This window comes from Bifidobacterium cuniculi (genome assembly GCF_000741575.1).
GTDB lineage: Bacteria > Actinomycetota > Actinomycetes > Actinomycetales > Bifidobacteriaceae > Bifidobacterium > Bifidobacterium cuniculi.
Map to the genome: position 1 here is coordinate 1 of NZ_JGYV01000015.1, position 43,019 is coordinate 43,019.

At 66.9% G+C, this 43,019-nt stretch carries 37 protein-coding genes, 1 tRNA gene and 3 pseudogenes; 26 read left to right on the forward strand and 15 right to left on the reverse strand.

Annotated elements, in window-relative coordinates; translation table 11 throughout:
- On the reverse strand, nucleotides 1–422 hold a 422-nt coding region (locus BCUN_RS07860), incomplete at its 3' end, for a helix-turn-helix domain-containing protein (RefSeq protein ID WP_156100146.1).
- A gap of 79 nt (nucleotides 423–501) precedes the next feature.
- Nucleotides 502–1,950, reverse strand: coding sequence for a zinc-dependent metalloprotease (locus BCUN_RS07865; RefSeq protein WP_033514879.1), 1,449 nt, complete (start codon nucleotides 1,948–1,950; stop codon nucleotides 502–504).
- Nucleotides 1,951–2,069: 119 nt separating this feature from the next.
- Between BCUN_RS07865 and BCUN_RS07870 the strand changes: the two genes are divergently transcribed.
- The 10 genes from BCUN_RS07870 (at nucleotide 2,070) to BCUN_RS07915 (ending at nucleotide 11,617) form a co-directional block, all read left to right on the forward strand.
- Entirely contained in the window at nucleotides 2,070–2,972 is a 903-nt protein-coding gene (locus BCUN_RS07870) for a S16 family serine protease (protein WP_033514726.1), read from the forward strand.
- Between the two features lie 31 nt (nucleotides 2,973–3,003).
- The gene (locus tag BCUN_RS07875) at nucleotides 3,004–3,426 is read left to right on the forward strand and encodes a DUF3052 domain-containing protein (protein WP_033514881.1); all 423 of its coding nucleotides are present in this window, start codon (nucleotides 3,004–3,006) and stop codon (nucleotides 3,424–3,426) included.
- 80 nt (nucleotides 3,427–3,506) lie between these two features.
- Nucleotides 3,507–3,580: transfer RNA gene (locus BCUN_RS07880), tRNA-Val, on the forward strand.
- A 69-nt stretch (nucleotides 3,581–3,649) separates the two neighbouring features.
- Nucleotides 3,650–4,144 carry a hypothetical protein gene (locus BCUN_RS07885; protein WP_033514728.1) on the forward strand — a complete coding sequence of 165 codons (495 nt, stop codon included), beginning with the start codon at nucleotides 3,650–3,652 and terminating at the stop codon, nucleotides 4,142–4,144.
- Nucleotides 4,145–4,244: 100 nt separating this feature from the next.
- Nucleotides 4,245–5,786, forward strand: coding sequence for a DivIVA domain-containing protein (locus BCUN_RS07890; RefSeq protein WP_051920944.1), 1,542 nt, complete (start codon nucleotides 4,245–4,247; stop codon nucleotides 5,784–5,786).
- Nucleotides 5,779–6,972, forward strand: a complete 1,194-nt coding sequence (gene dxr, locus BCUN_RS07895; RefSeq protein WP_033514730.1) for a 1-deoxy-D-xylulose-5-phosphate reductoisomerase — start codon at nucleotides 5,779–5,781, stop codon at nucleotides 6,970–6,972. Before BCUN_RS07890 ends, dxr begins: the two co-directional genes overlap by 8 nt.
- A gap of 117 nt (nucleotides 6,973–7,089) precedes the next feature.
- A complete protein-coding gene (gene ispG / locus BCUN_RS07900) occupies nucleotides 7,090–8,304 on the forward strand; it encodes a flavodoxin-dependent (E)-4-hydroxy-3-methylbut-2-enyl-diphosphate synthase (RefSeq protein WP_033514731.1) in 1,215 nt (404 codons plus the stop codon).
- Nucleotides 8,305–8,455: 151 nt separating this feature from the next.
- Nucleotides 8,456–10,075, forward strand: a complete 1,620-nt coding sequence (locus BCUN_RS07905) for an alpha/beta hydrolase family protein (RefSeq protein WP_033514885.1) — start codon at nucleotides 8,456–8,458, stop codon at nucleotides 10,073–10,075.
- Between the two features lie 22 nt (nucleotides 10,076–10,097).
- Nucleotides 10,098–10,820 (forward strand): DNA repair protein RecO, encoded by a 723-nt coding sequence (recO, locus tag BCUN_RS07910; RefSeq protein ID WP_033514732.1) that lies wholly within the window; start codon nucleotides 10,098–10,100, stop codon nucleotides 10,818–10,820.
- Nucleotides 10,821–10,825: 5 nt separating this feature from the next.
- Complete coding sequence (locus BCUN_RS07915) at nucleotides 10,826–11,617, forward strand: isoprenyl transferase (protein WP_033514733.1); 792 nt, start codon at nucleotides 10,826–10,828, stop codon at nucleotides 11,615–11,617.
- Here the strand turns inward: BCUN_RS07915 and BCUN_RS07920 are convergent, their stop codons facing one another.
- The 11 genes and pseudogenes from BCUN_RS07920 to thiM all read right to left on the reverse strand — a co-directional run bounded on the left by BCUN_RS07920 (nucleotide 11,618) and on the right by thiM (nucleotide 22,094).
- Nucleotides 11,618–12,676, reverse strand: coding sequence for an ABC transporter substrate-binding protein (locus BCUN_RS07920; protein ID WP_033514734.1), 1,059 nt, complete (start codon nucleotides 12,674–12,676; stop codon nucleotides 11,618–11,620).
- 24 nt (nucleotides 12,677–12,700) lie between these two features.
- Nucleotides 12,701–13,498: an ABC transporter permease gene (locus tag BCUN_RS07925; RefSeq protein ID WP_051920946.1), complete on the reverse strand. Its 798-nt coding sequence runs from the start codon at nucleotides 13,496–13,498 to the stop codon at nucleotides 12,701–12,703.
- Between the two features lie 128 nt (nucleotides 13,499–13,626).
- Nucleotides 13,627–14,535: a LacI family DNA-binding transcriptional regulator gene (locus BCUN_RS07930; protein ID WP_152598005.1), complete on the reverse strand. Its 909-nt coding sequence runs from the start codon at nucleotides 14,533–14,535 to the stop codon at nucleotides 13,627–13,629.
- A gap of 12 nt (nucleotides 14,536–14,547) precedes the next feature.
- Nucleotides 14,548–14,685, reverse strand: a pseudogene (locus tag BCUN_RS12990) (LacI family DNA-binding transcriptional regulator); the annotation flags it as partial.
- A 272-nt stretch (nucleotides 14,686–14,957) separates the two neighbouring features.
- Nucleotides 14,958–16,511, reverse strand: coding sequence for a glycoside hydrolase family 32 protein (locus tag BCUN_RS07935; protein WP_033514736.1), 1,554 nt, complete (start codon nucleotides 16,509–16,511; stop codon nucleotides 14,958–14,960).
- Nucleotides 16,512–16,563: 52 nt separating this feature from the next.
- Complete coding sequence (locus BCUN_RS07940; protein ID WP_033514737.1) at nucleotides 16,564–17,892, reverse strand: MFS transporter; 1,329 nt, start codon at nucleotides 17,890–17,892, stop codon at nucleotides 16,564–16,566.
- A 263-nt stretch (nucleotides 17,893–18,155) separates the two neighbouring features.
- Nucleotides 18,156–19,199 carry a LacI family DNA-binding transcriptional regulator gene (locus BCUN_RS07945; RefSeq protein WP_033514739.1) on the reverse strand — a complete coding sequence of 348 codons (1,044 nt, stop codon included), beginning with the start codon at nucleotides 19,197–19,199 and terminating at the stop codon, nucleotides 18,156–18,158.
- Nucleotides 19,200–19,263: 64 nt separating this feature from the next.
- Nucleotides 19,264–19,623: a thiamine-binding protein gene (locus BCUN_RS07950; RefSeq protein WP_033514741.1), complete on the reverse strand. Its 360-nt coding sequence runs from the start codon at nucleotides 19,621–19,623 to the stop codon at nucleotides 19,264–19,266.
- 21 nt (nucleotides 19,624–19,644) lie between these two features.
- A complete protein-coding gene (gene thiD, locus BCUN_RS12800; protein ID WP_238552358.1) occupies nucleotides 19,645–20,430 on the reverse strand; it encodes a bifunctional hydroxymethylpyrimidine kinase/phosphomethylpyrimidine kinase in 786 nt (261 codons plus the stop codon).
- A 123-nt stretch (nucleotides 20,431–20,553) separates the two neighbouring features.
- Nucleotides 20,554–21,192: pseudogene (locus tag BCUN_RS12805) on the reverse strand (thiamine phosphate synthase); the annotation flags it as partial.
- A gap of 2 nt (nucleotides 21,193–21,194) precedes the next feature.
- Nucleotides 21,195–22,094 (reverse strand): hydroxyethylthiazole kinase, encoded by a 900-nt coding sequence (gene thiM / locus BCUN_RS07960; RefSeq protein WP_033514889.1) that lies wholly within the window; start codon nucleotides 22,092–22,094, stop codon nucleotides 21,195–21,197.
- A gap of 249 nt (nucleotides 22,095–22,343) precedes the next feature.
- Here thiM and BCUN_RS07965 point away from each other — a divergent pair, with 249 nt between their 5' ends.
- The 15 genes from BCUN_RS07965 (at nucleotide 22,344) to priA (ending at nucleotide 39,688) form a co-directional block, all read left to right on the forward strand.
- Nucleotides 22,344–23,819, forward strand: coding sequence for a glycine--tRNA ligase (locus BCUN_RS07965; protein ID WP_033514743.1), 1,476 nt, complete (start codon nucleotides 22,344–22,346; stop codon nucleotides 23,817–23,819).
- A 136-nt stretch (nucleotides 23,820–23,955) separates the two neighbouring features.
- Entirely contained in the window at nucleotides 23,956–25,194 is a 1,239-nt protein-coding gene (gene dusB, locus BCUN_RS07970; RefSeq protein WP_081895628.1) for a tRNA dihydrouridine synthase DusB, read from the forward strand.
- A 154-nt stretch (nucleotides 25,195–25,348) separates the two neighbouring features.
- Nucleotides 25,349–26,590: a cell division protein FtsZ gene (gene ftsZ / locus BCUN_RS07975; RefSeq protein ID WP_033514745.1), complete on the forward strand. Its 1,242-nt coding sequence runs from the start codon at nucleotides 25,349–25,351 to the stop codon at nucleotides 26,588–26,590.
- Nucleotides 26,591–26,625: 35 nt separating this feature from the next.
- The gene (locus tag BCUN_RS07980; protein WP_033514747.1) at nucleotides 26,626–27,105 is read left to right on the forward strand and encodes a cell division protein SepF; all 480 of its coding nucleotides are present in this window, start codon (nucleotides 26,626–26,628) and stop codon (nucleotides 27,103–27,105) included.
- A 68-nt stretch (nucleotides 27,106–27,173) separates the two neighbouring features.
- Nucleotides 27,174–27,464 (forward strand): YggT family protein, encoded by a 291-nt coding sequence (locus BCUN_RS07985; RefSeq protein ID WP_033514749.1) that lies wholly within the window; start codon nucleotides 27,174–27,176, stop codon nucleotides 27,462–27,464.
- 102 nt (nucleotides 27,465–27,566) lie between these two features.
- Nucleotides 27,567–29,114 (forward strand): DivIVA domain-containing protein, encoded by a 1,548-nt coding sequence (locus BCUN_RS07990; protein WP_033514751.1) that lies wholly within the window; start codon nucleotides 27,567–27,569, stop codon nucleotides 29,112–29,114.
- Nucleotides 29,115–29,131: 17 nt separating this feature from the next.
- Nucleotides 29,132–29,680, forward strand: a complete 549-nt coding sequence (gene lspA / locus BCUN_RS07995; protein WP_033514893.1) for a signal peptidase II — start codon at nucleotides 29,132–29,134, stop codon at nucleotides 29,678–29,680.
- Nucleotides 29,677–30,612, forward strand: coding sequence for an RluA family pseudouridine synthase (locus tag BCUN_RS08000; protein ID WP_033514752.1), 936 nt, complete (start codon nucleotides 29,677–29,679; stop codon nucleotides 30,610–30,612). The genes lspA and BCUN_RS08000 overlap by 4 nt, the downstream gene beginning before the upstream one ends.
- 48 nt (nucleotides 30,613–30,660) lie before the next feature.
- The gene (gene dnaE / locus BCUN_RS08005) at nucleotides 30,661–34,227 is read left to right on the forward strand and encodes a DNA polymerase III subunit alpha (protein ID WP_033514754.1); all 3,567 of its coding nucleotides are present in this window, start codon (nucleotides 30,661–30,663) and stop codon (nucleotides 34,225–34,227) included.
- A 78-nt stretch (nucleotides 34,228–34,305) separates the two neighbouring features.
- Nucleotides 34,306–35,706, forward strand: a complete 1,401-nt coding sequence (hisD, locus tag BCUN_RS08010) for a histidinol dehydrogenase (RefSeq protein WP_033514755.1) — start codon at nucleotides 34,306–34,308, stop codon at nucleotides 35,704–35,706.
- A complete protein-coding gene (locus BCUN_RS08015; protein ID WP_033514757.1) occupies nucleotides 35,703–36,893 on the forward strand; it encodes a histidinol-phosphate transaminase in 1,191 nt (396 codons plus the stop codon). Before hisD ends, BCUN_RS08015 begins: the two co-directional genes overlap by 4 nt.
- Before the next feature lie 35 nt (nucleotides 36,894–36,928).
- Nucleotides 36,929–37,531, forward strand: coding sequence for an imidazoleglycerol-phosphate dehydratase HisB (hisB, locus tag BCUN_RS08020; protein ID WP_033514759.1), 603 nt, complete (start codon nucleotides 36,929–36,931; stop codon nucleotides 37,529–37,531).
- Nucleotides 37,531–38,211 (forward strand): hypothetical protein, encoded by a 681-nt coding sequence (locus BCUN_RS08025; RefSeq protein WP_033514761.1) that lies wholly within the window; start codon nucleotides 37,531–37,533, stop codon nucleotides 38,209–38,211. Before hisB ends, BCUN_RS08025 begins: the two co-directional genes overlap by 1 nt.
- Nucleotides 38,212–38,247: 36 nt before the next feature.
- Nucleotides 38,248–38,895, forward strand: coding sequence for an imidazole glycerol phosphate synthase subunit HisH (gene hisH, locus BCUN_RS08030; protein WP_033514763.1), 648 nt, complete (start codon nucleotides 38,248–38,250; stop codon nucleotides 38,893–38,895).
- A gap of 61 nt (nucleotides 38,896–38,956) precedes the next feature.
- On the forward strand, nucleotides 38,957–39,688 hold the full coding sequence (gene priA / locus BCUN_RS08035; protein ID WP_033514765.1) for a bifunctional 1-(5-phosphoribosyl)-5-((5-phosphoribosylamino)methylideneamino)imidazole-4-carboxamide isomerase/phosphoribosylanthranilate isomerase PriA: 732 nt from the start codon (nucleotides 38,957–38,959) through the stop codon (nucleotides 39,686–39,688).
- A gap of 56 nt (nucleotides 39,689–39,744) precedes the next feature.
- Here the strand turns inward: priA and BCUN_RS08040 are convergent, their stop codons facing one another.
- Nucleotides 39,745–41,199, reverse strand: coding sequence for a DUF2252 domain-containing protein (locus BCUN_RS08040; protein ID WP_033514767.1), 1,455 nt, complete (start codon nucleotides 41,197–41,199; stop codon nucleotides 39,745–39,747).
- 94 nt (nucleotides 41,200–41,293) lie between these two features.
- On the opposite strand from BCUN_RS08040, the gene glnA reads away from it, so the two are divergent.
- Nucleotides 41,294–42,631, forward strand: coding sequence for a type I glutamate--ammonia ligase (gene glnA, locus BCUN_RS08045; RefSeq protein ID WP_033514769.1), 1,338 nt, complete (start codon nucleotides 41,294–41,296; stop codon nucleotides 42,629–42,631).
- A 118-nt stretch (nucleotides 42,632–42,749) separates the two neighbouring features.
- On the opposite strand, the pseudogene BCUN_RS12570 reads toward glnA, so the two are convergent.
- A pseudogene (locus tag BCUN_RS12570) lies at nucleotides 42,750–43,019 on the reverse strand (hemagglutinin); the annotation flags it as partial.

Consider the following 43,019-nt stretch of genomic DNA (forward strand, 5'->3'; position numbering starts at 1 on the left):
TTGCACTCCAACTCCAGGACACGCCGTTCGAGCTGCTGCTCGCGCGTGGGCTCGACCGGCTTGTTCACCGACCCCCTAGGCCGTCCCCGGGGCTTGGCGCGCAACGCATCGTCCCCGCCTTGCTTCCACGCGGCCCGCCACCGGGCCAGCACGCTCCTGGACGCGATATGCAACCCGGCCATCACCTGGCGCGGCGACTCACCCGCCTCCAGACGGCGTACCGCCTCGAGCTTGGTCTCGTACGCGTACGAACGATGCGTGCTTCCCATATCCAGCAAAGCCTCCTTGCCACAAGCCTCGTACAGGTCCTGCCAAGCACGTGCCACGCCCTGGCCTATGCCCAGTTTCGAGGAAACCGCACCATACTTGAACCCGTACTCGAACAGGACCAACGCCTGCTCACGTACCTCACGACGATACACAACCAAAAGAACCGTCCTCCTATTTCCTGTGTCCAGAAAACGGGGGACGGATCATTTTCCGTAAGAAATCTCATGACGCTCAGTCCGCGGGCTGCTCCTCCTGCGGGCCCTCGCCCGAGCCATCGTCGTCGAGCAGCTTGCTCAGCTCGGCGTCCCAGTCAATCCTGTCGCCCTTCGGCTTGGGCTGCTCCGCTTCGTCTTCGCCGGCCTCCTGGGGCAGTACGGGCAGCAGGTCGGGGTGGGACCACATGGCATCGCGCGCCTCCAAGCCCTGCTCGCGGGTGATACGCTCCCACAGGTCGGCGGCCTCGCGGATGCGCTTGGGGCGCAGCTGCAGGCCCAGCAGGCTCTCGAAGGTCAATTCCGCGGGTCCGCCGACCGCACGTTCGCGGCGCGTCATCTCGCGCAGCTGATCGAGATGCGGCAGGTGCGCCATGCCGGCACGCCACAGCACCGTGTCGACCCACCCTTCCACCAGGGCCAGCAGCGTCTCGATGGAACGCAGCGCCTCGCGCTGCTCCTCCGTGTCCGTGATGCCCACGTTCGTGAGGTTGACGGCGCCGGCCAGCGATTCGGGGTCGAGGGCGGAGGCGTCACGCAGCTGCTCCTCCATGGCGTCCAGGTCGATGGAGATGCCGCGCGCGTACTTGCCGATCAGCGCAGAGAAGCGAGGCATCAGCCACGGCACCGACGCGAACAGCCTGGCATGCGCCTGCTCGCGCAGCGCCAGGAACTCGGTGACCTCGGTCACGTCCAGGTCCAGCGACTTCGCGTAGTCCTCCACGTTCTCCATGATCAGGCCGCCCGCGGCATTGCCCAGCAGCGCAATCCCCTGGTCGAAGCTGCCCAGCACCTCCTTGGACATCGCACCCGCGGCCTGGCCCAGCTGCATGGCGTAGGACGTCTTCGCGAACAGTTTCATGAGCTGGCGCGGATCCTTCATGTCGTCGGGGATCGGAATCGGTACGGGGCCGGCGAACATGCCCGTGATCTCGCCGTCGATGGCATCCCCCAGCCGCTCGGAGATCACCGCGGCCAGCGCGTCGTTCATGGAGGCGGCCACGGGTGCGGCGAACTTCGCCCACTCGTCGATGGTGTCCTCCACCCAGGCGGCGCGCGTCAGGGCGCTCGACTCGCCGGGGGCCGGGTCGAAATCGGTGGTCGTGTCCAGCCACAGGTTCGCGCCGCTCACCGCGCGGTGCATCCGTTCGGAATCCTGCGCGGTGACCGTGTGGGCACCCTGGCCCGCATTCGCCTGCTGCAGGGCGATGCTCCGGGCGAGCTTCACGTTGATGGGGCCGTCGTCCTCCATGGACGCCTGCATGCCGCCGAAGGAGCCCATGCCGCCGCCCGCGAAGGCCTGCATGAGCGCCTGCATCTGGGACGGGTCGGGCAGCTGGTCGGCGTCCTGGCTGAGCATCTGCCCGCGGATCGAATCAGGCAGCTCGGCGAACTGGCGCCATGCCATCTCGCCCTGGACAGGGCCGAAGCAGGACAGGAACCATTGGTGCAATACGTTTTCATCCATCATCAGGTCTACAACCCCTTGTCGTTCGATGGAAGGCCTCTCCGGGCCCTCCATGGCTTTGCCGGTTCTACTATGTTTCAATCCGCGGCGGGGCGAAATAATTCCGTTCCTGCCATAGTATGGTCAACATGTCACAACACGATGCTTCCTCCCCGCAGTCCACCGCACACGGCGCGGCACCTCGCGGCGGCATTCTGCGCCGCCTGGCCGACCGGTGGCGCCGGCGACCGCTGCCGTACTTCGCCGGCGCGGCCGCGGTCGCGCTCGCAGTGGTGGTGCTCCTGCTGCCCGCCGCCTATGTCGTGGAGATGCCCGGCCCCACCCAGGACGTGCTCGGCGAGAGCGACGGCATGCCGGTGATCGACATCAGCGGCGTGCCGGTCCATCGCGACGGCAAGGGCGAGCTGCTGCTGGTCACCGTGAACGCATCCGGCGTCCCCGGCTACCCCGTGCTGAACGCGGAGGTGCTGTGGGCCTGGGCCGATCCGCAGATGGAGGTCATGCCGCAGGAGGTCGTGTTCCCCGTCGGGCAGAGCGCCGAGGAATATGCGCAGGAATCGGACGGGCAGATGCAGTCCTCGCAGGAGGCCGCCATCACCGCGGGCCTGGACTATGCCGGGACCCTGGGCGTGGACGTGGCGGGGGCGAAGGTCACCATGCACGTGGACGACATCGGAGGGCCATCGGCGGGCATGATGTATGCGCTGGGCCTCGTGGACCTGCTCACTCCGCAGGCGGAGGCCAACGGGCAAGTGGTAGCCGGCACCGGCACCATCGACGATCAGGGGAAGGTGGGGGCCATTGGGGGCATCGACCTGAAGATGCTGGGCGCAAGGCGCGACGGTGCCTCCTGGTTCCTGGCGCCGCAGGCCAACTGCGCGCAGGTGGTGGGCAAGGTGCCCGAGGGGCTGCGCGACGTCAAGGTCGCCACGCTGCAGGAGGCCTACGAGGCGCTGGTCGCGATCGGCCGGGGCACTGCGGGCGACCTGCCGCACTGCACGGTGGAGGACGGCTCGCAGTGAGCTGTTCCATGGGTTTGCTATATTGGCGAACGTGAATCAAACAGCATCTGACAAAGCCGAGGAGTTCGGCTTCGGCGCGGGGGACCTGGTCCAGGAATGGCTCTGGGACGATGACGTGGACGAGGCGATCCGGGAGAACATCGAGACGTTGACCGGCGAGGAGCTGGTGGACGAGGAGTACGACGGCGCCGTCGATGGTTCGATCATCTGGTGGCGTGACGGGGATGACGAGGACGCCCTGTCGGACACGATCGTGGATGCATACTCGGTGCTGGGGCAGGATGGCCCGATGTGGCTGCTCACCCCCAAGCCGGGACGCACCGGTGCCGCCAGCGCGCAGATCGTGCAGAACGCGGCGAAGACCGCGGGCATGAACGCCTCCACGCCCCTGACGGTCAGCGGGGACTGGAACGGCGTGCGCCTGCGCGCCTACGGAAAGAGCGCCAACCGCTGACCCGGTCCGGGTGCCGCGATGTCGGTGCCGGACCGGCCTCCGCTTCCTTGTTTGCCCCCGTCGGTAGACTGTGAAGCCCCGGGCGATTAGCTCAGTTGGTTAGAGCGCCACCTTTACACGGTGGATGTCAGGAGTTCGAGTCTCTTATCGCCCACTTGCGCCTCCTTGTGCTGTCAGCGCATGGAAGCCGTCCTTCCGCGGTGCGCGACCGTATAATCGCAGCATGAACAGTCCCCTGGAGAACCTGCCGAATCCCTGGCGGGCGTTGCAGGCCATGGTGCCGAACCCTGCCAAGCGGGACGCCGAGCTCACGGAACGCATCAGCGCACTCGAACTGGAACTGGACCGTTCCATCGCGCAATCGCAGTGGCAGGGCATCGAACATGACCGCCGCATCGGCGAACTGAGCGCCGCAGTGTCCTCCCTGCGAGCGGACCAGGGCATCCGCACGCGTCGGTGGGCCGGCGCCGACACCGCGTGCTCGCTGGTCCTCCTGGTGCTGGCATGCGCCGTGACGGTTGTGGCGGTGCTGTCCGCCTGCGGCGTGATGGGCACGGCGCGGCCGGCCCTGCGGTGGGTCGCCTGGACGCTGGCGGCCGTGGGCGTGGCCCTCGCCGCATTGCTGGCCTGGGCCCGTGGGCGCATGCCGCGCACCTCGCGCATGGGAGCGCTCTTCGAGGCCGCCGTGGTCATGCTGGCCTGCTCGTGGATGCTCTAGGCGCGCATACCGGCTCGGGTGTATCTTGGGGATTCGGGACGATGCGTCTCGAAGCCCACGTAATCTGGAACATGAACGTTGTCTGGAGGAGGAAAAGTCGATGGCTCAGCAAACGGACGCCGACAGCGGCAAGCCGACCATTGCGCGGGTGAGCAAGCGCAAAAAGGGATATGACGTCCGCCAGGTGGATGCCTTCCTTGAACAGGCCCACGCCTTGTACGACAGCGACGACATGCAGCTCAAGCGCCAGGACATCCAGGACGCGTCCTTCGACATCGTCAAGGGCGGATACGCCATCCCGCAGGTGGATGCCGCGCTGGAACGCCTCGAACGCGCGGTGGGCGACAAGCAGACCTCCTATGACATCGCAGAACTGGGGCGCGTGGCGTGGAAGGCGCAGGCCGAGGCGCAGTTCCGCGCCCTCGAGGAGCACGCCGCCCGCGCCTCCGGCGAACGTTTCGCCCCCGGCAAGCCGAAGGTCCCCTCCTATGACCGCAAGCAGGTGGACCGCCTCATCGACCGCATCATGGCCAAGGCGGAATTCGAACTCGAATGCGTCAACGCGGACAGGACCTACGTGGACAATCCGGATGACCCGGACCCGCAGGTCACCGCGAAGTCCGTCTCCGACGTGACCTTCACCCAGCGCGTGGGCAAGCATGGGTACGACGAGCGCCAGGTGGACTATTACCTCAATGCCTGCGTCGACCTGTTGGGCCGTCTTGAATCCTATGCCCGCATCGCCGACTACGTGAAGCCCTCTGCATCGCATGCCGCATCCGCGGATGGCGCCGTCCCGCAGGCGACTGCGGCCGCCGCGCAGACGCAGGTCATCGCGCCCCTGATCCTCGGCGACGGCCACAAGGTCGAACCAGCCCCGGTCGACTTCGCGGCGGCATCGGCCGTGGAGGAGTTTACGGCCGTCCCGGCCGGCGACGTTCCCGGCACGGACGATGCCAATGCAAGCTTCGACGAGGTCGCCCAGGCCGAGCAGGCCATCTTCACCGGACCGATCGCCATCCCAGTGGCAGACGCCGATGCCGACGACGCGCAGGGGCCGCAAGCGGCCGCCGAGACCCCGGCACCCGCCTACCGGCCCATCGTGGAACCCACGTCCGCGGTCGCCCAGACGCATACCCTTTCCGACATCAAGCCGATCACCCCGGCCCCCCGCACCATCCCCGCGCACGAGCAGGCCGCCCAGACAGCCGGTTCGATGGCAGAGACCGGCCGGATCAGTGCGGTCCCGGCCGTCACCGCCATCAGCGACGAGACGACGGTCACCGTCCCCGAGCATGCCATGGGCGACGATTTCCAGTCGCCGTCCCTGGCGGCCCTGGCCTCCATGGCCCAGGTCTCCTCGGAGCCGACCGTGGAACCCGCCCCCACCGGACCCATCCCGCTGCACGGCCTCGCCGTGCCGAAGCTCAGCGCCCTGTCCATCCCGGACCTGCCCATGCCCGTACGCCATGACCAGCCGGCGGACGGTACCGGCGCGGGGACGGACGACGCGGCCGCGGCGGACGAGACGGCGGCCACCCCGAGCCTCGAATCGGAGATCCCCGACCTGTCCTTCCCGACCATCTCGACCGACGAACCCCTCATCATCGACGACAAGCCGAACCAACGCTACCATGGCTGAACCAGGATTCCCCCGCACCCTCGTCATCCTCGGCTCCACCGGCTCCATCGGCACCCAGGGGCTCGATGTGGTCGGCAGACACCGCGACCTCTTCCAGGTGACCGGCCTCGCCGCCGGCGGCGCCCATGTCGACCTGCTCGCACGACAGGCCGTCTCGTTCGGCGTGGCACGCGTCGTGGTGGCCGACCCCGGCGCCAGGCAGCGCCTGCGTGAGGCCCTTGACGCCCTCGGCGCCGTGGACACCCGCATCGATGCCGGCGAACGGGCCGTGGCCGAACTTGCCGGAAGCGGCGCCGACGTGGTGCTCAACGGCATTACCGGCTCCATCGGCCTGGCGCCGTCCATCGCCGCCCTGCAGGCAGGGTCGCGGCTGGCGCTCGCCAACAAGGAGTCCGTGGTCGCCGGAGGCCATCTCCTCTTCGATGCACGCACCCGGCCAGACCAGATCAACCCCGTCGATTCGGAGCATTCCGCCATCTGGCAATCCCTGCGCTCCGGCGCGCACGCGGAAGTCAGCAAGCTCATCGTGACCGCCTCGGGCGGTCCCTTCCGGGGCCGCAAGCGCGCCGACCTGGTCCACGTGACCCCCGAACAGGCCCTGAACCACCCCACGTGGCGGATGGGACCCGTGGTGACCATCAACTCCTCGACCCTCATGAACAAGGGCCTGGAGGTGATTGAGGCGAGCCGCCTGTTCGACGTGCCGCCTTCGCGCATCGAGGTGACGGTCCATCCGCAGTCCATCGTGCACTCCATGGTCGAGTTCCGCGACGGCGCGACCATCTGCCAGGCCTCCCCGCCGGACATGCGCCTGCCGATTGCGCTCGGCCTGTCGGCGCCGGTGCGCCTGGGCGACGTGGCCGCCGCCTGCGATTGGCACTCGGCCGCCCAATGGACCTTCGAGCCGCTGGACGACGAGACCTTCCCGGCGGTGCGCCTGGCGCGCCAGTGCCTGGAAGCCTCCCAGATGCACACCACCGTACTCAACGCCGCCAACGAGCAGGCCGTGCATGCCTTCCTCGACCACCGCCTGCCCTACCTCGGGATCGTGGACACCGTGGCCGAGGTCATCGACCGGATGGATGGCCGCCTGCGCGCCCAGGCGCGCTTCACGGACGTCGACGACATGCTGGCGCTCGAGCACGAGGCACGCGCACGTGCCGACGAGCTGATCGCCCGGAGCTGACCACCCCTGCATCCCGGTGCGCACGGGCAGCCGGGGCCGTCCTCGCGCCATCGCTTGAGGTTTTCCGTGACCCGTCCTAAGTTGGATGAAGTTTTTGCATCGATTCGAGGAAGTGACATGACATCCCTGGAAAAGCCGTTCCGCAAGACCGGGGCCGCCGCCATCAGCGAAAGCCCCCTGCACGCGCGCCGCGTATCGCGCAGGATCATGGTCGGCCCCGTTCCCGTGGGCGGAGGGGCCCCCGTATCCGTGCAGTCGATGACGAACACGCGCACCGCGGACGTCGGCGCCACCCTGCAGCAGATCGCCGAGCTCACGGCCGCCGGCTGCGACATCGTCCGCGTGGCGGTCCCCAAGCAGGAGGACGCGGACGCCCTCGCGCAGATCGTGCGCAAGTCGCCGATCCCCGTGATCGCCGACATCCATTTCCAGAGCAAGTACGTCTTCGAGGCCATCGACGCCGGCTGTGCGGCCGTGCGCGTCAACCCCGGCAACATCCGCAAGTTCGAGGAGGTGGGCCCCTCCATCTGCCAGGCGGCCACGGACGCGGGCATCTCGCTGCGCATCGGCGTCAACGCCGGTTCGCTCGACAAGGAGCTCTACGAACGTTTCGGCGGCCCCACGCCGCAGGCGCTGGTCGCCTCGGCGCTCAAGGAAGCCCGCATGTTCGAGGACGTCGGATTCCACGACTTCAAGATCTCCGTCAAGCACCACGACCCGGTCACCATGGTGCAGACCTACCGCCTGCTTGCCGCACAGGGTGACTGGCCCCTGCACCTGGGCGTCACCGAAGCAGGGCCGGCATGGCAGGGCACCATCAAGTCATGCATCGCCTTCGGCGCCCTGCTCGCGGAAGGCATCGGCGACACCATCCGCGTCTCCCTCTCCGCGCCGCCCGTGGAGGAAGTCAAGGTCGGCTGCAAGATCCTCGAATACCTGGGCCTGCGCGAACGCAAGTTCGACATCATCTCCTGCCCGAGCTGCGGGCGCGCCCAGGTGGACGTCATCGAGCTGGCGAACGCCGTCACCGAGGGCCTCCAGGAAATCACGGCCCCCATCCGTGTGGCCGTCATGGGATGCATCGTCAACGGCCCCGGCGAGGCCCGCGAGGCGGACCTCGGCGTGGCCTCCGGCAACGGCAAGGGGCAGATCTTCATCAAGGGCAAGGTCGTGCAGACCGTTCCCGAGGACCGGATCGTGCCCACCCTGCTCGAGCACGCCCACCGCATCGCCGAGACGATGGAACGCGACGGCAAGGTCGACCCGAACGCCACCGGGCCGGTCGTCGTGCCGATCACCGGCCACGACCATGGGCAGGAGCACGCCGCCTAGCGTGGCCCACGCAAGGACGACAACGTACCCGGACAACCAGTAGGATGGTCACGTGCAAGAACAGCTGAACGAACAGGACACCCCGACCGCGGACCCGGCGGACCGTCAGGCAGGGCAAGGCAAGGCCGAGTTCAGCCGCCTCAAGCGGTTCATGATCAGCCTGCCGATCTTCATCATCCTGCTGGGCATCCTGGTCATCGCATCCACCAACACCCGCATCCAGGTCGACAACGACCCCCGTGGCCAGATCTTCGGGACCCTGACGTCGGACACGGCGGTCACCTTCGACACCGACGACCCGCTGCCGCAGGAAGGCACCTACAAGGTGCGCGAATCACGCTACGTCATGGATGCGGTACAGCCGTCCACCGGCGAGGTCCAGCACATCAACGTGCTGGTGCGCGAGCCGGTCGGCGCCGGCACGGGGCTGCCGGGCATGGTGTTCATGCACGGTGCGGGCTACGGCACCTGCGACAACTCCTTCGGCGACGTGGCGGCCAGCATGTCCTCGGCGGGATTCGTCACCGCCGTCCTGGACAAGCCCGTCTGGTCCACCACGGACCTCACCCGCGACTACCCGGGCTCCGCGGCCATCTACGACCAGGTCATCGACCATATACGCTCCATGGAGCAGGTCGACGCCACGAAGGTCGGTGTCTACGCCACCTCCGAAAGCACTTGGATCACGCCGTTCCTGCTCGAGACGGACCACGACGTCGCCTTCCAGGTGCTCCTGTCGCCCATGGTCTTCAACCCCCGGCACGCCCTGGCCTACCTGGCCGGGCAGAACTTCGCGCTCGCCGGCGCCAACGAGGGCTACCAGGCCATCGTGCGCCGAGCCCTGTCCCTCGACCTCGACATGTTCGGGCTGCACAACGTCGACATCCGCACGAGGGTGCCGGTGGCCTACTCGATCCCCACCTATGTGGCGTACGGCTCGAAGGACGTCATGACCGCACAGGTGCAGGGATTCAAGGAGATCCTCGCCCTGGCGCACGAAGCGGGCAACTGGAACGTGACCCTGCGCAGCTACCCCGTGGCCAACCACGTGCTCCGTCTCGGCGACGAGGCGGAAGCCGGCACCCCCTTCGCCGACGACTACGTGCGCGACACCCTCGCCTGGGCGGTCGGCACGTCCCGCGGCCTGACCCAGACCAGCGAACCGCTGGCGGGGACGCCGCTCTACCAGTCGATCGCCGTGCCGCTCGACCTGCATGCACGGCCGGCCCTGACCATCTACGGCACCATTGTCATCGTCCTGCTCGTCGTCACCCTGCTGGTCGCCCTGGTCATCGCCATCATCGCCCTGGTACGCCATGTCCGCTACCGCATCATGCACCAGGGTCATGCCCTGGGGTTCCAGTACCGCTTCGGCAGGTCGCTGATGATGCTTTCCGTCATCACCCTCGCCTGCCTCGCCCTGTTCCTGGGTGGCCTGGGCGAGGTCGTCATGGCCGTCGTCTACCTCGCCTGGGGCAGCGCGCCCCCCGAGGATGCCGGCATGATGTACTGGAGCTGGCCGGTCATCCAGGTCGTCTGCGTCTTCGTCGTCTGGGAATGGGCACGCGTGTTCACCGGCATGATCGAGGTGGCCTCCATGCGCGGCCTGCTTGGCTGGCCCCTGAAACGGGACGCCATCCGCGCCATCGTCAGCGGCAAGGAACCCGTGGTCGCCTCCACGAGGCTGGGACGCGTCCTGTTCTGGTCCACCACCGTCGCCATGCTGCTCGTCCTGCTCAGCTTCTCCTTCTGGGGCCTGTTCCTGTTCTAGGACCCGGGAAGGAAGGTGGTCCATGGCACTCTACCATGACGAGGGCGTGGTCCTGCGCACCGCCAAGCTCGGCGAGGCAGACCGAATCGTCACCCTCTTCACCGAACGGCACGGCAAGGTGCGCGCGGTGGCGAAGGGCGTACGCCGCACGAAGTCGCGCTTCGGCGGACGGCTCGAGCCCTTCATGCGCGTCGACCTGCTCCTGGGGGAGGGCAGGACCTTCGACACCATCTCCCAGGCGGAATCCCTGGCCGCCTACGCGGGCGCCATCGTCGGTGACGTCGACGCCTACGCGGCCGCCAACGCCATCGCGGAGACCCTCGACGACCTCGCCGGCACCGAACATGAGCCCGCACCGGCGCAATACCGGCTCCTCGTCGGCGCCCTGCACGCGCTCGCCACATGTCGGCACGCACCGCGCGACATCGCCTGGTCCTACATCCTGCGGGCCCTGTCCATGGCCGGCTGGACACCCAGGCTGGATTCCTGCGTGGTCTGCGGCACGACCCGCGACCTGTGCTTCTTCTCCCCGGCTGCCGGCGGCATGATGTGCCGGCGCGACTACACACCCGAGGCGGCGCCCTGCGAGGAGCCGTGCCGCAGGCGTCTTCGTGCGCTCCTGGAGGGTGACTGGACGGCCCTGGACGGAACCGGCCATGACGACGTCCCGGTGGGGCAGGCCGTGCAGTCCTGGGCGCAGTACTACCTGGAGCGCCCCCTTCGTTCGCTGCGCTTGCTAGATTAGGTCGCATGGCTTTTGATTCCGTTGATTACCGGTCGCTCTCCGTGCCCGCCGCCCCCTTCTCCGATCCCAGCATCATACCGGACTTCCCGAAGAACAAGGTGCCGCGGCACGTCGGCGTGATCATGGACGGCAACGGCCGGTGGGCCCAGCAGCGCGGACTGGTGCGCACCGACGGTCACCAGGCCGCGGAGCCGGTGGTCTTCGACACCATCGCCGGCGCGATCGAGGCCGGGGTGCGCTACCTGAGCCTCTACACCTTCTCCACGGAGAACTGGAAGCGCTCGCCGCAGGAAGTGCGGTTCCTCATGGGCTTCTCACGCGACATCATCCACCGCCGCGTGGCGCAGATGGACGAATGGGGCGTGCGCGTGCGCTGGTCCGGCCGCCGCCCGAAGCTGTGGAAGTCCGTCATCGACGAGCTCGAGGTGGCCATGGAGCACACCAGGCACAACAAGACCATCGACGTGGTGTTCTGCATCAACTACGGCGGTCGCGCGGAGATTGCGGACGCCTGCGCGGCCATCGCGCGCGAGGTGCGCGACGGCCGCATCAAGGGCGACCGCGTGACCGAGAGGATGGTGGCGGAACACCTGTACAACCCGGACATCCCCGACTGCGACCTGGTGATCCGCACGTCCGGCGAGCAGCGCACCAGCAACTTCCTGCCCTGGGAGGCCGCCTATGCCGAGCTCGACTTCGTGCCCCAGCTGTTCCCCGACTGCGGCCGCAACGTGCTGTGGGATTCCATCGACCGTTACATCCACCGCGACCGTCGCTTCGGCGGCGTCAAGGCGTGATCAGGATTCCCCGAGGAACTCGTCGGTCGCCAGGTCGCGGGACCGCGGTGCGGTGTGCACCACGGTCCCGTTCGCGTCCTCGTAGGCGTCCGACTGTGCCAGGAAGTCGAAGTACTCCTGGGTGCCGTCATAGTCGATGGCGCCCAAGGTGGCGGTGCCGTCGATGATCTGCTGGCGGTCGCCCCAGTACTGGCCTTCGATGATGGTCTTCATCGATTCCCTGACCAGCGTCGGGTCGAGGTTCGCCTCCGGTGCCTCGGCCACCAGGATGTCCGCGGCCTCGTCGCTGTGCTCGTAGGCGTATTCGTAGCCTCGCTGCGTGGCCTGCACGAAGGACTTCACGAGGTCGGGATCCTCCTTGATGAGCCGGTCGCTCGTGATGATGCCGATGGAATCCGCGTTGCCGGGCACGCCGTAGTCGGGTTCGGTGAAGCAGTTGAGCTCCGGGCCGTTCAGCTGCGCCTGCACCCCTTCCCAGGTGGAGTAGAAGCCGCCGAAATCGGCGCGTCCCGAGCTCAGCGCCTGGAAGGTGGAGGTGCCTGCCGTCACCTTGTCGAAGTCGCCGGTGCCGCCGTCCTCCTGGATCATGCGGCGCACCACGGCGTCGGATTCGCTCGAGCCGAAGGTCGCGAAGGTCTTGCCGTCGAAGTCGCGCGGGCTCGAGATCGCGGTGTTGGAAGCCAGCGAACACCAGATGGCGCTCGTCTTCTGCTGGACCTGCATGACCTCCTTGATCTGCGCGCCCTTCGTGGCATAGGTGCTCACGTTGGTCAGCGTCGAGAGCGCGAAGTCGGCGACGCCGCTGTTGACGGCCTGCTCGGCGCCGGCCTGGGAGACGGCGACGATGTCGACGTCGAGCCCGGCATCCTTGTAGTAGCCGTTGTGCCTGGCCGTGTAGACGCCGATGTGGTTGGTGTCGGGCGCCCACCAGAGCATGAAGGTGACCTTGCGCAGGTCGCCGTCGGCTGCCTGCGACGTGCCGCAGGCAGCCGACAGCAGCAGGAGGACGGCGGCGCACAGGGCGGCGAGGATGCGGTGGACGGAACGAAGTGATGTCATGGGTGCTCCCGGTGGTTTCGTCGGTCAGTTCTGGTCGAGTTCGAGGGTGTCGTCCTGGGCGCCGATGGCCAGCCGTTCGGCCAGCCGTACCGCAAGGAGCAGGATGGCGGTCATGAGGACGATCACGACGGTTGCCGCGAAGATCAGCGGCGTCTGGAAGGAGTTGTAGGCGGCCTGCAGCCAGATGCCCAGGCCCTTGCGGGCACCGAGGTATTCCGCGGTGGCGGCCGTCGCGAACACGTAGGCCGCGGAGACGCGCATGCCGCCGAAGACCTGGCGTGCTGCCACGCGCAGCTTGACATGGAAGAGCGTCCATGCCCGGCCGGCGCCGCAGGTCATGGCGACGTCGGCGTAGAACCGCGGCACGGCGGCCAGACCGCGCATGGTCTGCACGGTGATGGGGAAGAGCGCGAAGACGGCGACGATGACGACCTTGCCGACCGGTTCGAAGCCGAACCAGATGAGGAAGAGCGGCGCGATGGAGATGAGCGGCAGGGTCTGGGCGGCGGCGAGTAGGGGCATGAAGGCGGCATCCGCGGTCTTCGAACAGTACAGTCCGATGCCCAGCAGGATGCCGAGCGCACAGGCGACCAGGAAGCCGATGGTACCCTCCAGGAAGGTCACGCAGGCCGCGGGCCACAGGGTGGGCCACGACCGTGTCACCGCGGAGACGACCTGGGTGGGGGAGGCGACCAGGGTGGACGGCGGCTTGGCGAGGTCCACCCAAAGCTGCCAGACGGCCAGCAGGAGGAGGACGGTGACGCTGGTCGGCAGATGGCGCCGAAGTGCCGAGGGTGCGTGGGGGTGCGATGCGTTCGCCATGACCACCTTGCTTTCTGCGTACCGTACGCTGGTGACCGGGGTGCTGCGCAGCAAGGTGAGGAGTCTGCACACCGCTCGGTCAGAAAGGTTCGTTCGTTGTTGCGGCGGAAAACCGCCACCAGGACATCCTAGTACGACGTGTGGGCCGACAGTGCCCTGTTCGCCGCCGGGGCGTCCGGCGGCGTTCCCGCGACGGAAGCGCGTTCGATCAGCGGGCAGTGGAAGAGCGTCGTCTCGGCTGGCGGTATGGTGGCGTTTGCCGTGATGAGTGCCATGAGCATGGTGGCTGCGCAATACCCCATGGCGGCCGGTGCGGGGTCGACGACGGTCAGCCGTGGCGTGAACAGATCCCCGAGGAAGGGAGGGCATTCGACGGCGACCACCGAAAGGTCCGTGCCGATGCGCAGCGTCCGGCGCGTGGCATGCCGGTAGACCTGCCATGCAGCCTGGCCGTCCAGACATACGAACGCATCCGGATGGGTCAGTCGGCACAGTCGTTCGACGGCGGCATCCGAGATGGCACGGGACCGTGCCCGCACCAGTGTCGGGTCGAAGGCGATGCCCGCAAGCTCCAACGCCATGCGGTACCCCTCGAGCTGGAGGCGCCGACCGTCCCGCGTGCCGCACTGGCCGACGCAGGCGATCCTGGTGGCGCCGGATTCAAGCAGACGCCGGGTTGCGTCGTAGGCCGCCAGGCAATGGTCGGGTTGCACCGATGCATGCCGGTGCCCGCGGTCCGAGGCGTCCACCAGCACCAGTGGCGTGCCTCGCCAGGAGGCGGGGATGGCGATGTTCCGGTCGATGCCGGACGAGACGAGCATGCCGTCCGGCATGAAGGCGCCGAGGGTATGCAGGGCCCCGTCAAGCTGGGAGGCATCGGTGACGGTCCGCGTGACGAGGGCACTTCCGTGTTCATCCATGATGTGCTGGGCGCCACGCTGGATGCCCTCCTGGAAGCCGGGGCGGGGAAGCGGCGATTCCAACTGGACCAATCCGACCAGGTGGGTCCTGTGGGTGCGAAGGGAACGCGCCGCCACGTTGGGACGATAGTCCAGACGTGCGGCCGCCCTGCGGATCCGCTTGGCCGTATCTGCATTGACACATGTCGAATCGTGCCCATTGAGGACCCTGGATGCAATCGATACGGATACCCCGGCTTGGGCTGCGACTTCCCTCAAAGTCGTCACAAGGCCGACAATAGGACCGAAAGGCTACAAGGCACCCGCCATTCCCCGTCATGAAGACGGTGCTGCACCATGTATGTGGCATGATGCAGCACCGCGGGACGGGGCCGTTGCAGGGTGCGGAATCCCATGGAATCATTGGGGGTTGCTTCCTTCGTCCATGGGATCGCAGGAGGCGTGTCCCCCGTGACACGCCAAGCGCATATGGCATGTGGCGGGAGGGGACGGCCGCGAGGGGTGCCGTTGACTCTCATCCGCCCCATGGCCCTCGACGCCTACTCCAGTCCGTTACCGGCGAGTCGGTGCACCGTCAACGACGGGACCGCCATGGAGCCCGACTCCGCCACCAGCCTGACGGCACGCGGTCCCTCGCCGGGGAAGGAGTAGGAGCTGAGCACCTCCCGGCCGTCGTTGACGACCACCTCGACGCACCCGCGGTCGATGAAGACGCGCAGCCTGAGCTCGGCTGCCTCGAGCTCGTCCTTGCCCAGCGGCGCGACGCGGTAGCCCTTGTCGCCGTGCACGGCAGCCTGCCGGTCGATGACCACGGCCTGGAGCTGGTCATCGTACACGATTGCCGTGCATGAGCCGTCCGGCGTGGCGTGGACGTGCAGGCCGGCACGTTCCGCGGTCGTGTGCCGCAGGTCGATGGTCATCTCCAGTTCGATGGCTTCGGCGTCCTCGCAGACCGTCACCTCCTGGTTCGTGGGTACCTCGACGGCGCCGAGGTCCTCGCGGGAAGTGCGCAGCCCGAGCTGCTCGGCAGCCGGCACGGTGCGCAGGACGTTGTCGGCGCCGAGGACGATCTCGCGCACCAGCGTCAGGTTGCCGCACCAGCCGTCCTCCTGCATGTCGATCGGCTCCACGAAGGGGCTCATCCACCCCACCATGAGCTGCCTGCCGTCCACGGTGAAGGACTGCGGCGCGTAGAAGTTGTGGCCGTAGTCCCAGGGGCGGAAGTCCGTCTCCGGGACGAAGGCGTTGCCCGGCTGCCACGAGCCGACCAGATAGCCCGCGTTGTCGCGGTTGCGGTTCGCGAAGCCATGGGGACGGGCACCCTGTGCCGAGAAGCCGATGACCCACTTGCGCTCGCCGTCGGGGTTCACGATCGGGAAGAAGTCGGGGCATTCGAGCATGTACACGTCCGGGTCGGGGTGTTCGAAGAGTACGCGTTCGAAGGTCCAGTGCACCATGTCGTCGGAGGTGTACAGCCACATCTGGCCGCGGTGTTCCCTGGAGGAGACGCCGAAGGTCATGTACCAGGTGCCTTCGTGCTTGAACACCTTGGGGTCGCGGAAGTGATGGTCGACCTCGTCGGTGGGGCAGTCGATGACCATGCCGCGCTTGGTGAAGCGGGTGAGGGTGCCGTCGGTCGGTTCGGCGAGCATCTGCACCTGCCAGTCGCCGCCGGTGTTGTCACGGCCGTTGGCCCAGCGGTGGCCCGTGTAGTAGAAGTACGGCTTGCCGTCGTCTCCGATGACAGCCGATCCGGAGAAGACGCCGTCCTTCTCCTGCTCAAGGCTGGGAGCCATCGCGATGGGCTCCCGCCTCCAGGTGACCATGTCCTCGCTGGAGACATGGCCCCAGTGCATGGGGCCCCACTGCGTGCCGAAGGGGTGCAGCTGGTAGAAGACATGCCAGCGTCCGTCGTAGCGGCACAGGCCGTTGGGGTCGTTGATCCAGCCGCCGTCGGAGGCGATGTGGTAGTGCGGGTACCAGCGGTCGTTGCGCGTCGCGCGCAGTGCCCGCACGCCGGCTTCGGCACGGGCCAGTCGTTCGTCGTGGTCGGCAATGGGGGTCGGGACGGGATCGGTGAGGGTGGTTGCCATGGTGTCGTTCCTTCTTGGTCGGTGCTCGGAATGGTATTGGTGCGGCTCGCGGTCACATGTCCGCGTCGTCGGCGGCCAGGACCGCCTCCTCGTCGTCGGCGGACGGCAGGGGTCGCCTGGAGTCGCGGATGAAGGGGTCGCCGTCCACGTGCTCGTCGTCGCGCTTGATGACGAAGAAGCCGTAGATGACCGCGCACAGGACGATGCCGGAGATCGTCAGGAACGTGACGCGGTTGCCGAGCCGGTCGTGCAGCATGCCCAGCGGCGTGGAGAAGACGACCTGGCCGACCTGCGAGGCGATCTGGAAGCCGACCATGTACAGGGTGGCGGACAGCTTGGGGTTGAAGTGCAGGGTGAAGTAGCGGAACGCGGGCAGGCAGAACAGCGGCACCTCGATGGCGTGGAACATCTTGATGATGGACACCATGACCGGGTCGTGGAAGATGCCGCACAGGCCGATGCGCAGGAACATCACCGTCGCGCCGAGCAGCAGCGCGTTGCGCACGCCGACCTTGCGCATGATGATCGGCACGACGCCCATCATGGCGGACTCGCAGAACACCTGGATCGAGTTGAGGGTGCCGTACATGGTGTTGCCCAGGCTCTCGTCGGCGAAGAGCGAGACGTAGTAGGTGGGGAACATCTGCTGGTCGAAGACGGTGTAGAAGGTGTTGGTCAGCAGCATGAACACGATGAGGACCCAGAGCGTCGGCATGCGCAGGACGCGCACCATCTCCTTGAGCGTGGGGGTCGAGCGCGGCGCATCCGGGTCCGCCTCCTGCCGCAGGGCCTCGCGCTGCTCCGCCGGATACCACAGGAGGTATACCAGGAGCATGCCCACGCCGAAGGCGGAGCCCAGCCAGAAGTTGATCATGGGGTTGACGTTGAACACGATGCCGGCGACGAGCGCGACGATGGCGTAGCCGAAGGATCCCCATGCGCGCGACTGGCCGTATTCGAAGCCGAACCTGCGGCTGTAGCGTTCGGTGACCGCCTCGATGAGCGAGCAGCCGGCCATGAAGCCGGCCGATAGCACGACGGAGCCGATGAATGCGGCCGCCATCATGTTCGTGTGCATGAGCGGTTCGTAGACGAACTGGACGAAGGGGCCGACGAGCGCGGCGATGGCGGAGATGACGAGTACGAGGCGGCGCTTGAGTCCCAGGTTGTCCTGGACCAGGCCGTAGCAGAACATGAGGATGAGCGTCGCCAGCGAGTTGATGGAGTAGATGGTGCCGACCTGTGCGCCGTCGAGACCCATGGTGTTGAGCCAGCGCTGGAAGAAGGACCACCAGATGCCCCAGGAACAGAAGAACAGGAAGATGCCGAACGAACTTTGCAGATAGGAGGGATTCCTCCAGCTTGATGCGGTACGTGCCATGATGACCTCGTTGTTGCGTGCATGGGAACGGATGGGAGGGGGCGGCCGGCAGGACCGGCCCGGAGCGTCTGCCATCTGCGGTGAGGGCTTCGTGTTCCGTTGCTGTCATGATAGCACGTCAAACGATTGACGTAAATCGATTGACAAATACGGGCATGTCGTTGTCGTAGAAGATGTCAAGCGATTGACGGAATGACGCCGTTTTGTGGCGCGGGGGATTGCGGTATGTCCATCCCGCTTCGGCGTGTCGCGTCCGTGGCCGGCTAGGCGCGCACGGAATTGCGTTCGAGCAGGGTGCAGTGGATCCGCACCGGCTCCGGTGCGTCCAACGGGGGGATGGGGGCGGTGGTGTGCGGCCACTGCGTCCCGGCACCGGCATCCGGGTCGATCATCGAGATGAGCTTGCTGGCCGCCCAGTAGCCCATCTCGTAATGGGGCAGTGCGATGGTGGTCAACTGCGGCGAGAAGGTCTCGCTGACCACCGGATGGTTGTCGACGCCCACCACGGACACGTCCTTGCCGATGGTCAGGCCGCGGCGTGCCGCACACTCGTAGACGTACCAGGCGCGCGAATCGTTGAAGCAGAAGACCCCGTCCGGCCTGGCCTCGTCGAAAAGCCGCTCCACCCTGGCCAGGGCGCCGTCGTTGTAGAGCACGTCGCATACCAGTGCCGCGTCGTAGGGAAGTCCGGCATCCTCCAGGGCCTGTCGGTAGCCGCGCAGGCGCCCCTCCTGCGCCACCATCGGCGCGGTGCAGCCGACGTAGGCGATGCGCGTCAGGCCGGCACGTGCCAGTCTCGTCGTCGCGTCATGGCCGATGCGGAACTCGTCGGGGACGATGGCGGGGAACCGGCCCTGTGCATCGACGGTGTCGGCAAGGACCAGCGGATGCTCCGCCAGGGAGTCGGGGATGTCCGACACCCGATTGGACATCGTGGAGAACAGGAAGCCGTCGACGCCGTGGCGCATCAGGGAGCCGATTTCCTGGTCGAGGTCGACGGCGCCGTCGGCACTGACCGTGGCAAGTACATACCCGGCTTCGCTGGCGGCTTCCTGGGCGCCGAGGATGATGCCGCCCGCATAGGGCGTGGTGGCCACTTCCATGCTGACGAAGCCGAGCATCTGGCTGCGGTTCGTACGCAAGGAGCGGGCCGCCGCGTTAGGCAGGTAGTCCAGTTCCCGCGCGACTGCGTGCACCCTGTCCGCGATCTGCGGCTTGACGCGTCCCCGGTCGCGCCCGTTGAGTACAAGGGAGACGGTGGAAACCGAGACGCCGGTCCGCAGGGCGATGTCCTTCATGGTGGTCATCCATCCACCTTACGGCGCTCGGTGTACCGGGGGGGGGATGCCGGTACACCGAGCGCCGTAAGGTTCAGCGACCGTCCAGCAGGTCGTCCACCAGCCGGGGCTTCTCCGCCATCTGTCCGCTGAACCCGGGGCGGATATCCAGCTTGAGGCAGACCTCGGTACGGTACCCCTGCCCGGCGAGGACCATGGCGGCGTCGCGCACCACGCCGAGCACCTCGTCGAGATTGCCTTCGATGTTGGTGAACATGGCGTTCGTCTCGTTCGGCAGCCCGCTGTCACGGATGACGCCGATGACCTGCGCGACGTGTTCGCTCAGTTCCGAGCCGACCCCGCTGGGGGCGATGGACACCGCAGCCACGGTGTTGACGATGGGACGGCCCTGAGGGTCCAGCGGCACGTCCTGCCTGACGGCATTGCGATCCATGGATGTCTCCTTCGAAGATGGTCAGTGCAGTGCGTGGCCGTGGTCCATGGGACCGGCCCCGGCACCCAGGTCCAGCATCGCGCGCAAGGCGCCGGTCAGGTAGCGCTTCGCGGAGGCGATGGCCTGGTCCAGCGGCTCGCCCAGTGCGAGATGCGCGGCGATGGCGGACGACAGGGTACAGCCGGTGCCGTGGGTGTCGGGGTTGTCGATGCGCTCGCCCTCGAACCACTGCACCGAGCCGTCCGGCATGGCCAGCACGTCCGAGGCGTCGTCCACGCCATGGCCGCCCTTGACCAGGGCGGCACAGCCGTAGGCCGTCACCAGCCGGCGCGCGGCGGTCTCCATGTCCCCGCGTCCCGCGATGGCCATGCCTGTCAGTGCGCAGGCCTCGGGGATGTTCGGCGTGATGAGCGTGGCCAGGGGAAGCAGGCGGCCCGTCATGGCGCGCACGCCCTCGTCCTCGGTGAGCTCGGCACCGGACGTCGCGACCATCACCGGATCGACCACGATGTTGGCCGCGCCATGCGCCTGCAGCCGATCGGCGACCGCTTCGATCGACGCGGCCCCCACGATGACGCCGATCTTGGTGGCGTCGGGGCGGATGTCGTCGAACACGGAGTCGATCTGCTGCGCCACCAGTGTCGGGTCCACCGGGGCGATCGCCTGCACGCCGGTGGTGTTCTGCGCGGTGATGCCTGCCACCACGCACATCCCGAACACATCATTGGCCAGCATGGCCTTGAGGTCGGCGGCGATGCCCGCACCGCCCGAGGAATCAGTCGTCGCGATCGTCAGCGCGGCCGGCATCGCGTGCGGATCGGACACCGACTGCGCATATCCATGGCGCCCATCGCCACGGACCTCCCGCCAGGCGTCCACCAGCGCCGCCGTGGCACGCTCCGGGTCGTCGGCCGCGGCGATGGCGGACACCACGAACCAGCCGGCCGCCCGGGACCGCGCCAGCATGGGCACGTCCTCCACATGCACGCCGCCGCCCACGACCACCGGGAAGCGGGAAGCGTCGCACAGGGCGTCGATGGCGGCTCCGTCCAGGGTGCCGTCGCCGTCATCGGCCACGCGGCAATCCGGCTTGGTGGCCGTCGGGTGCACCGGGCCGGCACCAAGGTAGTCCACGGTGCCCGCAGGCAGCGCATCGGCCGCCTCGACCTCCTCCAACGTCTTCGCAGACAGGCCCACGATCGCGTCGTTGCCCAGCAGCAGGCGCGCCTCGCGGGGGTCCATGTCGTCCTGCCCGATGTGCACGCCGTCCACCTTGATGCCGCGATGGCGCGCCTCGACCGCCGCGTCCACGCGGTCGTCGATCACGAAGGCCACGCGGTCGGCGGCATGATGCCCCCGGATTTCCCCGGCGATGTCCGCCGCCATGGACACGATGTCGCGCACGTCGGCATCCTTCGCACGCAGCTGGACGAAGCTCGCGCCGCCGTCCAGCGCCTTGGCCACCACATCAAGCAGCGTGCGGCGCCCGCAATCCTGCGGACCCACCACGAAGTAGGAACGCAGGTCGAAACGCCCGCGCATCGACTCATAGGGGAACGGTGCGACCATGATCACTCAACCTCCAGGATCGAGCCCTGTGCCAGGGCCTCGGGCCCGATGGACCACAGCGCGTCCAGGAAGCGCGCATGGAACGTGCCCGGACCGGGGCAGTCCTCGCTGGCCACCGTGCCGGCCATGTCGAACAGGACGGACGCGGCGGTGGCCGCCACCAGCGGCTCCGCCTCGCACAGGTACGTCGCCGTGACGCCGCCGAGCGCACACCCCATGCCGGTCACCTTCGTCATCATGGGGCTGCCGCCCGCCAGTCGCAGTACGCGCTCGCCGTCGGTGACCAGGTCGAGCTCGCCGGAGACGGCGACCGCCCCCAGGCCGTCCGGCCGCGTGGCGCGCAGGTGGCGTGCCACGCGGCGGGCGGCCTCGATGGCGCTGTCGACCTCGTCGGCGCTCTCCACGCCGGCAGGTCCTTGCGTGGCGTCCGAACCGTCCGCGGGCGCCAGTCCCCAGATGGCTTCGAGCGCCAGCACCTCGGAGGCGTTGGCGCGCACCACGCTGGGCGGCACCTCGCGCATGGCGGCCAGGATGCGGGTGCGTGCCTCGCCGATGCCGGCGCCCACCGGGTCGAGGCACCACGGGATGCCTTCGTCGGCGAAGCGGTGCGTGATCTGCGCCAGCGCCCCCTCGTAGGAGGGCATGAGCGTGCCGACGTTGATGTAGGCGGCCTGCGCGGCGCGGGACATGTCGGCGACCTCGCCAGGCAGGAAGCTCATCGCGGCGGCCCCGCCGGCCGCAAGCTGCGCATTGGCCACGAAATTGATGGTGACGAAGTTGGTGAACGCCTGGGCGAGCGGCGTGTGCTCGCGTACGGCGGTCGCGGCGCGTGCGATGTCCGTGCGCAGCGGCGCGTCCTCTCCGAGTTCCACGGCGCTGGATGGTGCATATGGCTGGTTCATGATGTCATGACTCCCTACGATGGTATTGGCCAACAGGTTCAAAGGGTCAGGCCGGTTGCCTTTCTCAACCTGGCGGGTGCTGCGCACCTCCAGGTCCCCCTGCACTTGACGAACCTAATGAAAACGCGGGACACGGCGTCCCGACGCGTGTTGCCGCCCCGTGCCGGGCCCCGGGCCCTGTCAGCGATATCGGCTAACCTGTCCCTGATAACCCGACCTGAGACACGTGAGAAAACCAGAAGGTGCATAGTGGCTAGTTCCAAACTCGATGAAGTGGTATCCCTCGCCAAGAGGCGCGGCTTCGTGTTCCCCGCAGGCGAGATCTACGGCGGCACCCGTTCCGCATGGGACTACGGTCCCCTGGGCGTGGCCCTCAAGGACAACATCCGCAAGGAATGGTGGCGCGCCATGGTGGTCACGCGCGGCGACGTGGTCGGCGTGGACACCTCCATCATCCTGCCCTCGCAGGTATGGGTGGCCTCGGGCCACGTGTCCGTCTTCAACGACCCGCTGATCGAATGCCTCACCTGCCACAAGCGCCACCGCGCCGACAAGCTGGAGGAATCCTACGCGGAGAAGCACCACGACCAGATGCCGTCGAACGGCCTGGCCGACATCGTGTGCCCCGACTGTGGCACCCGCGGCAACTGGACCGAACCGCGCGACTTCAACATGATGCTGCGCACCCACCTGGGCCCGGTGGAGGACGAGAACTCACTGCACTACCTGCGTCCGGAGACCGCCCAGGGCATCTTCGTGGACTTCAAGAACGTGATGACTTCCTCGCGTTCCAAGCCGCCGTTCGGCATCGCCAACACAGGCAAGTCCTTCCGCAACGAGATCACCCCCGGCAACTTCATCTTCCGCACCCGCGAATTCGAGCAGATGGAGATGGAGTTCTTCGTCAAGCCCGGCGAGGACGAGGCATGGCACCAGTACTGGATCGATGCCCGTACGCAGTGGTACCTCGACCTGGGCATCAAGCCCGAGAACCTGCGCCACTACGAGCATCCCAAGGAGAAGCTCGCGCACTATTCGAAGCGCACCGTCGACCTGGAGTACCGCTTCGGCTTCCAGGGCTCCGACTGGGGCGAACTCGAGGGCGTGGCCAACCGCACCGACTTCGACCTGGGCGCGCATGCCGAGCATTCCGGCGAGGACCTGTCCTACTTCGACCAGGCCACCGGCGAGAAGTACATCCCCTACGTGATCGAGCCGGCCGCCGGCCTGTCCCGTTCGCTCATGGCCTTCCTCGTGGACGCCTACGACGTGGACGAGGCGCCGAACACCAAGGGCGGCGTCGACAAGCGCACCGTGCTGCGCCTCGACCCGCGCCTGGCGCCGATGAAGGCCGCGGTGCTGCCGCTGAGCAAGAAGCCGGAACTGCAGTCCATCGCCCACGACCTGGCAGCCGACCTGCGGCTCAACGACTGGATGATCGACTACGACGAGTCCGGCGCCATCGGCCGCCGCTACCGCCGTCAGGACGAGATCGGCACGCCGCTGTGCATCACGGTGGACTTCGACACCCTCGACGACCGGGCCGTGACGATCCGCGAGCGCGACACGATGCAGCAGGAGCGCGTGGCCCTGGACCAGGTCGCCGACTACGTGCGCCGGCGCATCGAGGACAAGCGTGTGCGCGTGCCGCAGAAGCCCGTCTCCATGGGCGGCGAGGCATGGCCCGATAGCGTGCGCATCGCCGAGGCTGGCGGCCTGTACTAGGACGCCGGCAGCTGCGGGGTCCGCCGTCCTTCGGGAGGCGGACCCCGCTTTTCCTTTTCGTACATTCCCCTGTGTGGTCGCATGGCTGGAAGGCGGCATCTTTCCGCCATGCCGGATGGAAGTGAGGACCTGACCCATGTCCCGAAACGATGACCTGGTGCTCGACGGCCACGGCGAGACCGAGCGGCTCGACCCGCGCACCGACCGGGAACCGCAGCGGCTTGCCCGTCCGCTGGAGCCGGTGCGGCTCGGTCCGCTGACCGTGCCGACGCCGGTGATGCTCTCGCCGATGGCAGGCGTGACGAACTGGCCTTTCCGCGTCATCTGCGAGGGCTACGGCCCCGACGGACTCTACGTGGCGGAGATGATCACCGCGCGCGCCCTGGTGGCGCGCAACCCGAAGGCCCTGCGCCTGTGCCGCTTCGCACCCGGTGAGCGGCCGCGCTCCCTGCAGCTGTACGGCGTGAACCCGGCAATCGTGGAGCAGGCCGCGCGGATCGTGGTGGACGAGGCGATGGCCGACCATGTCGACCTGAACTTCGGCTGTCCGGTGCCGAAGGTGACCCGGCGCGGGGGAGGCTCCGCACTGCCGTGGAAGACCGACCTGCTGACCGAGGTGATCCGCCGGGTGGTGCGCGTGTGCGAACCGGCGGGCATCCCGGTGACGGCGAAGTTCCGCGTGGGCATCGACCATGACCATGAGACCTTCCTTGAGGCCGGGCGCATCGCCCAGGGGGAGGGCTGCGCCGCCGTGACCCTGCATGCGCGCACCACCGCCGAGTACTACGGCGGCCATTCCGACTGGAACCGCATCGGGGAACTGGTCGGGGAGCTTGACATCCCGGTGTTCGGCAATGGCGACATCTGGGGCGCCGACGACGCGGTGGCCATGGTCAACGAGACCGGGTGCGCCGGTGTGGCCATCGGCCGCGGCGCGCAGGGGCGTCCATGGCTCTTCGCGGACATCAGGCATGCCTTCGCCGGATCGGACGAGCGCGCCGACCCGTCCCTGGGGGAGGTGTGCGCGGTGGTGATGCGCCATGCGGCGCTGCTCACCGAGTTCTACGACGGGGACGAACGGATGGCCGTCCACGACCTGCGCAAGCACATCGCCTGGTATCTCAAGGGGTTCCCGGTGGGCGGCCAAGTGCGCCGCTCCCTCATGGAATGCGAGTCGGTCGACCAGGTGCGGTCCATCCTGGATGCGCTCGACCTTGCACGGCACATGCCTGCCCGCGTGGTGGACAAGCCGCGCGGACGTACCCGCTTCGCCAAGAAGGTGCATGTGCCTTACGGGTGGCTGGACTCGCGCACGACCAACCCAGAGGAGCGCGAGCGCCTCTTCGGCGACGACCCCATGGACGCGGAGTACTGAAAAGTAACGATCTTGTGGTTTGATGGAGGTTCACGCGCCGAAGAGAAGCGGGAAGGCCTTACGCTGTGAGAATCACGATTCTCCGGGCAAGGCGAAAATATCGCATGGTCTGCGATAGAGTAGTGCGTTAGAACGTGACTGACAGGAGACAAAGGTGAGCGAGATCGCCCAGGCGGACAACTTCAATGACAAGACCAACATCAAGGTCGTCGGCGTCGGTGGCGCCGGCGGCAACGCGGTCAACCGCATGATCGCGGAGGGCCTGCAGAATGTCGAGTTCGTTGCCATCAACACGGACGCCAAGGATCTCATGCGTTCCAATGCGGACGTGAAGATCTCGCTGTCCGACGCCTCCAGCCGTGGCCTGGGCGCCGGCGCCGACCCGGAGAAGGGTTCGAAAGCCGCGCAGGACCACCAGTCCGACATCGAGGAGGCCGTCAAGGGCGCCGACATGGTCTTCGTGACTGCCGGCGAGGGCGGCGGCACCGGCACCGGTGCCAGCCCGCTGGTCGCGCGTGCCGCCCGCCAGCAGGGTGCGCTCACCATCGCCGTCGTCACCCGCCCGTTCTCCTTCGAGGGGCCGCAGCGTGCGGCCTCCGCCGCGCTGGGCATCGACAACCTGCGCAAGGAAGTCGACGCGCTCATCGTCATCCCCAACGACCGCCTGCTTGAGCTCGCCGACCGCTCCATCGGCATCGTGGACGCCTTCAAGACCGCGGACACCGCGCTGCTCGCCGGCGTGCAGGGCATCACCGACCTCATCACCATGAACTCCTACATCCACGTCGACTTCTCCGACGTGACCTCCATCCTGCGCGACTCGGGCACCGCCATGTTCGGCATAGGTTCAGCCCGTGGCGAAGACCGCGCCACCCAGGCCGCGGAGATCGCCATCAGCTCGCCGCTGCTGGAGGAGAGCATCGACGGCGCCAACGGCGTGCTCATCAACATCGCCGCCGCCAACGACCTCAAGCTGCAGGAAGCCTACGCCGCGACCGAGCTGGTCCGCCGCTCCGCACACCCCGAGGCACAGATCATCTGGGGCCTGGCCCTGGACGACGCGTACGGCGACGAGATCCGCGTGACCGTCATCGCCGCGGGCTTCGATGCGAAGTCCGAGAAGACCGCGCGCAGTGCCGCGCAGGCGGCCCTGCCGGACCATCGCGAGGAGCCTGCCAAGCCCGTGGCTGACCATGCCGCCGGCCTGCCGGCTATGATGACCTCGCCGGCGCCGAACGCCACGCCGATCTTCCAGCAGTCCACCCAGCCGGAACAGCTGATTCAGCCGGTGGTCCCGCAGACCCCGCAGACCCCGGTCTTCGACCCGTCCGCCCCGGCGGACCCCTATGCCGCAGGAGATCCCAACGACCTGGATCTGCCCGATTTCCTGCACTGACCACGAGGTAACGAGAGCAGAGAAAGGAACCCAAGATGCCGTCCGGGTTTATGAAGCGCACGATGTCGTACCTCGGCATGTCCGACGTGGTCGACGATGACGAGGAGTTCGAGGAGGACGAGGAGGTGGAGTCCGCTTCGTCCTTCGATTCCGACCGGTCGGTCACGCCGATGCCCACCGCCCAGGCGTCCGCCTCTACGTCGGCGCCTGCGCGCAGCAAGTCGGTCAATGCGTTCCAGGACCGGGTCAGCCGGATCACGACCATCCAGCCGCGTACCTACGAGGAGGCGCAGAAGGTCGGCCGTGCATTGCGCGACGGCATCCCCGTCGTCCTCAACCTGACCGGCGTGCCCGAGGCCGTCGCCTACCGCATCGTCGATTTCTCCTCCGGCGTGGTCTTCGGCATCTCCGGTTCCATCGAACGGGTGACGCCGCGCGTCTTCCTGCTCAGCCCGGCCCGCGTCGACATCGTCGCCGAGGAGGGTGACCAGGCTCGCGACCTGTTCGCCGAATAATATACGGTTCGCCGTATTTTTTCTCTCACGTCGAAGCATGTTCCCCGTCTGCCTGTAGGGTGGGGAGCATGCTTTCCTTATTGGTCTCGATTGTTTTCCATATTATCGACTGGCTGATCGAAGCGTATCTGGTGGTCCTGTTCTGCAGGATGATTCTCGACTGGGTATTCGCGCTGGTGCCAAGGTGGCGTCCCCGCGGCGTTGTGGCGACGCTCGTCAACGTGGCATACCAGCTGACGGAACCGCCCCTGCGGTGGTTGCGCCGGTACATCAGGCCAGTGCCATTGGGAAGGGTGTATTTCGATGTGAGTTTCCTGGTGCTCTATTTCCTGCTGATCGTGCTGCGCGTACTGATTTGACGGAAGATCGCGCGGACATGCGGGAATGCGCATGTTTCGTGCTAGCATCGGAACATAAGTCCAACTAAGCCGGGCGGAAGCCCAAAGCGAGGTGCAAGTTATATGGCTCTTTTGACGCCCAAAGATATTAGGGAGCACACCTTCCAGACCGTGCGCTTCAAGGAAGGGTACGATGTCGACGAGGTCGACGATTTCCTTGACCAAGTCACCGAGACCGTCGAGGCGTTGGGCAAGCAGGCCGTGTCCGGCGGCCAGTCCACCCAGGCGCTCGGCCCCGATGTAGCTGCCCTCAATTCCAAGATCTCCGAGCTGACCGCGCAGGTGCAGTCGCTCGAGACGCAGAACCAGCAGCTCAAGGCCGCCGCCAACCAGGGCCAGAGCGAGCAGGCGCAGGCGCAGATCGCCCAGGCCAACCAGGCCGTGCAGGTCGCCCAGGCGCACCTCAAGGAGACCGAGGACACCAACCATGCGCTCGCACAGCAGAACGAGCAGCTCAAGGCGCAGGTCGAGCGCCTGTCCGCACAGGTCGACCAGCTCACCGCACAGGCCGCCAAGGACTCCGACCAGCCGGACCTCGCCAAGCAGCTCGAGGACGTCACCCGCCAGCGCGACCAGTTCCGTGCCGACAGTGAGAACCTGCGCCACGAGCTGTCCACTGCGCACGAGCAGACGGTCCGCGCCCAGCAGCAGGAGGCCCAGATCAGGGACCTCACCAAGCAGCTCGAGGAATCCAAGCAGCGCGAGGAGCAGCTGCGCGACCAGGTCGCCAAGGTCGAGCCGAACACCGAGACCGGCTCCCTGCAGAAGATCAAGAGCGCCGCAGCCACCGCCAACACCGAGCCGGAGCGCGCCACCGCCATGCTGACCCTCGCCATGCAGCTGCATGACCAGTACGTCGACAAGGGCAAGGCCAAGGCCAAGGAGATCACCGAGCAGAGCCAGCGCAAGTACGAGGAGCTCATCGGCCAGGCCAACGACTACTCCGACCGCACCCGCACCGAGGCGGACGACTACGCCGCACGCACCCGCGACGACGCGGACGCCTACAGCAAGCACACCCGCCAGGATGCCGACAACTACTCCACGAGCGTGCACGAGCAGGCCGACGCCTACTCGGAGAAGATCCGCCAGGAGGCGGATGCCTACTCCGAGAAGACCCGCGACGACGCCGACAACTACATGCAGAACAAGCACAGCGAGGCGGACCAGTACGTGGCGGACAAGACCGCAGAGGCCAACAGCTACGCGGAGACCAAGACGAACGAGGCCAACACCTACGCCGACTCCAAGGCACACGAGGCCGACGAGTACGCCCAGCAGAAGCAGGACGAGGGCAACACCTACGCCCAGCAGAAGAAGACCGAGGCCGACCAGTACGTCATGGACCGCCACGGCGAGATCGACGAGTACGAAGCCCAGGTGCAGCAGCGCGCCCAGGACTACGACCAGAAGACCCGCGCTGCCGCCGACGACTACGCGCAGCAGGTGCGCACCAACCTGGAGACGCAGTCCAAGGTGATCGAGGGCAACATCCAGGGCCTCAAGCAGTTCGAGACCGAATACCGTGCACGCCTCACCGAGTTCCTCACCCAGCTGCAGGCACAGGTGTCCGACACGAACAACTACAGCAAGATGGACCCCAACAACTGAGCATCGCCGTGAACCAGTTGGATTCCAAGGCAGGACGGCCACGTACTCGCGTGGCCGTCTTTGCATGTATCGTCATCGCCGCGTTGGCGCTCGACCAGCTCACCAAGTGGATGGCCGAGACCTACCTGCCCGCCCGCGGCTCCCTCACGGTCATCCCGGGGGTGCTGTCCCTCACGCTCGTGCACAATCCCGGTGCCTCCCTGGGGCTGGGCTCGAACATGACCTGGCTCATCTCCCTGCTGGCATGCGTGGCATGCGTGGTGCTGCTTGCCCTTGCATGGCGCACGACCTCCATGGCCTGGACCGTGTGTCTTGCACTGGCCTTCACCGGTGCACTCGGCAACCTCATCGACCGTGTCGTCCATGCCGACGGGTTCCTCAACGGCAAGGTCGTCGATTTCCTCGACTATGGATGGTCCGTGGGCAACGTGGCGGACGTGTATCTCATGGTGGCCGCCGTCGGCATCATCGTGCTGGTGCTGTGCAACGTGCCGTTCCGCGCACGCCCGGACGAGCCGGGGCCAGGGGACACGACCGACGCGACGACGGGGAGAAGGACCGCATGAGCAAGTTGGTACCTGCACCCGACGGACTGGTGGGACGCCGCTTCGACGTGGCCCTGGCGAAGATGATGGGCATCTCGCGGGCCAAGGCCGCCGACCTCATCGAAAGCGACCAGGTGCGGGTCATCGGCCGGGACCTGGGCAAGTCGGGCATCCTGGGGGAGCACGACACCATCGAGCTTGACCTGCACCGCGACGAACCTGCCCCGGAGCCCATCGCCACCGACATGGCCATCGCCTACGAGGACGACGACCTGGTGATCGTGGACAAGCCGGTCGGCGTCGCGGCGCATGCATCCGTCGGCTGGACCGGGCCCACCGTGCTCGGCTCGCTGCTGGACCGGGGCGTGCACATCACCTCCTACGGCGCCCCGGGGCGGCAGGGCATCGTCTCCCGGCTCGACGTGGGCACCTCCGGCCTCATGCTGGTGTGCAAGTCGGAACTCGCATACAAGGAGATGCGCCGCCAGTTCTCCGAGCACGAGGTCATCAAGACCTACCATGCGATGGTCCAGGGCAACCTCAGGCAGGACCGTGCCACCATCGACGCGCCGATCGGCCGTGCCAAGGTCTCCGACTTCCGGTTCACGGTGACGCCGGCCGGCAAGGAGGCCATCACCCACTGGGACGTCCTCGAGCGCTTCGGGGAAGCCACCCTGGCCCGCATCAACCTCGAGACGGGCCGGACCCACCAGATTCGCGTGCATTTCTCCTCGATCGGACACCCCCTGGTCGGCGACCCCATGTACGGCGCCAACCCGAGGCTCGCCGAGGAGCTGGGGCTCACGCGGCAATGGCTGCACGCCATGGAGCTCGAGTTCCGCCACCCGCGCACCCACCTGACCACCGTGGTCACCTCGCGGTACCCCACGGACCTGCGCCATGCCCTTGACCTGATGCACCAGCGCAAGGCGCAGGGCACGCAGGGACAGTGACCTTCGACACTTTGCGGACCGTCACGCGATTTCGGTAGATTGGAGGGCATGACCCTCACCGCTGACTTCGTGCAATTGCACAACCACACGCATTACTCCCTGCTCGACGGAGCCTCCAAGATCCCCGACCTGGTCAAGCGCGCCAAGGAGCTCGACATGTTCGCGGTCGGCATCACGGACCACGGCAACATGCACGGCGCCTACGAGATGTACAGCACGGCGGTCGCCCAGGGCGTCAAGCCCATCATCGGCATCGAGGCGTACGTGACGCCGGAGACCGCGCGCACGGACAAGTCGCGCGTGCACTGGGGCAACGAGTCGCAGAAATCCGACGACGTCTCCGGCGGCGGATGGATCACGCACCTCACCCTGTGGGCGGAGAACGACGAGGGACTGGTCAACCTGACGAAGGCGTCCTCCGTGGCCAACCTCGAGGGACGCGTGGCGCGCTATCCGCGCATGGACAAGGACGTGCTCTCCACCTACAGCAAGGGCGTGATCTGCGGGTCCGGGTGTCCCTCGGGCATCATCCAGACCCGCCTGCGCCTGGGACAGTTCGACGAGGCGCTGCGCGCCGCCGGCGAACTGCAGGACATCTACGGGCGTGACAACTTCTTCATCGAGCTCATGGACCACAACCTGCAGATCGAGCGGCGCGTGACCAAGGAGCTCCTGGAGATCGCGCACAAGCTCAATGCGCCGCTGCTGGCCACGAACGACTCCCACTACGTCTACGAGAAAGACGCCGCCACGCAGGATGCCATGCTGTGCATCAACTCGGGCACCAAGCTGAGCGACCCGGACCGCTTCCGCTTCGACGGCGAGGGATACTACCTCAAGAGCGCCGAGGAGATGCGCGAACTGTTCCGCGAGTTCCCCGACGCGTGCGACAACACCGTCGAGATCGCACAGCGTTGCAACGTGATCTTCGACGACCACGAGGACGGCGCCTTCATGCCGAAGTTCCCCTGCCCGGAGGGCTGGGACGAGACCTCGCTCTTCCTCAAGCAGGTCGAGGAGGGACTGGAGAAGCGCTACGAGGGCAACGTGCCCCTGCACGTGCTCCAGCAGGCCGACTACGAGTGCGGCGTGATCTGCCAGATGCAGTTCCCCGGATATTTCCTGGTGGTCGCCGACTACATCCAGTGGGCGAAGGACCACGGCATCATGGTGGGGCCGGGACGAGGCTCGGCGGCAGGATCCATGGTGGCGTACGCCATGGGCATCACCGAACTCGACCCGCTCGAGCACGGCCTGATCTTCGAGCGCTTCCTCAACCCCGAACGCGTGAGCCTGCCCGATATCGACGTCGATTTCGACCCCGAGGGGCGCCTCGAGGTGATCGACTACTGCCGGGAGAAATACGGCCATGACAAGGTCGCCCAGTGCGTGATCTACGGCACCATCAAGACCAAGCAGGCCCTCAAGGACTCCGCGCGCATCATGGGCTACGACTTCTCCATGGGCGAGCAGGTGACCAAGGCGCTGCCCCCGGCACAGACCGGCGGCAAGGACATCCCCCTGCACGACATCTTCGACGAGCATTCCAAGCGGTATGCGGAGGCCCGCGAATACCGCGAACTGTGCGAGACCAACCACGACGCCAGGGAAATCACCGACAAGGCGATGGGCCTCGAGGGCCTGATCCGCCAGACGGGCGTGCACGCCTGCGCCACGATCATGGGTTCCGCGCCCATCACCGACACCTCGCCGCTGCTGGAACGCACCGACGGCACCATCACCACGACCTACGAATACCACACCTGCGAAACGCTCGGCCTGGTCAAGATGGACTTCCTGGGCCTGTCCAACCTCACGGTGATCGGGGACACCCTCAAGAACATCGAGGCCAACGGCAAGCCGGCCATCGACTACACGAAGATCCCCCTCGACGACAAGGAGACCTACGAGCTGCTGTCGCGCGGCGACACCCTGGGCGTCTTCCAGCTCGATTCCGACGGCATGCGCGCCCTGCTCAAGAGCCTCAAGCCGGACAACTTCAACGACATCTCCGCACTCATCGCCCTCTACCGTCCGGGCCCCATGGATATGGACTCGCACAACAACTACGCCAAGCGCAAGAACGGGCTGCAGAAGATCACCCCCATCCACCCGGAGGTGGCCGAACCCCTCAAGGAGGTGCTCGACGAGACCTACGGCCTCATCGTCTACCAGGAGCAGGTCCAGTCCGCGGCGCGCATCCTCGCGGGCTACTCCCTGGGCAAGGCCGACGTGCTGCGCCGTGCCATGGGCAAGAAGAAGCCCGAGGTGCTGGCCAAGGAGAAGATCCCCTTCTTCGCAGGCATGAAGGCGCACGGCTACTCCGAGGAGGCCGCGCAGGCGGTGTGGGACATTCTCGTGCCCTTCTCGGGATACGCCTTCAACAAGGCGCATTCCGCCGCCTACGGCCTGATTTCCTACTGGACCGCCTATCTCAAGGCCCACTACCCGGTCGAGTTCATGGCCGCCCTGCTCCAGGGCGCGGCGACCAACAAGAACAAGACGGCACTCTACCTGGGCGAGGCGCGCCGCATGGGCATCAAGGTGCTCTCCCCGGACGTCAACGAGTCGGTGTATGCCTACTCCGCCGTCGGCGACGTCGTGCGCTTCGGCCTGGGCGCCATCCGCAACGTGGGCGAGAACGCCGTCAAGGACATCATCGAGGAGCGTCGCGGCAAGCGTGGCAAGTACGTGAACTTCATGGACTTCGTGCGCCGCGTGCCCATCAGCGCCCTGAACCGGCGCCTGGTGGAATCGCTCATCAAGGCCGGCGCCTTCGACTCGATCGACCCCAACCGGCGTGCCCTGTTCACCATCCACGAGGCGGCCATCGAATCCGTAGTGGACATCAAGCGCAAGCAGGCAAGCGGGCAGTTCGACCTCTTCGCCGGCTTCGACGACGACCCCCAGGAGGATGGCGCCGGCATGGGCGACGCCCAGATCACCGTGCCGACCGACGCGGAAGAGTGGGACAAGAAGACGAAGCTCAACTTCGAACGCGAGATGCTGGGCCTGTACGTCTCCGACCACCCCCTGAGCGGCATGCAGTCGGTACTCGCCAACCTGCGCGAGATGTCCATCGCCAAACTCGTCAACCAGGCCTCGGAGCTCCCGGAACGCACCCAGGTGACCATCGCGGGCCTGATCACGAACGTGGATCGGCGCATGTCCAAGAAGGGCAACCCCTGGGCGATCGTCACCGTCGAGGACATGGAGAGCTCCATCCAGTGCATGCTCTTCGGCAAGGTGTACGAGGCGGCCGCAGCCGACCTCGCGCTCGATACGGTGGTGCAGGTGCGCGGGTCGGTGGAGCAGCGCGATGAGACGGTGAGCATGCGTGCCACCGAGCTCGCGGTGCCGTCCCTCGACGCGGAGGACGAGCGGCCCGTGACGCTCGGCCTGCCCCTGCACATGCTGCAGCGTGACCGCCTGGAGCAGCTCGGCACGGTCCTGGCGAACCATCCCGGCTACTGCGAGGTGCGGCTGGCCGTGTTCGACGACCAGGGCAACGCCCGTGTCCTGACCATGGGCGACCGCTTCCGCGTCAAGCGCGACACGAGCCTCTTTGCGGACATCAAGATCATCTTCGGGCCAGGTGCGCTGTTGGAGAACTGAGGGCGACCATCTCAGCATTCGCACAGATGCGGCACGGTGCAGCACGCTCGTGACATGCGCTTGTTACCATGGTGATTTATGAGTGATGAAAACTACATGCGCATTATTGACCTGCGGGGCAGGACCCTGACCCGTGCCGAGATGCTGGACGCGATGCCGCGTGCGGAAATGGGCACCGACGAGGCGACCGAACTGGTGCAGCCGATCCTGGACAACGTGCGCAAGCACGGTGCCCAGGCGCTGCGCGAGTACGCCGAGCAGTTCGACCACGTCGTGCCCAAGGCGCTGCGCGTGCCCGCCGACGTGATGGACGCCGCCGTCGCCCAGCTCGACCCGGACGTCAAGGCGGCCATCGAGGAGTCCATCCGCCGCTCCCGCGCCGTCGCGGCCAGCCAGGTTCCCGAGGACTTCCACACCGACCTGGCAGACGGTGCCCGCGTCTCCGAACGCTGGATCCCCGTGCAGCGCGTCGGCCTGTACGTGCCGGGAGGCAAGGCCGTCTACCCGAGTTCCGTGATCATGAACGCGGTGCCCGCCCAGGCGGCCGGTGTCGAGTCGCTGGCCATCGCCACGCCGCCGAACCGCAACGACCCGGACGGCTGGCCGAACAAGACCATCCTCGCCACCTGCGCCATGCTGGGCGTCGACGAGGTCTACGCCGTCGGCGGCGCACAGGCCATCGCCATGTTCGCCTACGGCGCCACCGACCTCGAGGACCCGGCGTCGCCGGTCCTGTGCGAACCGGTCGACAAGATCACCGGTCCGGGCAACATCTTCGTCGCCACCGCCAAGCGCCTCGTGTCCGGCATCGTGGGCATCGACGCCGTCGCCGGCCCCACGGAGATCGCCATCATCGCGGACAAGGACGCCAACCCGGAGTTCCTGGCAGCCGACCTCATCGGCCAGGCGGAGCACGACGAGCTCGCCGGCTCCGTCCTCATCACCGACAGCCCAGAGCTGGCCGACGCCGTTCAGGCAAGCCTGCTCAAGCGGGTGCCGCGCACCGAGCACGCCGGCCGAGTGGAGACCTCCCTGAGGGGGCGCCAGTCCGGCATCATCCTCACCGACGACCTACAGCAGTCCATCGACGCCGCCAATGCCTACGCCGCCGAACACCTCGAGGTGCAGACCGCCGATCCGGACGCCGTCATCGCGAAGATCCGCAATGCGGGCGCCATCTTCCGCGGCCCCTATTCGCCGGTCCCGCTGGGCGACTACATGTCCGGCTCGAACCACGTGCTGCCGACCTCGGGGACCGCGCGCTTCGCCTCCGGCCTGGGCGTGCACACCTTCATGAAGCCCGTGGAGGTCATCGAATACGACGAGGAGGGCCTCAAGCCGATCGCCGCCCGCATCAACGCCTTCGCCGTCTCGGAGGACCTGCCCGCGCACGGCGAGAGCGTCCTGACGCGTTTCGTGGCCGACCCCTATGACAAGGAGTCCCTGGACGCGCAGGAGACGGAGGCGGGGCTCAAGTGAGCGGATCGAACGATAACGCCATCCCGGCGGACCTTCCCCTGCGCAACGACCTGCTCGGCGAGGAGCCCTACGGTGCACCCCAGCTCGACGTGCCGGTATGCCTCAACGTGAACGAGAACCCCTACCCGCCGACCCATGCCGTGGTCAGGAGCATCGAGAAGCGCGTCCGTGAGGCGGCCAAGGACCTCAACCGCTACCCCGACCGCGAGCACATGGAACTGCGCCAGGCCTTCGTGGACTACTTGGCGAAGGAGTCCGGCGCGAAGCTCACCACGGACATGGTGTGGGGCGCCAACGGATCCAACGAGATCATGCTGCAGCTGTTCCAGGCCTTCGGCGGCCCGGGACGCACCGCGCTGGGCTGCGACCCGACCTACTCCATGTACCCGGAGTATGCGCGCGACACCTTCACCCAATGGCGCATCGTGCCGCGCAAGGAGGATTTCACCCTCGACCTCGACCGCACCCTCGAGGCAATCCGTGACCTGGAACCGGCCATGGTGCTGCTGACCAGCCCGAACAATCCCACCGGCACCCCCTTGCCGATGGAGCAACTCGAGCGCATCCTCGAAGCATGCCAGGACGCGCGCGTCGCCGGCGCCGCCGAGGGCACGCGCCCGGTGGTCGTGGTGGACGAAGCCTACATCGAGTTCCGCGATCCCGGCGTCCCCAGTGCCACGACCTTGGTGGGCACCTACGGCAACCTCGCCGTGAGCCGCACCATGAGCAAGGCCTTCGCCTTCGCCGGGGCCCGCGTCGGCTACCTTGCCGCCAGCGCCGGCATCATCGACTGCATGCGCATCGTGCGCATGCCCTACCACCTTTCGGCGGTGACCCAGGCCGCAGCTCTCGCGGGTTTCGACAACACCGCGGAGCAGCTCAGCCAGGTGGCCCACCTGCGCGAGACCCGCAACGAGACCGCCGCATGGCTGCGCGAACAGACCTACCGCGGCATCCCGCTCCAGGTGGCGCCCTCCCAGTCGAATTTCCTCATGTTCGGCGGACACTTCGACGACCGTGGCCTCATCTTCGACGAGATGCTCAAGAGGGGCGTCCTCATCCGCGTGGTCGGCCCGGAAGGCTGGCTGCGCGTGTGCATGGGCACCGACGAGGAAATGAAGGTCTTCCGCAAGGCGCTGACGGAATCGCTGCGCGCGGCGGAAGCGGCACACGACCAGCAGGATTGACGGCCCCGAGAGGGCGCCGGAAAGGACCAACCACGATGGCGCGTACAGCGACAATCGTCCGCGAGACAAGCGAATCGACCGTCGAGCTCAGCCTCGACCTCGACGGCACCGGACAGACGGACATCGAGACCTCGGTGCCCTTCTACAACCACATGATGACGGCCTTGGGCAAGCATTCGCTCATCGACCTGCGCATCCGCGCGACCGGTGACACCGATATCGACGCCCATCACACGGTGGAGGACACCGCCATCGTCTTTGGCGAGGCCCTGAAGATGGCCTTGGGCGACAAGCGTGGCATCCGCCGGTTCGCGGATGCCACCGTGCCCCTGGACGAGGCGTTGGCCAAGGCCGTGGTGGATGTCTCCGGCCGCCCGTACTGCGTGTGCACCGGCGAGCCGGAGGGCTTCCAGTACGCCATGATCGGCGGCCACTTCACCGGTTCCCTCGTGCGCCACGTGATGGAATCCATCGCCTTCCACGCAGGGATTTGCCTGCACCTGGAAGTGCTGGCGGGGCGTGACCCGCACCACATCGCCGAAGCGGAGTTCAAGGCGCTCGCGCGTGCACTGCGCTTCGCCATCGAGCCGGACCCGCGCATCGAGGGCATCATCCCCAGCACGAAGGGGGCCCTGTGATGGCGGGACGTGACGACGGGGAACCGATTGACGATTCGTTCGACGACGAGGAACTCGAACGCGCCCTCGAGGGATTCGAACGCGAGTTCCAGGAGAACCGGGACGGCACTGCGCAGGACGGGCATGGGGACGGGAACGACCCGGAGCACGACCTGCAGCAGGACCTTTCCGAGTTCGAGCATGGCCTGACCTTCGACGAGGAGCTGGAGGGCCTGCTGGGCGACAAGGCGAAGCTCGCCATGCTCTGCACCAGGCTGCAGGACGCGGATCTCCTGGCGGCGTTCTGTGCCCTTGCAGACATCTCCGCCCAGTGCGTGCAGGCCAACGAGGGCGCCGTTGCCGTCCTGCGCGGCCTGGACGGCAACGCGCCGGAATCCGCTGCACAGGACCTGACCAAGGTCGTGGCCGGGCTGAGCGCACTGCTGGTGGTGAACCGCGCCGACAAGATTGAAGCGACCGTCTACATGGGAGGGCAAGCCGGCGAACAGCTGCCGCCGCCCTTCGTGTTCCCCACCCTGGCCCCGTTCGTGGAGGACATGATGCTGGGCATCTCCACCATGGACGGATTGCGGGACTCCGGTGCGGACATCGTAGACACCAATTCCATCGACCATGACGGGGCACTGTCCATCATCGCCCGGCATACGCGCTTCGACGGACCCAAGGGACATGTCGAATAGGCGTGTGGGGCACATACTTCGCGAGAAAGGTTCCCAATGAAATCAGTGGTGGTCTTCGACTACGGCTTCGGCAACGTGCGCTCCATGGTGCGTGCACTGGCCGACCTCGACCTCGACGTGACCCTCACCTCGAACTATCGCCAGGCCCTCGAAGCGGACGGCCTCGTGGTCCCCGGGGTCGGGGCCTATGGGACCTGCATGAAAGGACTGCGCGCATGCTCCGGCGACCGGGTGGTCTATGACCGCCTGCGGGCACAGCGCCCGGTGCTGGGCGTATGCGTGGGCGAGCAGGTCATGTTCGAGGAGGGCAGCGAACACGGCGTGACCACCGAGGGCCTCGGCCTGGTCGGTGGCACCGTCAGCCCCCTCGAGGCTGACGTGGTCCCGCACATGGGTTGGGACACCGTACGTGCCCCGGAGGGGTCCGTGCTCTTCGCCGGGGTCGAAGGGGAGCGGTTCTACTTCGTCCACTCCTATGCGGCCTACGGAACCCATCCGGTGGATACCGGCGAATACCAGATCGATTTCGGCGACGTCCCGCAGCTCGACACATGGTGCGACTACGGCGCTCGCCCCTTCCTTGCCGCGGTGGAGCACGGCCCGCTGTTCGCCACGCAGTTCCACCCCGAGAAATCGGCGCAGGCCGGCGCCAAGCTGCTGCGCAACTGGGTGGACGTCCTGTAAGGGCGCACACCCCATCATGAGCACGGTGCACCGCGCACCCACGATAAAGAGGAGAATCACCATGTCCATCACGCTGCTGCCTGCAGTCGATGTCCGTGACGGCAAGGCCGTGCGCCTGCGCCAGGGTGAATCGGGATCGGAGACCGACTACGGCTCGCCGCTCGAGGCCGCCCGCACCTGGGTGGAGGCCGGCGCCAGCTGGATCCACCTCGTGGACCTCGACGCCGCCTTCGGCACCGGCGACAACCGTGCCCAGCTTGGTCGGATCGTCGCCGAACTCGGTGGCCAGGTGCACATCGAGATGTCGGGCGGCATCCGCGACGATGCATCCCTCGACGCGGCCATCGAGGCCGGGGCCGCCCGCGTGAACATCGGCACCGCAGCCTTGGAGAACCCCGAGTGGACGCGCCAGGCCATCGCCAGGTACGGCGACAAGGTGGCAGTCGGCCTCGACGTGCGCGGCCACACCCTGGCGGCCCGCGGCTGGGTCAAGGAGGGCGGCGACCTCTTCGAGACGATGAAGGCGCTCGACGATGCCGGCTGCTCACGGTATGTGGTGACCGACGTGACCCGCGACGGCATGATGAGCGGACCGAACATCGAATTGCTGCGCGAGGTGGCCGAACGCACCGAAGCGAAGGTCACCGCCTCCGGCGGCATCGCCAGGCTCGCAGACCTCGAGGCCATCGATGCGCTGGCCCCGGTCGGCGTGGACTCGGCGATCTTGGGCAAGTCCCTATATGCCGGCGCCTTCACCCTGCCCGAGGCGCTGGAGGTCGCGTCGCGCGCATAAACATACGCGCCTAAGGAATTGTTCAGAAAAATGAACAATTCCTTAGGCGCGTATGTTTATGCGCAAGGAAGCTCGCCGTCCTTGATCATCGCCTTGAACACCCGGTAGTCCTCCTCGTTCTGGTCGGCGTAGGAGTCGGCGAAGTTCAGCATGGCGGCGTCGAAGGTGTCCGACCCGCCCATGTAGTTGGCGATGGCCACGCTGTCGCCGCTGCGCGCGTGCGCGTGGGCGAGGCACCAGGCACACAGGCGCCCCAGGTCGTACAGTCCCATGGCGCTCAGGTGGTTGATGTCGATCGACCCCTTGCCGTTCCATAGCTGGCGCACGTAGTAGTCGCGCTCCTTGCCGTCGTTGGCGACGAACCGCGTCCAGCCCAGCAGGATGTCGGCGGTGGTCTGGATGAGCTTCTGTCCCTGCACCACGCGTTCGCCGTGCGAGGGGTACGGGGAGGCGCCGACGAAGCGTTCGAGCACCGAGTCGGTCGCCTCCTTCATCTGCAGCATAAGCGGGTCGTCGATGTCCCGGCCGGTGAGGACGGACACCCACGCGCGGGTGCCCACCGAGCCGACGCCCACCACCTTGCGGGCGGTGTCATGGTACCTGTACTGGCCCAGCACGTGCCGACGGTCCTCATAGAGCGAGTCGCGGTAGGTGGCGAACAGCTGCCCGAGGCGTTCCCGCAGTGCATCGAGGTCCCCGTACTGGCCGCCCAGCTGCGTGATCGGCACGAGCTCGGGAGGGTCCGAGCGGAAGCGCAGCCGGTCGCCGTCACGGACCGTCAGCTTCTGCGCGGCACGGTCGGAATCCTTCGACTTGGCCTTCATTACTGCGGCGCGCAAGGTGCGGTTCCTCTTGCCGCCTTCCGTGGACTCGAACTCGTCCAGGGTCTGTTCCACGTCGAGGTGGTCGTACCACATGTCCAGGTAGTCCATCCGCGAGAACCGGTCCATGTACTCGCGGTAGGTCTCTACGCAGGCGAGTACCGCCCGGTGCCTCTCCTTCGTGGCGACTCCGTTGGCACGTCCGCAGATCTCCACGGACACGGCCAAGCGCTTGATGTCCCACTCCCAGGGACCGGTCACGGTCTCGTCGAAGTCGTTGATGTCGAAGACCAGGTGCTTGGTGGGGGAGAAGAACAGCCCGAAGTTGCCGATGTGCGCGTCCCCGACTACCTGGACGGGGATGCCGGTGACCGGGGTACGTGCCAGGTCGTTGGCCATGATGAGTGCCGTGCCGCGGTAGAAGGTGAAGGCGGAGTCGCTCATGCGGCGGTAGCGCAGCGGGATGAGGGACTGCAGCCGGGCGCGGGACTGCTCCTCGAGCAGGCCGATGACGTCGCGGCGTCCCTTGGCGACCTGCCAGATCGCATGGGACTCCAGGGGTGCGCGGCGCCGTGCGTCGATGCCGGTACGGGCCCGCTCCTTCGGCGTGGCCGCCTGCCTCCACGACGTGATGTCGACGACGGGATGCTCGGCGGTGGACTGGGTGACGTTGCCGGTGGAATCGCTCATGGTGCCCAGCGTAGTTCACGGGGCGGAAGCCGGCCGTCCATGGAGGCTGATTGTTAAACGCGCCCGTAACATGCGCATGGAACGATGGGTCGTTATGGATAAACAGCAAGAGTTTGCGCTGCGCACCGTCGAGGAGCGCGACGTTCGTTTCATTCGGCTGTGGTTCACGGACGTCCTGGGAACGCTCAAGTCGGTGGCCATCGCGCCTGCGGAGTTGGAGGCGGCCTTCGAGGAGGGCATCGGATTCGACGGTTCCGCCATCGAGGGCATGACCCGCGTCTCCGAGGACGACATGATCGTCAAGCCGGATCCGTCCACCTTCCAGATCCTGCCGTGGCGTGGCGGTCCGCAGGGGACCGCACGCATGTTCTGCGACATCCTCACGCCCGAGGGAGAGCCTTCCCTGGCAGATCCGCGCCACGTCCTCAAGCGGGCGCTGCATCAGGCCAAGGAGAAGGGCTTCACCTTCTACGTACATCCCGAGATCGAGTTCTACCTCTTCGAGAAGCAGGACGACTGGTCCCAGACCCCGGTCCCGATCGACCAGGGCGGCTATTTCGACCACGTGCCGCGCAGTCCCGGCATGGACTTCCGCCGGGCCACCGTGAACATGCTCGAGCAGATGGGCATCTCCGTGGAGTATTCGCACCACGAGGGCGGCCCGGGCCAGAACGAGATCGACCTGCGTTACGCGGACGCCCTGACCATCGCGGACAACATCATGACCTTCCGCACCGTGGTCAAGGAGATCTCCCTGGAGCGCGGCATCCACGCCAGCTTCATGCCCAAGCCGCTGGCGGATGCCCCCGGTTCCGGCATGCACACCCACCTGAGCCTGTTCGAAGGCGATTCCAACGCCTTCTACGAGGCCGGCCAGGAATTCAACATGTCGCTGACCGCCCGCCAGTTCGCCGCCGGCATCCTCCACCACGCGGCGGAAATCTGCGCGGTCACCGACCAGTTCGTCAATTCCTACAAGCGCCTGTGGGGCGGCAACGAGGCGCCGAGCTACATCTGCTGGGGCCACAACAACCGCTCCGCCCTGCTGCGCATCCCGCAGTACAAGCCGGGCAAGGGCAATTCGGCGCGCATCGAGTTCCGTGCCCTCGACCCGGGTGCCAACCCGTACCTTGCCTACTCCGTGCTCCTGGCCGCTGGCCTCGACGGCATCGAGAAGAAGATGACGCTCGGCGAGCCGACCAGCGACGACGTGTGGGAGCTGACCGACGCGGAGCGTCAGGCCATGGGCATCCAGCCGCTGCCGGAATCACTCGAGGAGGCCTTGCGGATCATGGAGAAGTCCGACTTCGTGGCCGACGTGCTCGGCGAGCACGTCTTTGAGTACTTCATCCGTAACAAGCGCAAGGAGTGGGAGGAGTACCGCAGCCAGGTGACGCCCTTCGAGCTGAGGAAGTACCTGGCGAAGCTGTGATGCGGCAGCAGCCATAGAAATTGTTCATTTTTTCGAACAAAATCTTGGGGCGGGCCCGGCCGGGCCCGCCCCAAGATTTTGTTCGAAAAAATGAACAATTTCTATGTGCGGCAGTGCCTCAAGCCGTACGCGGGTTGCCGAACCAGCCGGTGTAGATCAGTGCGAAGTTGCGGTTGCCATAGGTCGAGCAGCCGTCCCCCTCGCCCGAGCCGGCTGCCAGGGCGGCGAGATTGGGCTGGTAGGGCGTGTAGATGTAGAGCAATGCCGTGGCCTTGTTCTCGATCCACACCTCGTCTCCGCCGCAAGAGGGGTCAGGGTTGAACTGCACGTAATTGAGCCGTCCCGCGGCGTACCCGTACTGTTCCTCGTACGCCTCGTAGTAACGGTA

Coding starts and splice junctions, on each gene's coding strand:
- BCUN_RS07985 (WP_033514749.1), top strand. CDS start 27,174: ATGCTTTCCTTATTGGTCTCGATTGTTTTCCATATTATCGACTGGCTG.
- ispG (WP_033514731.1), top strand. CDS start 7,090: ATGACATCCCTGGAAAAGCCGTTCCGCAAGACCGGGGCCGCCGCCATC.
- thiD (WP_238552358.1), bottom strand. CDS start 20,430: ATGCCGGCCGCGCTGACGATCGCGACGACTGATTCCTCGGGCGGTGCG.
- BCUN_RS07980 (WP_033514747.1), top strand. CDS start 26,626: ATGCCGTCCGGGTTTATGAAGCGCACGATGTCGTACCTCGGCATGTCC.
- recO (WP_033514732.1), top strand. CDS start 10,098: ATGGCACTCTACCATGACGAGGGCGTGGTCCTGCGCACCGCCAAGCTC.
- BCUN_RS07935 (WP_033514736.1), bottom strand. CDS start 16,511: ATGGCAACCACCCTCACCGATCCCGTCCCGACCCCCATTGCCGACCAC.
- BCUN_RS07885 (WP_033514728.1), top strand. CDS start 3,650: ATGAACAGTCCCCTGGAGAACCTGCCGAATCCCTGGCGGGCGTTGCAG.
- BCUN_RS07915 (WP_033514733.1), top strand. CDS start 10,826: ATGGCTTTTGATTCCGTTGATTACCGGTCGCTCTCCGTGCCCGCCGCC.
- BCUN_RS07865 (WP_033514879.1), bottom strand. CDS start 1,950: ATGGATGAAAACGTATTGCACCAATGGTTCCTGTCCTGCTTCGGCCCT.
- BCUN_RS07940 (WP_033514737.1), bottom strand. CDS start 17,892: ATGGCACGTACCGCATCAAGCTGGAGGAATCCCTCCTATCTGCAAAGT.
- BCUN_RS08025 (WP_033514761.1), top strand. CDS start 37,531: ATGGCGGGACGTGACGACGGGGAACCGATTGACGATTCGTTCGACGAC.
- dxr (WP_033514730.1), top strand. CDS start 5,779: ATGGCTGAACCAGGATTCCCCCGCACCCTCGTCATCCTCGGCTCCACC.
- hisB (WP_033514759.1), top strand. CDS start 36,929: ATGGCGCGTACAGCGACAATCGTCCGCGAGACAAGCGAATCGACCGTC.
- glnA (WP_033514769.1), top strand. CDS start 41,294: ATGGATAAACAGCAAGAGTTTGCGCTGCGCACCGTCGAGGAGCGCGAC.
- BCUN_RS07950 (WP_033514741.1), bottom strand. CDS start 19,623: ATGGATCGCAATGCCGTCAGGCAGGACGTGCCGCTGGACCCTCAGGGC.
- BCUN_RS08000 (WP_033514752.1), top strand. CDS start 29,677: ATGAGCAAGTTGGTACCTGCACCCGACGGACTGGTGGGACGCCGCTTC.
- hisD (WP_033514755.1), top strand. CDS start 34,306: ATGAGTGATGAAAACTACATGCGCATTATTGACCTGCGGGGCAGGACC.
- BCUN_RS07890 (WP_051920944.1), top strand. CDS start 4,245: ATGGCTCAGCAAACGGACGCCGACAGCGGCAAGCCGACCATTGCGCGG.
- dnaE (WP_033514754.1), top strand. CDS start 30,661: ATGACCCTCACCGCTGACTTCGTGCAATTGCACAACCACACGCATTAC.
- thiM (WP_033514889.1), bottom strand. CDS start 22,094: ATGAACCAGCCATATGCACCATCCAGCGCCGTGGAACTCGGAGAGGAC.
- BCUN_RS07925 (WP_051920946.1), bottom strand. CDS start 13,498: ATGGCGAACGCATCGCACCCCCACGCACCCTCGGCACTTCGGCGCCAT.
- BCUN_RS07920 (WP_033514734.1), bottom strand. CDS start 12,676: ATGACATCACTTCGTTCCGTCCACCGCATCCTCGCCGCCCTGTGCGCC.
- BCUN_RS08040 (WP_033514767.1), bottom strand. CDS start 41,199: ATGAGCGATTCCACCGGCAACGTCACCCAGTCCACCGCCGAGCATCCC.
- BCUN_RS07870 (WP_033514726.1), top strand. CDS start 2,070: ATGGTCAACATGTCACAACACGATGCTTCCTCCCCGCAGTCCACCGCA.
- hisH (WP_033514763.1), top strand. CDS start 38,248: ATGAAATCAGTGGTGGTCTTCGACTACGGCTTCGGCAACGTGCGCTCC.
- priA (WP_033514765.1), top strand. CDS start 38,957: ATGTCCATCACGCTGCTGCCTGCAGTCGATGTCCGTGACGGCAAGGCC.
- dusB (WP_081895628.1), top strand. CDS start 23,956: ATGTCCCGAAACGATGACCTGGTGCTCGACGGCCACGGCGAGACCGAG.
- BCUN_RS07990 (WP_033514751.1), top strand. CDS start 27,567: ATGGCTCTTTTGACGCCCAAAGATATTAGGGAGCACACCTTCCAGACC.
- BCUN_RS07945 (WP_033514739.1), bottom strand. CDS start 19,199: ATGACCACCATGAAGGACATCGCCCTGCGGACCGGCGTCTCGGTTTCC.
- BCUN_RS07905 (WP_033514885.1), top strand. CDS start 8,456: ATGATCAGCCTGCCGATCTTCATCATCCTGCTGGGCATCCTGGTCATC.